We start from the raw sequence: 57,671 nt of genomic DNA on the forward strand, positions 1-57,671 counted from the left end.
GCCGGTACTTCGGCAAGAGGCCCGCGTGGTGGAGCCCGATACCGTGCTTGACGAAGCGCTGGACCTCGCGGCCGTAAGGGCTCGAGAACTTCACCCCGGCGAGGGCGGCCGTGATCGCGCGCTTCTCCTCCTTCGTGCAGTAGTCCTGGCTCATCAGGTTCTGCGCCTCCTCGGCGCAGGCCCGCTGGGTGAAGCTCACGATGTAGATCGGCGCCTTGCCGTTCTTCACGAGCGTCGCCACGGTCTCGTGGAGCGGCGTCTCGCGGTACTCGTAGTCGAGCGGCACCGGGCGCACCGTCGACTTGATCACGGCGGTCTGCTCCCCGGTGAGCTTCGTGAGCTCCTCCTGGAAGAACTCGGTGCCTCCGAGCGTGGCGCTCATGAGCAGGAACCTCGCCTGCGGCATCGTGAGCAGCGGGATCTGCCAGGCCGCGCCGCGCTCGCGGTCCGAGTAGTAGTGGAACTCGTCCATGATCACATAGTCGCAGAGCGCCTTCTCGCCCTCGCGGAGCGCCATGTTCGCGAGGATCTCCGCCGTGCAGCAGATGATGGGCGCGTCGCGGTTCACCGACGCGTCGCCGGTCAACATGCCCACGTTCTCGGGCCCGAAGTCGTTGCAGAGCGCGAAGAACTTCTCGCTGACGAGCGCCTTGATCGGGCACGTGTAGTACGACTTGTACCCCTCGGCCATCGCCTTGAAGTGCATGGCCGCCGCGACGAGCGACTTGCCCGAGCCGGTCGGGGTGTTGAGGATCACGTTCTTGCCGCCGAAGATCTCGAGGATGGCCTCCTCCTGCGCCGGGTAGAGCTCGAGTCCCCGGTCCATCACGTAATCGAGGAAGCCGTTCAGCAGGTCGTCGGCGGTGAAGTCGTGGGACGACGGCGGGAGGCGGGCGTAGAGCGGAGCGGCGGCGTGGTCCATGGCGGCGTAAGGAGGCGCCCTCCGGGGGGCACACGATGCACAAGACTCGTTCCCACGAAAAATGCAAGCAAACTCTGCCGCATCGGACGGAATCTGGCGCTCTACGGCGCTCTACGGCGCTCTACGGCGCTCTACGGCGCTCTACGGCGCGCGACGGCGCGTTACGGCGCGCCACCAACGTGCACGCAAGCCGGCCAGGTCGTGGTACCGTCGCGGACGCGGTAGGGGGAATGCCGCGCGCGCACGTCCGGGTGCGCGTGGTGTGAGCAGGGGGACCGAAAGACCGGGACGGACAGCCATGCAGGGGACGGCCGGAGATCCAGCCGAGGCGACGCGGTCGCCTGGCAGGGCGTGCGCGCAGATCGACGTGGCGAGCGGCCGGCTCGTGCGCGCGAGCGGCGCGCTCTGCCGGCTGCTCGGCTACTCCGAGGAGGAGCTCCAGCGGAAGCGGCTGCCGGACCTCGCGGCCCCGGAGGACCGGTCACGCTCGCTCGCCGCGTGGCGCGCGCTGATCGAGGGCGGCGCGGACGAGATCGCGCTCGAGATGGGCTGCCGTCGCAAGGACGGCAGCGCCCGCCGGCTGCGCGTGACGGGCGTCTTCGTCCGCGACGCCCAGGACCGGCCTTACCGCGCGGTGGTGTTCATCGAGGACGTGAGCGCCGAGGACCGGGCGCTCGCAGTGGAGCGGGCGCTCGCGGAGAGCGACACCAGGCTGAAGCGCCTCTTTTACAGCGACATCGCGCCCATGGCGTTCTGGGCGCCTGACGGCCGGATCACCGACGCAAACGACGCTTACCTTCGGCTCCTGGGCTACACCCGGGAGGAGCTCGCGGCCGGGCTGGTCCGGTGGGATCAGCGCACGTTGCCCGAGGACCACAGCGCCGACGAGCGCGCGTTGGCGGAGCTCGCGGCCGGCAAGCCGACGTGCACCCCGTTCAGGAAGACGTACGTGCGGCGCGACGGCACGCGCGTGCCGGTGCTGATCACCGGGTGCCTCCTGCCCGGGGGACGGGGCGAGGACGGCGGCGTCGCGCTCGCGTTCGACGTCACGGAGCTCCAGCAGGCCGAGGAGGCGGTGCGGCGCGGCGAGCGCATCTTCCGCGCGCTCGGCGAGTCGATCGCCCACGGCGTCTGGCTCTGCGATCCGGAGGGCCGCTGCGTGTATGTCAGCGACTCGTTCCTCCGGAGGACGGGGATGACCCTGGAGCGGTGCTCGGGCGACGGCTGGGCCGCCGCGCTCCACCCCGACGACCGGCACAAGCTCGAGAATTTCAAGCGGTGCGTGGAGACGGGAGCGGTGTGGGACGAAGAGCTCCGGTTCCTCGGCGCCGACGGCGCGGCGCTCCCGGCGCTCAGCCGGGGCGTTCCGATCCGCGATGAGCGGGGCGAGATCTCCGGCTGGGTCGGCCTCTGCCTGGACATCAGCCGCCTCAAGCGGACGGAGGAGGCGCTGCGCGACAGCGAGCGCCTCCTCCGCGCCGCGCTCGACGAGGCGCGGCGGGCGCTCGCCGAGCGCGAGCGCCTGGAGGAGGAGCTCCGCCGGAGCGAGCGGCAGCTCGCGTCGCTCATCGCGAGCTCGCCCGACGCGATCTACCGGCTGGATCTGGACCTGCGCTGCACGTTCATGTCGACCACCTCGACGATGGTGATGGGGTTCCCGCCGGAGCACTACGTGGGCAAGACGCCGCGCGAGAACGGGCTGCCCCTCGAGGTGTGCGAGGCGGGCGAGGCGGCGTGCCGCGAGGCGCGCCTGACGGGCAAGCCGCAGCGGATGGAGTTCAGCCTGGGCGAGCGGAAGTTCCGCGCGCGGTACATCCCCGAGATCGGGCCGGACGGCGCGGTGGAATCGTTCATCGGGATCACCGAGGACGTCACCGCCGAGCGGCGGGCCGAGGAGGAGCGGCAGCAGCTGCTCGAGAGCGAGCGCGCGGCCCGCGACGAGGCGGAGCGCGTGAGCCGGGTGAAGGACGACTTCGTCGCGACGCTCTCGCACGAGCTGCGCTCGCCGCTCAACGCGATCCTGGGCTGGGCGAGGATCCTGCGGACCCGCGCGCCGGATCCGCAGGGCACGGCGCGGGGGCTCGAGGTGATCGAGCGCAACGCGCGGCTCCTTACCGACATGGTGTCCGAGCTCCTCGACATGAGCCGGATCGTGTCGGGGAAGCTGCGGCTCGACGTGCAGCAGGTGGATCTGCCGGCGGTCGTCCAGGGCGCGATCGAGTCGGTCAAGCTGGCGGCCGAGGCCAAAGGGCTGACGGTCGTGTCGCGCGTCGACCCCGAGGCGGCCGCGCTGCGCGGGGACCCGGCCCGGCTCCAGCAGGTCGTGTGGAACCTCGTGTCGAACGCGGTGAAGTTCACGCCCGCGGGGGGGCGGATCGACATCGCGCTCCGGCGCGCGGGCGAGCACGCGGAGCTGTCGGTGACCGACACGGGGGCGGGCATCGCCCCGCAGTTCCTGCCGCACCTGTTCGAGCGCTTCCGGCAGGCGGACGCGTCGTCGACGCGGAAGTACGGCGGGCTCGGCATCGGGCTGTCGATCGTGAAGCACCTGGTGGAGCTGCACGGCGGGACGGTGGCGGTGGCCAGCGAGGGCGAGGGCAAGGGGGCGACGTTCACGGTGACGCTGCCGCTCGGCGGCGCGGCGCAGCCGGCGCCGGACTCGGCGCGCGACCCCAGGTCGACGTGCGCCGCCGAGCCGCTCGGCGACTACCCGGGCGCGGAGCTCACCGGGGTGCGGGTGCTGGTGGTCGACGACCAGGCCGACGCGCGCGAGATCGCGCAGCGCGTGCTGGAGGAGAGCGCGGCGCGCGTGACGACCGCGGCGTCGGCGGCGGAGGCGCTCGCCCTGGTGGAGCGGGAGCGGCCGCACGTGCTCGTGAGCGATCTCGGGATGCCGGGGGAGGACGGGTTCCAGCTCATCCGGAAGGTGCGGGCGCTCGGGGCCGAGCGCGGGGGGGCGACGCCGGCGGCGGCGGTCAGCGCGCTGGCGCGCGAGGAAGACCGGGCGCGGGCGCTGGGGGCCGGGTACCAGGCGCACCTGGCCAAGCCGGTGGATCCGGCGGCGCTCGTGGGGGTGGTGGCGACGCTGGCGCGCGGGCGCAACGGCTGACGAGGGAGGGGGCGGAACGGCGCGGAGGTCGCCGTGGTATAGGAAAGGTTGTTTACAGGTGGTTTCGGGGGAGATCGCGGGCGGGTCATGGTCCAACAGATTTCTGTGAAAGAGCTCTTTCTCAAGTTGAAGGCGGGGGAGCCCGTGGTCCTGCTGGACGTGCGCTCGCCGGGCGAGCACGAGATCGCCGCGCTGCCCGGCAGCACGTTGATCCCGCTGAACGAGCTGACGGAGCGGGCCGAGGAGATCGCGGCGGAGGACGGGGCGCTCATCGTGGCGTACTGCCACCATGGCGTCAGGAGCCTGTCGGCGGCGGCCATCCTGGAGAAGCTCGGGCACGAGCGCGTCGCGTCGCTCCAGGGCGGGATCGACGCGTGGTCGATCCACATCGACGAGAGCATTCCGCGGTACTGACGGCGGGGCGGCCGACCGGGGGCGCTCGCGGAGCGCCTCAGTTGAGGGCGGCGGCGCCGAGCCGGAAATAGAGCTGGCGGCCCGCGCCGCATGTGCTGCACACGACCGTCGCGACCCGGAGACGGACGCCGTCGAGCGTCTCGGCCGTGTGGTCCTGGACGCGGAAGAGGCCGCGGCAGCGGGGGCACGGGATGGCGCGCGCGGCCACCTCGACCTGGGAGGCCGCGTCGAGGACGATGGCGCGGGCGGGGGTGTGGCCAGGCTCCAGCAGCGCGAGGCGCTCGAGGTCGCGCGTGAGCTTCTCCGCGTCGCGATCGCTGGCGCGCCGGGCAGCGCGGGCCGAGAGCTTCTTCTTCGCCATGGTCTCCTGTCCCCGCGGCCCACGCCGGCCTGACACGGCAACACGGCAACGCGGCCGCGGCAATGCGGCCGAGGTCCGCGGGAGCGAGGCTGGTCTACCGCTTGTCGCGGAGGTCCTCCAGGGTCTCTACTGGTCCCGCGATCGGTACACGTCATTCCCCGGCGAGCCAGGGGCCGAGGTCGTGAGAGGAGCCGACCTGGGCGAAGCAGGGGTCGCGCCCGTGGGAGGAGCCGACGCCGGCATGCCGGGGGCCGCGCTCGTGGACGGCGACTCCGGCGTGCCAGGGGTCGCGCTCGTGGACGACGGCTCCGGCGTGCCAGGGGTCGCGCTCGTGGACGGCGACTCCGGCGTGCCAGCGGCCCCGCTCGTGGACGACGACTCCGGCGTGCCAGCGGCCCCGCTCGTGGACGACGGCTCCGGCGTGCCAGCGGCCCCGCTCGTGCGGGAGACCGGCTTGCGCCGCGGTGCCCTGTGGTGACGCGGAACGGGCGCGCTGCGCGGGTTGGAGGCCACGGCGGGCCTGGGCGGCGCGACGGCGTCCTCGACCCCCGCCGCGGCTCGCGCGCCGCCGGCAGCGGGATCGCCCGCGGCGGGGTCGGCAGGATGCGCACCGGATTCCGGGTTCGCCGTGCGCTCGGGGTCGGCGGCGGCGAGCTTCAACCCGAACGCCGGAACGGGGCCGGCGCTGCTCGCGACCGCTGCCGGCGCGCCCTGGACCGATAGCGCCATGGCTTGACCCGACGGCAGGGCGTCGTCCGCCCGCCGGTCCGAGCGCCCGAGCCAGCGCGTCGCGGCGAACGCCCCCGTGACCAGCAGGACGCCCGCGGCCGCGACCCAGACGCCCGCGCGGCGGCGCCAGCGAAATGCGCTGGAGGCCCGCCGGCCACCGCGGCGCTCGGTCACGTCGTGTGTGCTCCCGGCCGTCTCCTCCTCGTCGGGCTGCATCAGCGGCACCGCGCGCCTGCGCACCATCGTCAGCGTGGGGACGTCGTCGCGCGCGATCGTCAGCGTCGGGCCGTCCTCGGGCGCGAGCAGGAGCGCAACGCCGTCCTCGCGCGCCATCGTCAGCGTCGGGCCGTCCTCGCGCGCCATCGTCAACGTGGGGCCGTCCTCGCGCGCCATCGTCAACGTGGGGCCGTCCTCGGGCGCGGTCACGAGCGCGGGCGCGTTATCCATCGCCAGCTTCAGCGCGGGCCCGCTGTCCGTCGCCAGCTTCAGCGCGGGCCCGCTGTCCATCGCCAGCTTCAGCGCGGCGCCGCCGTCCCGCGCCATCGTCATCGTGGGCCCGCTGTCCATCGCCAGCCTCAGCGCGGCGCCGCCGTCCCGCGCCATCGTCAGGGTCGGGCCGTCGTCGGGCGAGAGTCCGAGCGAGGATCCCTGGTCCCGGGACGCCTTCAGCGTGGGCCGGTTCTCCCGCGCCGCGGGCCGCGCGACACCGCCGCTCCGCGCCATCTTCAGCGTGGGCCTGTCCTCGCCGGCCACGCGGGGGAGCGTGCGGCGCTCGGCGACCGCGACGTCGCTGCTGGCGGGGGACGCGACCGCGACGCCCTCGCTGGGCAGGGTGGCCAGGTGATCGCCGCCGCCGGGCGCGAGCACCGTGGAGCAGGCGGCCTGCCGGGATCCCGCCCCGCCGGCGGCGTGCGGGCGAGGCAACGTCGAGGAGGTGCCCTCGACGGCCGTCTCCGCGGCCGGATGGGTGGTCGCGACGGCATGGCCCGCGGGCGCCGACGACAGCCACGAAGGATCCGTTTTGCCATGGGCGATCGCCTGGATCTGGTCCAGGGCGCGGGCGGAGCGCTCGGTTCCGAACGGGGCGAGCTCACACGCCAGCCCCGCCACGCTCTGGATGCGCAGCTCCGGCTCCTTCTCCAGGCAGCGCAGGATCACGTCCTCGAGCTGGGCGGGCAGGTCGAACCGGTGCACCCGCGGCGGCGTCGGCGCCTGGGTGACGATGGCGACGAAGAGCGCCGAGATCTTGGACGTATCGAAGGGAAACCGCGCGGTCAGGAGCTGGTAGAGGATGATCCCGAGCGACCAGATATCGGCGCGCGCGTCGACGTCCTTCGCGCAGCGCACCTGCTCGGGCGACATGTACGAGGGAGAGCCGAGCATCATCTCCGACGCGGTGAGCTTGCCGTCCTCCTCGGAAGCGGCGTCGGCGGCCTTGGAGAGGCCGAAATCGAGCACCTTGACGACGGGCACGCCGGTCGCGCCGGTGGCGAGGAACAGATTGCCCGGCTTCAGATCGCGGTGGATGATGCCGCGTGCGTGCGCCTCCGCGACGGCCTCGCAGGCCTGGATCACGTAGTCGACCGCCTCGGACACGGGGAGCGGGCCGCGCGTCTCGAGCTCCTGCTGGAGGTCGCGGCCGCGCAGGTACTCCATCACGAGGTAGGGGATGCCGAGATCGGCCGTGCCGACGTCGATGACGCGGGCGACGTGCTCGCTCCGGATCGCCGCCGCCGCGCGCGCCTCGCGCAGGAAACGCGCGCTCGCGCCGGGCAGCTCCATCGCCCGGGGGAGCAGGAACTTGACCGCGACGCGCTGGCGCAGCGGGATGTGCTCCGCCGCGAAGATGGCGCCCATCGAGCCCCGGCCGAGGCTGCGCTCGAGGCGGTACCTCTGCGCGAACACCTCGCCGATCCCAGGAATGCCCGCGGTCGACGCGGGGGCATCCGGTTTCAATGGGCCGACCTCCATCGGACCCACTATAACCGCAACCGCGTAAGTTTTGACGCCAAGATGGGGCCGCCGGGCCGGAGGTGCGGCAAGCGGAGGGCGCGACGGCGGGGCGCGCCGGAGTAGGAGGAGCGCGCACCTTTTGCGCGAGGCTGTTGCGCCCGGCCGTTGCCGTGTTTCCGACGCGGGAAGGGCGAGCGGCCCTCGGGCAGAGCTCAACGCCGTTACGCGAGGGGAAGAGCGCGCTGCGCAGCCCTCCCGCGGGGGGGGCGTCGCGCGGGATCGCCGCGCCCCCGGCGACGTCCATGACGCTGCAGGGCGCCGTGCCCGTCGGCCGGTCACGGCGCCGCAATGGGAGATTTCAGCGGCGCAGCGACCGTGAAGCGCTGGGCTGCGTCCCGGATGAGTTCAGGGACACCGCCGCCGAGGATGGGCGAGACGCCGTCGGGGCCGACGTTCTGGTGAACGAGGCCGATGTCCTCGTCGCCGGCGCTCAGCTCGATATTCTCGAGGCGGCTCCCCGCGCCGACGTCTCCATCGATCAGCATGCCTATCCGCGAGTTGCCGACGAGCTTCAGGTTGGAGATCTCGGCCCGGGCGCCGTTCTGCCAGACAATGCCGTCGCCGATGGAATCACGGTCACCTCCGACGACGGCCATGGGCTCGAGCTGCGTGTTCTGGACCTCCGTCCAGTTGATGATGATCCCGCCCGTCGTCTCGCCGCTCAACCCGATCCCGACACCCCGGCTATCGTGGACGCGGCAGCCCTGGACCGTGACCTGGTGGTCGCCTGCGGCCGAGAGGTTCTGCATCCACAGGCCGACCGCGAGCCCCCCGAGGTCGATGTTTTGCGTCTCGCTGCCGCCGAGCGTGGCGCTCGCCCCATCGATGAGCACGCCGTAGGACTTGTCGAATCGCGTAGTATCGCGGACACGGAGCGAAGGCGCGGTGAGCGAGGAGCACCCGAACGCGGCCAGCCCCCCCGGCACCTCGATGGAATCAGGGTCGCTGGGATCCACGATATCGACCTCCGTCAACGTGGCGGCGACGCCGACGAGCGAGACACCGATGATCCCGTTCTCCTGGAACCGGGTGTTGTTGACCTTCACCTCCGGCGATGCCGCGCAATCGCAGCCGTTCGCGCACTGCGCCCACAGCCCGGGGCCGCCGGATGGGCCCACGAGGGAGGTCCCCAGCGTCACCGCCCCGGGATCGAACGCCCGGATTCCGTGGCCCTGCGACGCTTCGATCTCGGATGCCTGGATCGTGACGGAGGCGCCGGCGCCGACCCGAACCCCGTCGGCGAAGCCGCCGGCGACCACCTTGACCGAGTCGATGAGCACCCCGGCCGCGCCGTCGGCCACCACGATGCCCGCCTGACCGACGCTGACGCCGCGCACGCGGGCGCCCGAGCCGGGGCCGACCGTAATGCCCGCGACGTGGACCAGGGCGGCCCCCCTCCCGAGCAGGCTGACGCCGCCGGGCAAGGTGATGTCGCCATAGTCGCCAGGCCGCAGGGTGATGCAAGCGCCCGGCGACGCATCCGCGAGCGCCGCCTGAACCGTGAGGTCGTCGCCGGCCTCGATGGCGGTCGCGCAGTCGCCCCCGTCGGTGCACACGTCTCCCCCGCAGATCGGCTCGGGAGGGACCCCTGCGCAGGCTCCGCCCACCAGGCGGTGCTCCGGGCACTCTCGATCGGGCGAGACCTCTGCGCACTCCCCGCCCACCAGGCGGCCCTCCGGGCACTCTGGCGTTCGCTGGACCGACTCAGGTTGGTTGCACCGCAGCTGGAGCAAACCCAGCCCGACAAGAAGCACGTGGACGCGACCCGAGTAACCTGTGCTCATCCCCGATCTCCTCCTCTACCGAGCGACTACCGATCGACCGACCGCCGTGCGCGTCCGCCCCTCGTGCCGGTCGCGCTCGCGGGGGCGTCCAGGTAGGTTCTTCTCCAGGGCGGGAACATTACGGCTCGCAGATCTTCTGGACCGAGACGGTACCTGTCGCTCGGAAACACGGGAAGCCGCTCTCGCTCTTGCCCACCCAGAAGATCTTGGTCTCGTTGAGCGGCCAGGCGCCGGAGTAGGGGTTCAGCGAGAGATCGATGGTCTGCGTCCGCTGTCCGACCGTCGCCGTGGCTGTCGTCTTCACGACGTTCGGCACGACGTCGGGAGAGCACGTGGGGCCCGTCCCCACGTAGACCGTCAGCGTCGCGGGTGAGAGCCACGCCGAGTCGTCCTGCTTCCGCACGAAGAAGCGGAGCGTCGTCGGCGAGATCATGGCCGCCGCCAGCTTGAGCGGCATGCTGCCGTCGCCCGCGCACCCGGCAGGGCCGAAGTCGCAGGTGTCGCTGTTCGAGGGATTCGAGCAGCTGCGGCCGGGGATCGAGAACTGGCTGTAGTCGCCGTCCCCGCAGGTCGGGGTGCACGCGCCCCACGCGCAGCTCGATTCGCAGACCTGCGTCCCGCCGGGGCAGCTCCGGATTTCGCCCGCCGCGCACGCGCCCTGGCCCGAGCACGACGACCACTCGGACCAGGCGCCGCCGTCGCACGTGCGCGTGCGCTCGCCGCAGTTGCCGCAGCTCTCGGCGGCAGGGCCCACGCACTCGGTGACACACGCGCCGTCGGCGCATCCGCCGGGGCACGGGACGGGGGCCCCGTAATCCAGGCAGACGTCGTCGTCGAAATCGCCGCATTGCTGCAGCGTGCTCGCGTCCAGGCACCGGGGCTCCCCGGAGCAGTCGTCCTGGCACGCGACGTCTGAGCCGCCGCTGCCCGCTGGCGGCCCGTCGCTCCCTGGAGCGAAGCCTCCTCCCGCGCTGGCGCTGCCCCCTGCCTCTCCCCAGCTGCTCCCGGGACCTCCCCCGGCGCCGGGCACGTCGCCGGCGCACTGGCACGCCTCGTAGCCGGAGCCGTCCGCTGAGCAAACCTGAACGCCGTCGCCGCCTCCGGGGCAGGAGCAGGCGGTCTGGGCGCCCGGCGCGCAGAGCGGCGCGTGCACGCTGCAGCGCGCGAGGAACAACAGGCCCAGGACGAGGGGCGCGGCGGTGAGCGTCACGTAACGGCGATCTCGAATCGAGCGGTCCATCTTGGTCGAGCCTCCTTCCGGCGAGCGGACGCGAGCGCACGGCGCGCGTCGACCCACCGGCGCCGAGACCGGCGGGTTGATGGATGGACAGGGCTCCGGCCGGATGTGAGGCGCGCGGAGGACGATCGGGCAGGGGCTCGGGTCAGGGGGGCGTGGGAGCGGGGTCGACCGCCCGCGGCGGCTGCCGTTCTAGGTTCCCCTTCTCGCACTTACGCGGTTCGCCCGTGCAGCCGCGGCAGGCCATTGAGTCGCTCAGAGGAAAATTATAGGAATGCTCGCCGTACGCAACGGCGTCGAGATCAACGTAGTTGCAAACGATTTGTGTTGAACTGACCAAGACATCTGCGCCGAAGCTGGAGACGCCCACGCCTTCGTTCGCCTCGACGAGGCAGTCGGAGATCGTGGCGCTGGCACGGTTGAGCTCCGACACGACGGCGATACCGTCGCCGTAATCATCGCCCGCAGGTTCCTTCCGTGTCTCTCGCACCGACGACCGCTCGATGACCGCGTCGGAACCGATCACGGAGATTCCTACGTGCGTGTTCCGCTCGACCGTCGAACGCCGGATGACAGCATCGCCCCTCAACCCTCGAACCGAATCGTACAGGACGCTGATTCCATCCCCTCGAGTAAGGTCCGAACGAGGTTTTGTGTCGCGCACCGCGGTGTTCTCGATCGTCGCTGCGGAGCCCGCGACGGCGATACCCAATTCATGATTGCGTTCTACGACGCAGTCACGAATGATCGCGTTCGCCTGCTGCCCCGTGCTGCGGTTGCTCTGCACGACGATTCCCCGCCCAAGATCACCAGCAGGCGCCGGCCGCGTATCGCGGACGAGCGTCCTCTCAACCAGCGCGCTCGACCCAGCGATCAGCAGGCCCGCGTAGGGGTTTCGCTCGATGATCGAGGATCTCATCGTAAGGTCGCCGCGCTCGGTGGTACCCGGCGCGGCCTGAACCACCACACCCACACCGAACAAGCTACCGACCAGAGGCTGCGTATCGCGCACGACCGTCGCATCGAGGCGGATCGTGGAGCCCATGGCCTGCAACCCGGCCGAGTGATTCCATTCGATGACAGATGAGCTCACGCCGACGTCTCCGCGTCTTCGCGCTGGCGGAAGGCCTTCACGCACGCCGATCCCCTCGCCGCTCTCGCTCTCATCCACCGGCTGTGTGCGGCGCACAATCGTGCCCTCGACGGCAACGGCAGCCCCCATCACGAAGACGCCGGTCTGACGATTGTCCTCCACGACCGAGGAGCGGATGGTCCCTTTCGTCGGCTCGGCGCTAGCTTCGTCGTCTAGAATGGCGATCCCCACACCTGAAAGGGTCGGGTACCCGTGGAAGGTATCCTCCACGATGGGTGCCAGCAGGGTGCCCCGCACGACGGTCGCGTCGACGAGCAGCTCCGAGTTGATGACGGATATACCGATGTCGTGGTTGTCGTAGATGAGCGACGAGCGGATCATTACGACGGACTGTCTCCCCGGATGGCTCATGCTCCCTTGAATGTTGATACCTCGGCCTGAGTTTGGCTCCTCATTCGGGATGGTATCTCGCACAACCGAGGCGAACAGATCGAGGTCTGAGCCCTCAACGAGCACGCCGATGTCGTGAGCGCCCTGGACGACCGATGAGCGGACGTCGACCTCCGCGCGCCGGCCGGTATCGGGGTTGTCCACGGCCACGATGCCCACGTCGGCCACGTTGCGCACGACCGTCTGCTCGATCAATGCTTTGGCCCCACCGACCCAGACGCCTATGTTCCGAGTATCCTCCACGAGCGAGCTTCTCACCGCGACGGCTGACGGTCCACGGCCATCTCCGATGTTGATCCCACCCTGCTCCGTGTCGTGGATCCACACGCGATCCAAGACGACATCCGCCGGCCCCCACACGCCAACGCCGATCGCGCTGCCGCGCACGGCCACGCCACGGATCTCCGTTCCGTGGGCCTCATCTTGAACGTTTACCGCGGCCGAGGCGGAGGCCGATCCGGCTATTTCAACGAGCGCCGGGCACCTACCCCACAGACGCGCTGCCCCGCCGCGGACGTAGACGTTCTCCTCATACGTACCCGAAGCGATCGCGACGATCGCTCCCGGGGCGGCATTCCTGAGAGCCGCGGTGATGGTGGTCCACGGTCTCTCCCGGCTACCGTCGCTCCTGCTTCCCTGGTAGGACCCGTCCACGTACTCGGTATCCGGCTCCACGGGGATGTCTCCCCATGGCCCCTCACCACACGGCGCCACCTCACGGCACGCGGTCTCGCCGGGAACAGCCATCGTCCCTCTCGGGCACGGGTCGCGCGGCAGGATCACACGGCAACCGCCCTCGCCATCGGGCTCGAACCCCTGCCCGCAGGCTTCCGGCGGGATCCCCGCAGGCCGACAGCCGCCGGACTCGACCTTCACCTCGCCTGCAGCGCAGCCGTTCTCCTGCATTCCGGCGGGCAGGCAACGGCCGTCCTCGAGCGCGCTCTCGCCTGCCGCGCAGTTGACGGGCACCACCTCCCCCGCCCCGCACACCTCGCCATCACCCCCGCCGGCGGCAGCCCCCCCTGCCGCGCACGTGCCCGCATCGCGCTCTTCCTCCGGCGCATCGTCGCCGCAGCCCCACGACACCACCGCCGCTGCGCCCAGCGCCATGAACCTCCCCCATCGCACCATCGTCCGATCTCCTGTGGTATCCCGAGTCGGCCTATCCCCTCAGCTCGACCATCCCGGCCAGCATCGCGCGACACTCGTCCGCCTTGCTCCCGAGGTCGCCCTCGCGAACGTCGTCGATCGCCTCGATCAGCCGCCGCGCCGCCTCTCGCGCCGGCGCCTCCAGCGCAGCGTCGCCCGCGAGCGTCGCACGGCAGATGCGCGCGAGGCTGATCATCACGTCGCCCAGGTAGATCCGCCCGTCCCCCACCCCGGTCCGGTCGAGCGCCCGCAGCCCAGCCTCGATGGCGGCCTGCCGGTCGCCGGCGGCGAACGACGCGTCGGCGAGGTTCTTGTACGAATCGGCCAGCGCGGCCTCGGCGTGCATGCGCTCTCCGAACCGCACCGCCTGCCGCGCGTGGTGCAGCGCCGCGGCCGTCTCTCCGAGCCGGAGCTCCACCTCGGCCAGGTTGTTGTGGGCGATGACGAGCTCGTGGAGATCGCCGAGCCGCTCCTTGAGCAGCAGCGCGTGAGCGAACGTATCGCGCGCGCCCGCGAGATCGCCCCGCAGGTACCGGACGGCCGCCAGCGTGTTCTGGGCGATGCACGCCGCGGCCAGGTTCATCGTCTCGTCCACGGCGCGCGCAGCCCGCCGGCAGCACCGCTCGGCGTGCGCGAGGCGGCCCTGCGACAGGAACACGGCGCCGAGGGCGCCGAGCAGGTGCGAGACGTGCTCGCGCCACCGGTCGTCCCGCCGGACCATCGCGCGGCAACCCCTGAGCCCCTGCGCCACCGCCCTGCGGGACGCGTCGAGATCGCCGCTGCGCCGGTGCAGCGCCGCGAGCACAGCCCACATCGCGGGCGTCTCCTCGATCGCTCCGGCGGCGGTCGCGCGCTCGATCGCGCGGCCCACCAGGATCCGCGTCCGGTCGGCCGAGCCCCGGATCCACGCCGTCAGCGCCTGCCGGAAGTCGACCCGCGCCTCCCACCGGAGCGGCTCGCCAGCGTGTCGCGCCGAGGCCTGCCGGCGCTCCACGTGCACGACGAGGCGGCGACCCTCCTCGTAAGCGCGCTCCGCCCGGTCGAGCTCGCCCATACGGCGGAGGACGTCTCCGAGCTCCAGGCGCAGCCGCACCCGCTCATGCCAGTCCGCCACGCGGCCCTCCTCGCCCCCCTCGTCGAGGCGCGCGAGCGCCGCCCGCGGCGTATCCAGCGCGCTCGCCACCGTCGCGTCGCAGATCGAGCACGCCCGCTCGAGGTGGCGCAAAGCCTCCTGGTTCTGCCCGAGCGCCGCCGCATGCGCGGCCGCGCGGCCATAGGCCTCGATCGCCCGGCGGAGATCGCCGCCCCTGTCGTAGTGGACCGCGACGAGCGCCGCGCTCGCCGCGCCCGGCCCGCGCGCCTCGAGCCAGGCCGCGACGCGCCGGTGCGCCGTCCGCCGCAGCTTCTGGTTCAGCGTCTTGTAGGCGAACTCCTGCGTCGCCGACTCCGCGAAGACGAACTCGCGTTCTCCCGGGAAGGTCGACGCCTCGCGCGTCCTGATCAGCTGCCGGGCCCTGAGCCGCGCAAGCACGTCCCCGGTCGGCTCCACGACCGCCGGCCCGCCGCCGGGCGCCCCCTCCGGCGGCGCGTCGGGGGACAGATCCCGACGCAAGGCGTCCACCGCCCGCTCCCAGAAGGTGCGCCCGATGACCGCAGCCTGCTTCAGCACCGAGCGCGCGTCCGGATCCAGCCGGTCGAGCCGCGCCTGGAGGATCCCCTCGATCGTCGCCGGCAGCGCCACCGTCTGCAGATCGGCGTCCCGCAGGAGCCACGGGCCGAGCTCCCGCCGCTCGATCGCCCCGGCGTCCACGAGCAGGTGCAACGTCTCCTGCAGGATGAGGGGGTATCCCTCGGCGCGGTCCACGAGCAGATCCAGGAAATCTCTGGGCAGCCCGTCGATCCGGCGCAGCCGATCGCGCGCCATCGCCTCGATGTGCCGCCGCGCGAGGGGCGCGACGTCGACGCGCACGTGCGCGCTCTTGCCTTCACCCCAGTGGGGCCGGCGCTCGTAGAGCTCCGGCCGGGTGGAGAACAGCACGAAGAGAGGGCAGTCGCTCATCCGCACGGCGAGGTCGTCGAGCAGGTCGAGGCTCGCGTCGTCGGCCCACTGCGCGTCGTCGCAGAGGATCACGATCGGGGCGCGCGCCGCGACCAGGCGCAAGAGGCGCGCGAGCGCCGCCGAGACGCGGCTCTTCGCGTGGGCGCCCTCTCGCTCCAAGGCGAGGCCGTCCGACGCGCCGCCGGACCGCGCTCCCAGCAGGGTGGCGATCTCCCGGACCGTGTCGTCGAAATGCCCTGATCCGAGCTCGCGCAGCACCTCGAAGGGGAGCTCGGGCACGTCGGAGGTCCTCTCGCCGTCATGGCCGCCGCCCGCCGATCCCGACGCGGCGCCCTCGCCCGACCGCGGCGGGCCCGCCGCCAGGCCGCGCAGCCAGCGCACGCCGTCCCGCAGCTTGCGCGCGACCAGCTCCGGCGCGTCGTTCTCGTGGATCTGAAAGCGCATCCGGAGGAGCGCCGCCGCGAGCCCGTAGCTCGTGCCGGTGCCCAGCACCGAGCCCTGCGCCATCATCACGAAGAAATACGCGGGTCGCTCCGCGAGGCTCGTCACGAGCTCCCCGACCATGCGACTCCGTCCTACCCCCGGAGGCCCGACCAGCGTGACGAGCTGCGATCTCGCCTCGGAGATCGCCGTGTCGAGGACGTCGGTGATGCGCTGCATCTCCGCCGTGCGGCCGATGAATTTCGTCTCCAGATCGTAGAAATCGGACGGCGGGATCGGGTGGCGCACCGTCGTGTGCCCCACGATCCGGTAGGCTCCGATCGCGTCGCGCCTGCCCTCGACGGCGATCGGGGGCGAAGGGTCGACGTTGAAACGTCCGATCACGTTCCGGTACGTGGCGCTGCCGATCAGGATCGCGCCGTCGGCCGCGTGCTGCTGGAGGTGATCCGCCACGTCGACGGCGTCTCCGAACACCGCGCGCTCCTCGCGCGCCGGATCCCCGACGTCCTGAGCGAGGACCCGCCCCGTGTTGATCCCGATGCGCACGGCGAGCTGCCGGCGGAACCCGCGCAGCGCCGGCGTGCTCTCGACGATCGACCGCATCTCGAGCGCGGCCGACACCGCGCGCTCCGCGTCGTTGTCGCTCGCGCGGGGGACCCCGAACGTGGCCATCATCCGGCCCCCGACGAGCTTCGCCGCCGCGCCCCCCGCGCGCTCGACGCACGCCGCGAGCGCGCGCACGCCTGCGTCGACGACGGCCTTCACCTCATCGGGATCGAGCCGCTCCGAGAGCGCGGCGGTCCCGGAGAAGCCCGCGAACACGATCGTGCAAAGGCGGTTCTCCGCCGAGGCGGCGGCCGGCGCGCCCCGGCTCCCCCTGGGCGGCTGCTCCGCGGCGCGCGGCGCTCTCGCCATCAGGGCGGGGCCGTCGCCGTCGCCGCGGCGATCGAGCGTCTTCACGATGCGCTCCACGGAGAGCCGGGCGCCTTGCGCGCCGAACGGCGCAAGCCCGCGCGCGAGCTCCGCGACGCTCTGCACGCGCTGGCTCACGTCCTTCTCGAGGCATCGCAAGATGATCGCCTCGAGCGGCGCCGGGACGTCGGGGCGGAGGAGCCGGAGCGCACGCGGGGGATCCGTCATCACCCTCGCGATGATCGCGGGGGGGCTCTCCCCGTCGAAAGGGAGGCGGCCGCCGATCATCGCGTACAGGATCGCGCCGAGCGCCCACAGGTCGGCCCGGGCGTCGGCCTGCTTGAGGCCACGGATCTGCTCGGGCGCCATGAACTGCGGCGTCCCCGCGACCGCGTGCGTCGCGGTGATGCTCGCCTCCCCTGCGGCCCTGGAGAGCCCGAAATCGAGGACCTTGACGAGGGGTGATCCATCGGCCGCGGTGCAGAGGAACAGGTTGCTGGGCTTGAGATCCCGGTGGACGATGCCGTGGGCGTGCGCCTCGGCGATCGCCTCGCCGGCCTGGAGGAGCAGGTCGACGGACTCGGCGATCGGCATGCCCCCACGGGACCGGAGCACGGCCCCGAGATCCGCGCCCTGCAGGTACTCCATGGCGAGGTAAGGCGCGCCCGACTCCAGCGTCCCCATGTCGAGCACACGGGCGCAGTGCTCGCTCCGGAGCGCCGCCGCGAGGCGGCCCTCGCGGAGAAAACGCTCCTTGGCGTCCGGGAGGAGGGCCGATCCAGGGAGGAGCAGCTTGATGGCGACGCGCTGGCGCAGCGTCAGGTGCGTTGCCGCGACGACGAGGCCCATCCCCCCGCGGCCGAGCACCCCCTCGACCTTGTACTTGCCCGCGATGACGTCCCCCTGGGCGGGCGATCCCGCGACGGCGACCTCGTGCAGCCCTTGAGCGCTGGGAGCGCGCGCGATCTGGCGCAGGAGACCGGCAAACGCGCTCTCCTCCGCCGAGGCGTCATCGAAGGAGTCCGCGCTGCTCACCGGGCTCGCCCCTGTCTAGCCTTCGGGCGAGTCGAGCAATCCTTCCTGCTCGGCCAGCTCCCGGAGCCGCCCCTTGATCGCGACGAAGCTCTGCCGCAGCGCCGCCGATTTCTTCTTGAGCTCTCCCGGGAGAGGAGGCTCCGGCTCCGATCCCAGCATGACGCGGGCGATGTCGTCCCACGACATCGCGCGGTCGACGCGCAGCACGAGGAGCGCTCGCTCATCCGGCCTGAGCCGCTGCCTCAAGGCCGCGACCTTGTCCTTCACCTCGGTGCGCAGGTAAGGCAACGTCTGGGTACGGACCTGCTCCTCGAGGCTGGCGACCTCCGGAGCCTGCGAGAGGGGCAGGTTTCGGCGGCGTTCGGGACGTTCCAGGGAGTTCTGGTAGGCGTTCCGAGCAATCCTGAACGCCCACGTACGGAATGACGAGTCGCCGCGGAAGCTGCCGAGGTGTGACCAGATGTTCAGGCATACCTCCGAGAACACGTCGGAAGCATCCTGCGCATTCCCGAGGACGTGCACGAGGAAGCCCAGAAGTGACGGGCCATAACCCCGGATGCCGGCGTCCGCCGCCCCCTTGAGATCCCCACGCGCGAGGCAGGCGCCGATGACCCGCTCCACCTCCGCCGCGGATCCGGCGGCTTCCGACGGCGACGGCCCCTGGTGCTCGCTCTTCATACCACATGAAATTCTCACATCCTGCCGCAAGCCTGTCAACCGAAGCAGGCGACAGCTCAGGGCAGGCGGCAGCTCATGCACGCCGAGCCCAGCAGCGGCCTAGATCCACCGGCGGCGCGAGCCGGTCCGGTAAAGGAGCGTGGCATGCGGTACGACTTGACATTGGCGAGTGGACATCGAGGGCTGGGCCTGCTGGGGCTCATGCTCGTCTCGGCCTGCGGGTCAGCGGCGGAGGAGGGCGCCGCGTCGGACGACTGGAGCGATGGACAGCCGGCGGAGATCGGCGAAGCGGAAGCGCCGCTCACCTCGGCGAGCTTCCTGTTCGCGCACCCGCTCCAGGGCTCCTCTTACACACGCGCGTGCAACTTCAACACGACGAGGTGCGCCGTCGCGGACAGGTACCACTCAGGCATCGACGAGGGCGCGGCGGCAGGTCTCCCCGTCCGGGCCTCCAATTTCGGAGAACGCACGCTCGTGGTCCACAATGGCAGCTCGGATCACGGCCTCGGGAACGCGGTGGTGATCCGCCACCTCCTCCAGGACGGGACTTACCTGTGGTGGCAGGACGGACACATGGGCTTCCATCACCCGCTCAACGCGCGGCCGGACGGCTCCGTCGCGGTGACGACGGGCACCAAGCTCGGCGAGGTGGGCGGGACCGGGTACGGCGCGGCGCACCACTGGGGAAACCACCTGCACGCGGAGGCGAAGCTCGGGAGCGTGCTCCACAACCCATGCGGGGACGGGACATACTGGGGCTACACGCCGAGCAACGCGACGAATTTCTGCTTCAGGAACCCGGACTCGTACATCGGGAGCAGCAGGGTGATGATCCCTGAGTTCGAGACCTCGTCGAGCGGGACGTGGGGCGATTACGACGTGGTCTACGGCGTCGCCGGCACGCCCATCTACGCCCGGGTCGGCCTCGTCTCGGCGACGCAGTCCTACGCCAAGCTGCTCGTGGGGGGCCGCGCCGGCTTCAGCGGCGAGATCGTCGACTTCCCGGCGGCCAGCGGCGTGACCGGGACCTACACGCACACGACCATGAGGTCGTTCTCCGCGGGAGATTACACGTTCTTCGCGGCCGTCGAGACCCCGACCTCCGCCTGGCGCACAGGATACCGGGTCATCTTCAGCGTGCTCCCCTCGTCGAACGACTTCATCCGTGACAACGACATGAGCTCGACCTACTTCGAGAGCGGTGGGCTGGGCCTCGCCCGGGGCGACGGGTACGGGTACGGGGCGCGTATGGCCACCGGCACCTCGGGCGCCTGGGGGCGGTGGTACACGCGGAGATCGGGGACGTACGGGGTCCACGTGTACGTCGGGGGCGCAGGGAGCGGCTCGGTCCGCTACAAGATCTATCCAACGGGGGCCGGAGCACCGGTGTTCAGCGATCCCATCGACCTGTCCCGCAACAGGTACTCGTGGGTGCCGCTCAAGGTGGGCGGGACGACGGGGTGGAGCTTCGCGAGCGGCGGTTATGTCGGCCTGTCCGCGGACGACGGCTCACCGGCGACGTTCTACACCTTCGACGCCGTGAAGTTCACCCGACGTTGACGGAGCCCCGGCGGCGCCTCGGCGCTCCTCCGCCGGAGCGGGCCCGCCGGGAGGCCACGGGAGCTCAGGACGCGCCGCCGGAGCCCTCGGGCTTCGTCATGCCCCAGGCCAGATCCTCACGCACCCAGCCTGTCTCGCCCTGCAGGGCGGCGACGCGGAGCCAGCGCCCCTTCCGGCCCAGGACCTTGAACACCTCGCCGCGCTGGACCTGAAACGCGACCTCCGCGGAGGTCGTCGGCGCCTCGCGGACGTTGCCCCGCGAGACCTTGATCACGACCGTCGTGACCCTGGCCAAGAGGCGACCGGCCACCCACGCGAGATCGCCCTCGAAATCCTTGATCTTGCACCACCCGTCCTCGCGCTCCAGCACCTTGACCGGGTAATAGCGGGTCGCGGTGAACTCGACGGGCTCGCTCGTGGACGGGCCCGCGCGGAAGTTCGCCACCGGGACGTTGACGCTGAGTATCTCGGCCCTCGCCGCGCCCGGGAGCGCGGCGAGGGCGACGAGCACTGGCAAACTCGCTCGCATGTTCACGACAGCCTCCTCACGTGATGATCGCGCGCGACCGCCGCTTCCGCGGCGTCAGGCCTGCGCGCCTGTCTCCTCGAAGCGCGCGCCGGCCGCGCCGGCCTCCTCGCAGCGCGCGCCGTTCGCGGCCCGGGCGGCGGGCCTGGGCGGCAGCCTCTCCTCGGCCCAGCGGATCGCGCGATGAGGGACCGGCATCGCGATGCCCAGCGCGTCGAACGCCCTCTTGAGGCGCCGGCGGTACTCCCGGCCTACCTGCCATTGCTCGATGGGCTGCGTCTTGATGCGCGCGCGGACCACGACCGCGCGGTCGTCGAACGACTCCACGCCGAAGAGCTCCAGCGGCTCGAGGATGCTCGCCTTGTAGCGCCTGTCCTCCTGGAGCTCGCGCGCGACCTCGCGCATCACCTTCATCACCCTGTCGACGTCCTCCGTGCAAGCGACACCCACGTTGAACACCATGGCGGACCACTCCAGGGTCATGTTCGAGAGCGAGTTGATCTTCCCGTTCTGGAAGACGTGGACCACCCCGGACTCGTCGCGCAGCGCGACCGTCCGGAGCCCGACGCGCTCCACGAGGCCGCCGGTGCCGTTGACGACCACCACGTCGCCGACCCGGAGGTGATTCTCGAGGAGCAGGAAGAAGCCGGAGATGACGTCGCGCACGAGCTCCTGCGCTCCGAAGCCGACGGCCAGGCCCGCGATCCCGGCGCCCGCGATGAGCGGCGCGACGTCGACCCCGAGCTGGACGAGGACGAGCATCGCCACCATGGCCCAGATAACGACCTTCCCGGTCGTCCGGAAGATGCCCAGCAACGTCTCGGAGCGCTTCTCGATCTCGCGCACCGTCTTGACGTCGCCGCTGCGGCTCCGCCGCATCAACGACAGCTCCATCCTCCTGCACACGAGGTGGAGCGCCTTGAGCAGCACGAGCGCGAGGACCAGGACGAGCAGCACGGCCGGCAAGGCGTGGACGGCCCACGCGAGGGTGCGCCGGAGGACCTCCCGCCAGAACGTGACGTCGAGCCATGAGTCGATGTGCGGCATGGGCAATGGCACCTCCGCCGCGCGGCGTCCGCAACGCACATGCCAGCGCGCTGGGGGGCCGGCGTCATTGTCAGGAGCCCGTCGGCCGCGTCGCGCGCGCGCGACGCGGCCGACGGGCCCGCGCGCGCGCCGGTGCGACACGATGTCGCAGAGGAGCCGGATTGTCGCAGGGGCGACGCGCCCTCGCCGCCCGCCAGCATTGCGACGTCCCGCCGCCCGTGGCACGAGCCCGCCGCCATGCCGACCCGCCCCTTCGCCCTGGGCCGCTGCCGCCCGCTCTCGGGGGACGAGAGCGCCTCTGCCGCCTCCGCCGCGCGCCCGCTCGATCTCCCCGCGCACCACCTCGTGACCCACGGCGTGGTCGTCGGCATGACCGGCAGCGGGAAGACGGGGCTCGTGATGGTCCTCGTCGAGGAGGCGCTGCGGTCGGGCGTGCCGGTGCTCATGGTCGACGTGAAAGGGGACCTGCCCAACCTGCTCTTCACCTTCCCCGAGCTCTCCCCGGCCGAGTTCGAGCCGTGGATCGACCCGTCGGCGGCCGCGCGCGACGGCCGCGCGACCGCCGACGTCGCCGCCGAGCTCGCGGCGCGGTGGCGGGCCGGGCTCGCGGCCTCGGGCCTCGGGCCGGCCGACGTCGCCGCGCTCCGCGCCCGCATGGCGCCGCGCCTGCTCACGCCGGGCACCACGGCCGGCGAGCCGATCCACGTGCTGTCGGCGCTCGAGACGCGCTCGCCGCTCTGGGACGAGGACGAGGAGGCCGCCCGCGAGGCGCTCTCGGCCTCGCTGTCGCTCCTGCTCCGGCTGGTCGGCCGCGATCCGGATCCGGCGCGGAGCCGCGAGCACGTGCTGCTCGCGCACCTCGCCGAGCGGCGGCTGCGCGGCGGGCAGGCGGCGGGGCTCGAGGAGCTGCTCGCCGACCTCGCCGCGCCGCCGATCGCCGCGGTGGGCGCCCTCGAGGTCGACGCGTTCTTCGCGCCCAAGGAGCGGCAGGCGCTCGCGCGCGAGCTCAACACGCTGCTCGCCTCCCCGACGTTCGCCACCTGGCGCAAGGGCGCGCCGCTCGACGTCGCGGGGTGGCTCGAGCGCGGCGCGGCCGGGGCGCCCGGCGCTACCGCCGGGAAGACGCCCGCGGTCATCGTCAGCGTCGCGCACCTTGAGGACGACGAGCGGCTGCTCGTGCTCGGGCTCCTGTTCGAGCAGCTGCTCTCGTGGGTGCGCGGCCTCTCCGGCACGAGCGACCTGCGCGCCCTCGTGGTCTTCGACGAGGTCTTCGGCTTCCTGCCGCCGCACCCCGCGAGCCCGCCCACGAAGCGGCCGCTGCTCGCGCTCCTCAAGCAGGCGCGCGCCTTCGGCGTCGGGGTCGTCCTCGCGACGCAGAACCCGATGGACCTCGACTACAAGGCGCTCTCCAACGCCGGCGCGTGGTTCGTGGGCCGGCTCCAGACCGACGCCGACCGCGAGCGCGTCGTCGAGGGGCTCTCCGGGTCCGACGGGGGCGCCGGCGGCGTCGACGCCGCGGCGCTGTCGGCCACCCTGAAGGCGCTGCCCCCGCGCACGTTCTTCGTGCGCAACGTCCACATGCAGCCGACGTCGCTGCTCGCCGAGACGCGGTTCAGCCTGTCGTGGCTGCGCGGCCCGGTCACCCGACGCGAGATCGGCCGCCTCGTCAGGAGCATCTCCCCTCCCCCGCCCGCCCCGCCCGGGCCTCCCCCGCCCGCCCCGCCCGGGCCGAAGAGCCCGTCGGCGCCCCCGCCGCATGCGCCGGTGGGCCCGGGCGGCACGGTCGTCCTCGACCCGCGCTACGTGGCCTCCGCGGCGCCCCACGCGGCCTCCGCGGCTCCCCACGCGGCCTCCGCGGCGCCCCACGCGGCCTCCGCGGCGCCCCACGCGGCCTCCGCCCCGCCCCAGCGCACGCGGCGCAGCAAGGCCGCGCGCGCCGACGCCGAGGCCGAGGCCGACACCGACACCCGCGCCGACACCATCACCCCTCCGCAGCCGCCGGAGGGCTGGCGCAGCCTGTACGCGCACCCCCCAGCCGCGGCGCCCGAGGGCTTCCGCTACGTCCCGTGGGTGGCCGCCTCGGTCGTCGCCCACCTGCGCGACACGAAACTCGGCGTGGCCCTCAACCAGCGCCAGATCCTCGCCGCCCCGCTGCTCGCCGACGGGAGGCCGGATCTCGCGCGCGTCACCCGGCTCGATCCCGCGCTGCTCTCGGCTTCGCCCGCGCCGGGCGCCCGCTTCACCGCGCTGCCGGCCCCGCTCGCGAAGCGCAGCGGGGCGCTGGCCGCGGCACGCGCGCTCCGGGAGCACGCCTACCGCACGACCGAGGCCGCGGTGGCCGTCCACAAGGAGCTCGGGCTGACGCAGGGCGAAGGCGAGCCGCTCCAGGCGTTCGCTGATCGCTGCCGCGCCGCCGCCGCGCGGCGCGCCGGCGCCGAGCAGCAGGAGGTGACCGGCCGCTACGCGCCCAGGATCGCGCGCCTCCGCGAGCGCATCGCGGCCGCGAAGGCGCGCTACGAGCAGGCCGAGGCCGAGGTGGCCGCGCTCCCCGGCGCGGTGGGCGCCGCGATCCTCGGGCTCGTCGCCGGCCGGGGCACCGCCCGCCGCGCCGAGACCCAGCGCGACAAGGCGAGCGCCAGGACCGAGCGCGCCCGGCAGGAGTGGACTGAGGCGGACGCCGCCCTCCGGGACCTCCACGCCGCCCAGGCCGCCGAGCTCGCCGCGCTGGAGCAGCTGCCCCTGCGCGCCGGCGAGGGCATCGAGACGAAGCGCCTCGTGCCCAGGAAGAACGACGTCGAGGTCGACTTCATCGCCGTCGCCTGGGCCGCGACGCTAGCCGGCCCCGCGTGACCCGGCCGCCCAGAGCGGTTCCCCTCCGTCTCTGGTGATGCGTCCCAGAGCGGCGGTCACCCGCACAGGAGACGGGCCCAGATCGGCGTTTTCGGCGCGCAAGCGCACTCCTGTGCGCTGAGCACCGAAAACGTCGAGATGGGCCCGTATCCGAAGCGGGTGACCGCCGCTCTAGAGGGCAGCTCGCTGCAGCCCGGGCGCAGCCGGCTGCAAAGCGCCCCCGCGCCGCCGCGCCCTGTGCTCTGATCCAGGGGAGCGCCCCCCCGCCCGCGCGCGGCGCGGCGAGGCGCGCCGCGATGCGCGCGACCGCGCGCAGGGAGCCCATCCCATGCAGAACAACCCAGAGGGGCCAGCGTGAACGGCAGCGCCGAGGCGACGCCCGTCGCGCTCCCGACCCGCCCCGCCGCGCCGGAGCGCGCCCCGCTCCCGGCCCGCCCCGCCGCGCCCGAGCCGACCGCCGCGCCGGACGCCGCGGCCCCGCCGCGCGCCGCCGCGCCCTCCCGCGCCCTCGCCGGGCCGAGGTGGGCCAGCGCGTGGCTCGTGGCCGCGCTCTGGATGATCCCCGTGCTCGTCTCGAGCGTGCAGACCTACCTCTTCATGCCGCCGAGGCAGGAGCCGCGCTCGCCGTTCCTCGCCTCCTTCCTGTGGCAGGGGCTGCCCTGGCTCTTCTGGGCGCTCATGACGCCCCTCATCGTCTGGCTCGGCCGCAGGTACCCGATCGAGCGCCGGGGCTTCCTGAAGAGCGCCCTCGTGCACCTCGCGGCGAACGCCGCCATGGCCCCGGGCCACATCGCGGCGTGCGCGCTGACGGGGCGGCTCATCGGCCAGGAGTACTACATCAAGACGCCGTTCCTCGAGGTCGTCTACAAAATCCTGGGCAAATACATCGACATCGAGCTGCTCATCTACTGGGGGATCCTCGCGATCGTCCACGCGGCCGACTACCACAAGAAGTACCGCGAGCGCGCGGTCGCGGCCGCGCAGCTCGAGACGAAGCTCGTGCAGGCCGAGCTCCAGGCGCTCAAGATGCAGCTCCACCCGCACTTCCTGTTCAACACGCTGCACGCGATCGCGGTGCTCGTGCGCAAGCAGGAGACGCAGGCCTCGGTCCGCATGATCACGGGCCTGAGCGAGCTGCTCCGGATGGCGCTCGAGAGCGCGGGCAAGCAGATCGTGCCGCTCAAGCAGGAGCTCGATTTCCTCGAACGTTACCTCGACATCGAGCGGACCCGCTTCCAGGACCGCCTGACCGTGCGCGCGGACGTCGCCTCGGAGACGCTGGACGCCGAGATCCCGAACCTCATCCTGCAGCCGATCGTCGAGAACGCGATCCGCCACGGCATCGCCCCGCGGGCCTCGTCGGGGAGCGTGACGATCCGCGCGCGGCGGGAGGAACGCCACCTCGTGGTGGAGGTGACCGACGACGGCAGGGGCCTCAAGGAGGGCTGGGCCGGCGAGGCGAGCGAGGGCACGGGCCTCGGGAACGTGCGCGCGCGCCTCCGGCAGCTCTACCCGGGCGACCACCGGCTGAGCGTCGCGCGGCGGCCGGAGGGGGGCGTCCTCGTGACGGTCGCGGTCCCGTTCCGGCCGCTGCACCCGGAGCGCGCGCATGGATAGCCCCGCGGAGATCCGCGCCGTCATCGTCGACGACGAGCCGCTCGCCCGGGAGGGGATCCGCATGCTCCTCGCCGAGGATCCGGAGATCGCGATCGCCGCCGAGTGCGGCGACGGCCCGGGGGCGCTCGACGTCATCCGGCGGCTGCGGCCGGACCTCGTGTTCCTGGACGTGCAGATCCCCGAGATGAACGGCTTCGAGGTGATGGCGTCGCTCCCGCCGGACGAGCTCCCCGCGGTGATCTTCGTGACGGCGTTCGACCGCTACGCCCTGCGCGCGTTCGAGGTCCACGCCCTCGACTACCTGCTGAAGCCGTTCGACGACGACCGCTTCCACGACGCCCTCCGCCGCGCGAAGGGCCACCTAAGGCTCTCGCGGATGAGCGACCTGAGCCAGCGCCTCCTCTCGCTGCTCCAGAGCTACGGTGACCCCGCCGCCGCGGCGACGGCGCGCGCGCGGGGCGGCGGCGGCTCGGAGCCGCCCGCGGCCGCGGGCGCGGACGGCGGCTACCTGCGGCGGCTCGCGATCAAGGACGGGTGCCGCGTGGTCTTCCTCAGCCTCGACGAGATCGACTGGATCGAGGCGGCCGACTACTACGTGCAGATCCACGCCGGGGAGAGGAGCTACCTCCACCGCGAGACGATGCACAGCGTGGAGGCCAAGCTCGATCCCGCGCGCTTCGTGCGGATCCACCGCTCGGCGATCGTGAACCGCGACCGGATCAAGGAGCTCCGCACCCAGGGGCGCCGGGAGACGGTCGTGGTGCTCGCCGGCGGCGCCGAGCTCAAGGTGGCGCGGAGCCACCGGGAGAAGCTCTCGGCGCTGCGGTGAGGGGGCGCGCGCCACCAGGGCTCCGGGGCGGGGGCGCGGGCGCGGTGCCGTCACATCCGCGCGCGCGGGCGCCGTCACATCCGCGCGCGCGGCGCCGGCGCGCGCACGGCGAGGCGCTGCATGCAGTACGTGAGGCCCGCCCGCAGGTTGGCCTTGGTCACGATGGAGCTCAGGTCGAGCCCCAGCTCGACCATCGTCTGCGCGACGTTCGGGCGGATGCCGCAGATGATCCCCTCGGCGCCGAGCAGCTGAATGGCCTTCACGATCCTGATCAGGTGATCCGCGACCCTCGTGTCCACCACCTGCACGCCGGTGAGGTCCAGGACCGCGAAGCGCGCGCTGCGGCGGCTGATCGCGTCGAGCAAGCTCTCCATCGCCTCGGCGGTCCTCGCGCTGTCGACGACCCCGATCATGGGCAGCGCCAGCACCCCGTCCCATACCTCGATGATGGGCGCCGACAGGTCTCGAATGACCCGCTGCTGGGCCTCGATCACATCGAGCTTCGTCTGCAGAGACTGCTGCGCCCGCTTCGCCTCGGTCACGTCGAGCGAGAACCCGATGACGGATCGCACCGGCCCCGCCGGCTCCGAGACGGGGATCATCCAGCTCTCCCACACGCAGCCGTGGGCCTCTGCCAGCCCGTGCATCAGGTCGCCAGCCAGGGTGCGCCGGACATCGCCCGCGCTGTCGCCGTAAATCTCGAAGATGTTCTTTCCGACGAACTGTCCCGGCGTGTGACCGGCGGCCTCCAGGCCTCTGCCCTCGTGGTAGGTGTACACCCCATCGGCGTCGACGGCCCACACCACGACCGGTATGGCCTTGATCAACGCGCTCAGGATCCGATCGCGGTCCCTCAGCCTGGTCAGCTCGTCCAGGACGCCGTCGTTCAGGGCTACGTCGCGGAGCGAGCCATAGATCAACTGCTCCTTGCGCGACCCGCGCACCACGCACGAAAACGGCCGATAGCTGCGCTCCGCGCTCAGGATCCGGCCGTGGACCTGGACAGGGTGCGTGCTCCCACGGACCTGCTCCCACCCCGTCGAGAGCGCGCAGCGGTCCTCCGGGTGGAAGAGCTCGGTCAGCGGGGTTCCCTGCGAGAGCACAGGCCCGATCGTCCGGGCCAGCATGTCGCTCCACCGCAAGAGCGCGCCGTCGGTTCTCGCGACGAACAGCATCTCTGGCGAGTGCGCGATGAATTCATCCAGCGAGCTCAGATCGCCATTGGCATCGGCCATCATACTGCGCCTCCCCTCCCGCAACCGGACAGAAGTACCGGAGCTGCGCAGTGCAACTTACGTTGACGTCGGCGCCCTATAGAACACGGGGCAATCCGGAACGCGAACCTGGGTGCCGCCTTAACTTGCTCGTCAGAACGTAAAGGCCTCTGCGTCAAGCCACGTCCGCCGTGCAAATCTCGGCGGCTCGGATGCCCCGCACATAGCGATTCGTCCTGGTGGAAGCCGCGCGCGCCGTTCGCCGGCGCACGGGTCGCGGCGGGCCCGCACGACCCGCCCGGAGCTGGGGCCGCCCGCCTGCGCTGCCGGCGCGTGTACGCCGGGTCGTCCGCGTCGTGTTCCGGGGCGCTAAGCTCTGCGGCATGTCCACGATCGGCTTCCTCGATCCCTCCCTTGAAGAAACGGAGCCCGCGCGGCCCTGCCGCCCCTGACGCCATGCCGCCCTCCCGCTTCCGCCCCGGGCTCGGCAAGCCGAGCTCGCCCTCCGCCGACATCGCCTGGTTCGCCTTCCGCGGCGACGAGCTCCTCGTCCGCGCGCCAGGCGACGACGGCGGCGGTCGCTACGACATCCCGGTCGCGGCCGACCTCGCCGACCTCGGCGTGTCCGTCGTGCGGGCCCAGCCGCTCGGTGAGCTCGACGGCCGCCCGTGCCGCTCCGCCGAGCTCGCGCAGGGCGCGCCGGCGCCCGAGGGGTACACCTACGCCTCGCTCCGGCGCCTCTACGGGCGCATCGACCCGGAGCTGTTCGACCTCGCGGGCACGGCGTACCAGGTGCAGCACTGGGACCGGGCGCACCAGTACTGCGCGGCCTGCGGCGCCGAGCTCGAGACCGGGCTGGACGAGCGCGTGAAGCGGTGCGCCCGGTGCGCGAGCAGCTACTTCCCGCGGATCACGCCCGCGACCATCGTGCTCGTCGAGGACGGCCCGCGGCTGCTCATGACGCGGCAGGCGCGGTTCCCCGCGGGCATGTACGGCCTCGTCGCGGGCTTCGTCGAGCCGGGCGAGACGCTGGAGGCGTGCGTCGCGCGCGAGGTCCACGAGGAGACGGGCGTCGACATCGCCGACCTCACGTACTTCGGCAGCCAGCCGTGGCCGTTCCCCCACCAGATCATGGTCGGCTTCACCGCGCGCTACGCCGGCGGCGAGCTCCGCGTCGACACGCGCGAGCTCGAGGACGCGCGCTGGTTCCACCGCGACGCGCTGCCGCCGCTGCCGCCGCCGCTCAGCATCGCGAGGAAGCTCATCGACGCGTGGCTCGCGCGCCCGCCGCGGGCTCCGATGCGACGACCGCCTGTGGAGCTGGCCGGGCTCCAGACGCCGGGCGACGTCATGGCCCCGGCGATTGACGAGCCCGACTGGGGTATGAAGCGCCAGTAGCCTTACCGCCGCCCGGCGGCCCCGTCACACGCGCCCGAGCTTCCAGGCGCCGCGGCGGAACATCAGCCAGCCCGCGACGGCGAGCGTCGAGAACGCCACCGCGATCGCGATGAACACGCCGAGCGGGCCGAGCCCGAAGGTGCGCGCGAGGGCCCAGCCGAGCGGGATCTCCCACAGCCAGAAGCAGGCGAAATTCAGGAGCGTGGGTGTCCTCGTGTCGCCCGCGCCGTTGAACGCCTGCGTGAACACGATGCCGAAGCCGTAGAACAGGAACCCGCACGCGATGATCCGCAGCGCCTGCGTCCCGAACCGGAGCACGTCCGGATCGCTGGCGAAGGCGCCCACGATCGGGCCCGCGGCCGCCACGAAGACAACGCCCACGGCCCCGAGCATGGCCGTGGTCCAGACGCCCGCGCGGTAGACGGCGGACTCGGCCCGGTCGGGGCGCCCCGCCCCGAGGTTCTGCCCGACCATCGTCGCCGCGGCGTTCCCGAGCCCCAGCGCCGGCAGGATCGCGAACACCACCACCCGCATCCCGATCGTGTAGCCCGCGAGCGCCGCGCTCCCGAAGGGGGCGATGATCCGCACCATGCCGATCCAGCTCGCGGTGCCGATGATCGCCTGGAAGGCGCCGCTCGCCCACAGGCGGAGCAGCGTCGCCAGCGCGCGCGGGTCGGGCACGAGGTCCCGCGCCCGGATCCTGAGCCGGCCGCCGCCGCGCGCGAGCAGCGCGATCTGCAGCGCCACGCCCGTCCCGCGGCCGAGCGTCGTCGCCACCGCCGCGCCCGTCACGCCGAGCTCCGGGAACGGGCCGAGGCCGAAGATGAAGCACGGGCCGAGCGCCATGTTCAGCGCGTTGGAGAGCCAGAGCACCCGCATCGACAGCGCCGCGTCGCCGGCCCCGCGGAAGGCGGCGTTGATGACGAACAGCATCAGGATCGTCGCGTTGCCGAGCAGCATGATCGCGGCGAAGGAGCTGCCGGTGGCGATCACCGAGGGCGTCGCCCCCATCGCCGCGAGCAGGCGCGGCGCGAGCAGCCCGCCGGCGGCCGAGATGGGCAGCGAGACGAGCAGGCCGAGCACGATCGCCTGCCCCGCCATGGCCGCCGCCTCCTCGGGGCGCCCCTCGCCGATCCGCCGCGCGACGGTCGCGGACGCGGCGACCGAGAGGCCCATCGCCACCGCGTACACCACGGCGAGGAGCGACTCCGTGAGCCCGACGGCGGCGACCGCGTCGGCGCCGAGCCGCGAGACCCAGAAGACGTCGACGACGGCGAAGAGCGATTCCATGAGCATTTCCATGACCATGGGGATCGCGAGCAGGACGATCGCCCGGTCGATGGAGCCCTTCGTGAAGTCGTGCTCGCCGCCGCGGACCGCGTCGCGGAGCGTCGCCCAGACGCCCGCTCCGCGGAGCAGGCCGGACGAGGGCGGGCCCGCGTCCGCGCCCGGGGCGAGGGCAGGTGGCGTGGCGTCGTCGCGCATGAGGGGGGAGCAAGGTGATCGCGCGCGGCGGGTTCGTCCAGCGTCTTGGCAGCGCGCGTCCTGCTTGCTGCGCCTCCGCCGCCCGGGTGCCTCGCCGAGCAGACCCCGGGCATGTCCGACATGGCCGGGGGCCTCGCCGAGCAGACCCCGGGCATGTCCGACATGGCCGGGGGCCTCGCCGAGCAGACCCCGGGCATGTCCGACGGGCGTCTTCAGGCTCCGGGCGATCTGACTGACCTGCTCGCCCTCGCCGACCAGGAGGAAGACGACAGGCGGCTGGCGGTAATCACGAGGAGCGGTGGGCGTGGGCGCCGAGCAGGCTCCGGGTGAGCGGCCCCCCGTCGACGAGGAGCTCGTGCAGCGCCTCCTTGAGGTGCTCCTCGCCGACCGCCGTGCCGCGCCCCGCGTCGGCCGCGAACAGCGCCGCCCGTCTCAGGAGCTCACGGATGAATGCCGCGCTCACCCCCTCGGTCCGCGCGATGAGCGGCGCGAGGTCGTCGCCCCTGAGCGAGAGGCCGCGCCCGTAGAGCGCGAGCAGCTGCCGCCGGCAGTCGTCGTCCGGCAGCGGGATCTCCACGGCGAGATCGATCCGCCCCGGCCGCGCCGCCAGCGCGGGCTCCAGGGCCTGGGGGCGGTTGGTGGTCAAGAGGAAGATCACGTCCGTGTCCTCCGCGAGGCCGTCCATCTGATTCAGGAGATCGAAGAGCAGCGGGGAGCGGCAGCTCGCGTCCGCGCTCTCGCGGTCCTGGGCGATGATATCGACGTCCTCGAGCACCACGAGCGAGGGCTGGAGGGACCGCGCCATCGCGCAGGCCTCCCTGAGGAGCTTCACCCCGAGCCCGGTGAGGAGCAGCGTGGTGCGCTCCCGCATCTGGCCCGCCAGGTACATCGCGGTCAGGGTCTTGCCGGTGCCCGGGGGCCCGTAGAGGAGCAGCCCGCGCTTCAGGTGTCGCCCCGAGGTGAGCAGGGTCTCTCTGTGCCGGGAGAAGCCGATGGTCGACCGCTCGAGCCGCGCGAGCAGCGCCTCGGGCAGGATGAGCGCGTCGCGCGCGATCCGCGGGAGGCTCTGGAGCTCGATCTTGGTTCCGGGCGAGAAGCCGTCCGTCGTCTCGCTCAGGATGACCACGCGGCTGCGGTAGACGTTGAGCCGGCGCATGAGGACGCGGAGCTCGGCGAGGAGGCGCTGGGCGCGCTCGTTGTCCGTCGCCATCACCTCGACGGTGAGCTGGCTGCGCCGGAACCCGGCGTCGCTGGGGCCGCGCACCAAGAGCGCGAAGCGGTCGCTCCCGTGGCCGAAGAGGTAGATGCCGCCGACGACGCAGGCGATGACGCGCTCCTCGTCGAGGTGGACGTTGCGGTACTGCACGGGCCCCTGCGAGGGCGGCGCTCCGATCCCCGGCATCGCCGGGGGCGGCGAGAGGAGATCGGGAAGGCTCACCCCCCGGAACACATCGCCGCCGGAGACTCCGATCAGCTCGGAGGTGAACCCGCCGTCACGGAGGTGAGCCTCAATTGCGAGCTGGAAGTTCGGGTGGTCCGAGGCCGGGAACTCCTCGGCGACAACGGGGAGGGTGCGGGGGTCGGCGCCGAAATGCCCGCGGAGGTGACCGAGGAAGAACGGCTCCTGCGCGGCCTGGGCCGCCGCCATCGCGCCCATCAGATCGGTGAAGGAAGGCGTGGGTGTCTGGGGCTTGTCGTTGTCCATGGTCCTGTCGCCAGCGTGGGATGGATAATCTCACACGAACGCCTGGACTCGTTGGACTTGTTGGCTCTGGTCGGTGGATCTGGGGATTGTACTTCGGACGTTATGATAACAATGGCCGGTCGTTGGCGGGAAATTCGCGACCCATGAGATTGGGCGCGGCCGTCGCGCTCACCCCCGGATCACCGCGACGTCCCGCCCTCCCGGCGTCCGCGCCGCCTCTGCGGCCGTCCGCGCCGCGACCTCCGCCCTGTCGCTCCGCCGGTCGAAGATCACGAGCCACCCCGTCTCGAGCCCCAACCCTTCGAGATACCGATCGAGCTGCGCGAGCCCCTCGGCCTTCGGAGGTCCATCCGCCCCTTGCCGATCGCGTACTCCCGCTCGATCGTGCCGCCCCCGTTGACCACCCGGTGCAAGAACGCCATCAGCACCAGGTGCGGCGCGATCTACGGCTTGATGGACGGCAGCGTGTCGCGCGTGCCGCTCACGAGCGAGCGCAGCAGGATCTCCCTGTAGATCGGGTTCGCCACCTCCAGCGTGCCCTCCTCGTTGCGGCGCAGGAGGCCGAGGTCCACCGCGAAGCGCCGGTCGTCCTCGGGCACGTCGCCGAGCAGGCGCCCGGCCATCATCGGCTCGAGGATCCTGCGGATGCGCGGCTCGCGCAGGCGCTCGGCCAGGCTGTCGAGGTGCGTCTCCTGCCGGTCGATGAGGATCTCCTTGGCGCGCTCGATGTCCGCGCGCCGGACGGGCTCGGCGCGGTCACCCACGAGCTCCTCGACGGCGACCTTGGCGAGCGCGTTGACGAGCCAGGGCTGGCCCTGCGTCAGCGCGAAGGCGCGCTCAGTCGCGTCGGCCTCGAAGCGCTGCCCGGTGTCCGCGGTGTGCTGGGCGTAGAGCTCGGCGATCTCCTCGGCGGTGAAGTCGCGCAGCGTAAGCGAGCGGACCTTGATGTTGAACGGGCTCGCGGTGCCGAGGTGATTGCGGCCCTCGGTCGCGACCTTGTAATCGCGCACGTCGCGCAGGCCGATGAGCGCGAGCGAGACGGGAAAATAGCGGGGACGGCCGCGGTAGCCGTCGCGGAGCTGGCGGAGGACGGAGACGAGGACATCGTCGCGGAGCGCGTCGATCTCGTCCAGGAACACGGCGAGCGGCCTCGGGGCGGCCTCGGCCCAGGCGGCGAGCGCGGCCTTGATGCGGCCGCCGGGCGGCGCGTCGGGGAAGGGCGGGGGCAAGAGCTCCGGCGGGAGCGCGGCGCGCGCGCTCCAGCGCCAGCTATCGAGGATGCACAGCTCGGCGGCCCCGGTGTCGCGCGGGAAGGCGGCGCCGGTCTCCATCGAGACGAGGACCGCGACGTGCTGGCCCGCGGCCGTCAGCTCGTGGGCAAACGCGCTGAGCGCGGTGGTCTTTCCGACCTGCCGAGGGGCGTGGACCACGAAATAGCCCTGCTGCTCGACGAGGCGGCGCACCTCGGGCAGGCGACGCATGGCCGGGAGCATGTAGTGCACGTCCGGCCGGCACGGGCCGGCGGTGTTGAACCAGCGGGGCATGGCGGGAAGTTACCATGCGCGCCCGCCTGCGCCGCCGCGCCATCCGCGGCTCGCGCACGGAGCCGGTCGCGCGCGTCGGCGTCCACGCGGAGCGGCGGGACCAGCACGCGGGAGCGACGCTGGTCGCCGCGGTGCAAGCTCGCCGCTGTCAGGACAGGGCTTCGAGGATCGCGCGGGTCCTGTCCCTGTGCTGGATCTCGCGGCTGGAAGAGCAGACGTCAATCATGTCGCGTCCCTTTCATCTCAGGGCGCGCGCTCGTCGGCGCGCGCCGAAGTGATGTGAACCTGGTGGCGTCTACAGGGCATCGCCCCAGGGGAAGTTGATGCAAGCGATCCTGTTGCCGACGTTGCCCGACGCCGCCGGGTTCTGATACAGCACGAGGGACTTCGCGCCGTTCGGGGGGACCACGAAGTTCACGACGGTCCGCGAGGTCCCCCTGCCGCTGGCGTCGATCTCGACGTCGAGCCAGATCTCGTTCGTCGCGCTGGATCCCGCGGCCGGGTTGTTCCGGTAGCGGGCGCCGCCCTGGTTGACGCGGCAGCTGTCCACGTGGGCGATCGCCCCCCAGCGCTTGTTCGGCGGCGCCCGCCGGATGTCCAGCTCGGCGGTCGTCCGGCCGCCGAACGCGTCCGCGAGGACGCCGCCAAACACGCCGCCCGCCCGAGCGAGGTTCGCGTCGAAGATGGTGAAGTTACCGAAGAGGCCGACCTCCGCCTGCTGGACCTCCCCGGTTTCTTCCTCGTCGAGATCGAGCGGTGCGCCCACGCACCCGATCGCGGACAGCCCAATTGCGAGCGTGACACCGAACCCTCGAAGCTGTGCTTTCATGGCAATCTCCCTATTGTAACAGGATGGTTGTTCATACCTCTGATCCCTCAGAGGTCCGGCGCTTCGCCGTCTCATCCTGAACTACGACGCTCGACGAATCAGGTGACGCGAGCCCTTCTATTTTTCTACGAACGCTCATTGCCGCGATCACAGGCGTTCGTCATCGCGTGACGACTCTCCACGAGCTCCACGCTGCTGCTCAGCACCGCCGTCGCAGGAGCATCCACGGCGAGCCAGCAGCGCCTCTCCCCGCGGTTGCAGGAGTACGACGCTGAAACGAGCAGAGGTTATGGAACGACCGGCCGCGGGCGAGGGTGCCCGCGGCCGAGCAGCTCGGCCAGAGCTCCACCCCGCCGAGGGACGAGCTCAGGCGACGCGGCAGTCGCTTGCCCGCCCGAGGCTGCAGCGCGGCTTCAGGGCCGCAGAACGCGCGGAACGACGCTCACGCCCAGCAGGGTGAACGCCACGATCGGAGCGAAGTGCCCGATGATCAGGTGGGTCGTCTCGAAGGCCGGGCAGTGGATGAAGACGCTCAGACCAGACCACGCCCCCGCGCAAGCGCCGAGCGCCGCGCCCCGAGCGCCGCTCGCGACGGGCACGGACCAGCGGAGCGCGCTCGTGACGCTGGCCAGCACGACGAGCCCCACGATCGCGGCGATGGCGAAGCACGGGAGTCCGAGCGGATGGAGAGCCGCCGCCGCCGACAGCGCCGCCGGGTGGTCGGAGCGAAGCGGCCACGCCAGGGTGGAGAAGGCATACACCGGCACGACGAGCCCCGCCGCCACGGTCAGCTGCTGCTCCCGGGAGCCCAGGCCGTGCCGGCCTCTCCGTAAGGCGATGAGCGTCGTGAGCAACGTGAACGCGAGGAGCGAGGCCAGGACGACCAGGAGGCGGACCGGCGATCCGGTCCCGAGGTCGGCGCGCAGCGGCTCCTGATGATCCCAGATCCGGTCCGCCCCGACGAGCGCGGCGGTCAGGACGCCGGGGATCGCAGCGACAGCCCCGACGATCCGAGCGCGAACAGGGATGGTCGACGCGGGCGTCTTCTTCACCGCGGCGCGGACGCTCGAGGTAAGCGCAGCCGGAGGCGCGTGCGTGGCGGAGAATCGCAGCGGGATTTCACGCTCGCTCATGACAGTGCTCCGTCCATCCGGCGGCACAGAGCGCAGCCCGGATCTGATCATAGGCGCGATGTGCGCGTTGCTTCACGGCGTCCGTGGACGTGCCGAGCACGGCGGCCGCCTCCGAGACGTTGAGGCCCTCCTCCTTGAGCAGGAGGTACGCGACGCGGCTCATCTCGGACATCTTGTTCAGCTCGAGGGTGACGACCTTCAGGAGCTGATGGGCTCCAACCTCGGCCTCAGGACCAGCGTTGTGGTGGGTCTGCAAGGAGTGCGCGTCGTGCGCCACAGGCTCGCTCGTCGGCGCCACGTCCTCGGGATGCCGGCGCTTGTATCTCAGCCGATCGAGGTGGAGCGAGCGCGCGATGGCGAAAGCCCACGGGATGACGCTGGACCCGCCCATGTAGGACGAGCGCGCGCGGTGAATCCTGAGGAAGCTCTCCTGGAAGAGATCGTCGGCCTCGGACGCGCGGCCCGTGAGGCGCAGGCAGAAGCGGTAGAGCCGCGGCGCCAGCAGCTCGTAGAGCCGATCGAAGACGTCCTCCTCGCCTAGCGCATACCGCTGCATGATCTCGTCGAGCTCTTCTCGTCCTGCGCTGGTCATGGCTCCACGTGAATGGCTGGTTGTCGCGCCTCTCCAAGGAGGGCCCCCCACAGCAGCGCACGAAAACGCCTCAAGGCTCGACCGGGCAAGGCTCGCCCCCGCCGCCCCCCGGGCGAGGCTCGCCCCCGCCGCGCCCACGAATCCCTCGGCGCTGTCCGCAGTCATGGTTCTCCTGCAGGCATTCTCCTGATGGATACGCCGCGGCTTGCAGCGGGTGACACGTTACCTTGAGAATGACGTCAGCATAATTACATCAGAACTTGAAATATTCAAGCTCACGCGATCCCGGTCGCCGGCCGCGCTGAAGAAGGAACCCTAGGCAGGCGCGGCGCTCGCAGGACCCGCGGCGCGCGGCGAGCGCCGCCGCGCGCGCCCTCCGCGGCGCCTTCAGCGGATCGAGAACGGATCCCGGTCGCGCGCGCTCACGTCCACCCGGAGCGACGGGACCTCGGCGCGGAGGCGCTCCGCGAGGCGCTTCAGCGCGGCCCGCTCGCTGTTCGAGTGCAGCGCGCAGACCACGGTGACGCCCGCGCTCGCCGCGCGCAGCGCGTCGTGGTGGCGCAGCTCGCCGGTCAGGTAGAGCTCCGCGCCCTGCGCGATCGCCTCGCCGAGCAGCGCGCCGCCCGCGCCGGCGCACGTCGCCCCGCGCGCGACGACGCGCTCTTCGGGGCCGGCCACGAGCAGCGCGCCCACCCCGAGGCGCTCCTTGATGCGGCCGAGGAGCTCGCCCACGGGCGCGGCGCGCTCCAGCTGCCCGATCCGCCCGATGCCGGCCCGCAGCGGCTCCACGGCGAGCTCGATCAGATCGAACGCCACCTCCTCGTACGGGTGCGCGGCGCGCATCGCCTGGAGCACCGCCTCGGTCCGATCGCGGGGGAAGACCATCTCCAGCCGCACCTCGGTCACGCGCTCGAGCCGGCCCTTCTCGCCGACCGTGGGGTTCGTCCCCTCCTCGCCGAAGAACGTGCCCGTCCCGATCGTGCGGAAGCTGCAGCGGGAGTACCGGCCGATCTTGCCCGCGCCCGCGTCGGCGAGGGCGTCGGCCAGCGCGTCGGCGTGGTCCTCCGGGACGAAGACGACGAGCTTGCTCTGCCACGCCCTGGACGCCGCCCGCCGGAGCGGCGCGCGGCCCTCGGAGAGCCCGAGCGCGTCGCCGAGCACGTCGTTGGTGCCGCCCTCCGCGACGTCGAGCGCGGTGTGCGGCGAGTAGAGCGCGATGCCGTCGCGGATCGCCTCGAAGACAGGGCTCGGCGCGACGACGCGCTTCACCGCCTCGAACAGCGGCGGATGGTAGGCGACGACCAGGTCGCAGCCGAGCTCGCGCGCCTCCCGGGCGACCTCGGGCGTGTAGTCGATGGCGAGCAGCGCCGCCGACGACGACCGCGCCGGGTCGCCCGCGAGCAGGCCGACGTTGTCCCAGGGCTCGGCGAAGCGGAGCGGGGCGATCGACTCCAGCGCGGCGAGGACGTCTCTGAGCAGGGTCATGCGCGCTTCTATACCAGCGCCCGCGCCGCGTGCCCCGCCGCGGCGCGCTCCGTCCACGCGCCGCGCGCCCCGCCGTAGCGCGCTCCCGTCCGGCGGAGTTGAGGTAGCCTCGCGGGCATGCGCCGCGTCGCCCTGCTCCTCAACCGCAACGCCCAGCGCGTGACCCCCGAGCTCGTCGCCTGGGCGCGGTCGGCCGCGGCGCGGCCGGGCGACGTCTTCGCCACCGCCACGCTCGAGGAGGCGCGCGCCGCGGCCGAGGTGATCCTCGCGGGCGGCTACGGCGCGGTCTGCGTCGGCGGCGGCGACGGCACCTTCTCCCGGGCGGCCCAGGACTTCCTCTCCCTCGCGCCGGACCGGGTCCCGGCGCTCCTGCCGCTGCGGCTCGGCGGCGGCAACGCCATCCACGACGTCTGCGGCGCCTCCCCGCCCACCCCGGCCGGCCTCCAGGCCGACCTCGCCCGCGCGGGCGGAGACGAGGCGCCCGCGCCGCTCCGCCTCATCGAGGTGGAGGGCCGCCTCGCGCACTTCGTGGGGACCGGCATCGACGCGAAGCACATCGAGGACTTCGACGCGCTGATCAAGGGCAAGCTCAGGCACGGTCCGCTGCGCCCTCTGTCGCGCGGCATCCCCGCGATTGTGCTCACCGTGCTCCTGCGCACGCTGCCGCGCCTCGTGCTCGAGCCGCGCCTGCGCGCCCGCATCGTGAGCACCGGCGCCTCGGCCGAGCGCCTCGACGACGCGGGCCGGCCCTCGGGCGAGCCGCTGCCCGAGGGCGCCGTGCTCTACGACGGCGACATCACCATCGTGGCCGCGGCGACGGTCTCGCAGTACAGCCGCGACATCACCTTTTTCCCCTTCGCGGACGCGCTGAGCGACCGCTTCCAGCTGCGCGTCTCCAGCGCCGGCCCCGCCGAGGTGCTGCTCCACCTCCCGAGCGTCTTCGGCGGCACGTACCGCAACCCGCGCACCCTGCTCGATTTCGCGGTGACCGGCGCGCGCGTCGAGCTCTCGCTCCCCTCCCCCTTCCACATCGCCGGCGACCTCCAGGCCGCGTCGCTCGCCTTCACGATGGCGCTGTCGCCGCACGTGGTGCCGGTGCTCCGGCGCCCGGGCGGCGCGCGCCCCGCTCCCCCAGCACCACGACCCTGATTGCCGCGGCCGGCCCCACCGTGACGGCGCGCGCCGCCGCCCGGACGGGCGCGCCGGGCTCGAGGGCGATCACATGACGGCGGAACAGCGCGGCGAGCACCAGCTTCATCTCGTGGAGCGCGAACGGCGCGCCGAGGCAGCGCTGCGCCCCGCCGCCGAACGGCAGGTACTCGAACGGCGAGTAGGTCCGATCGAGGAAGCGCTCCGGCTCGAACGACGCCGGGCGCGGGAAGGTCTCCTCGCGGAAATGGGCGACGCCGATCGCGACGGAGACGTTCTGCCCGGGAGGCAGCGTGTACCCTTTGAGATCGAGCGGCCGCGCGAGCGTGCGGGTGAGCAGCACGAAATTCGGGTGCAGCCGGAGCACCTCGTGGCAGATGGCCTCCAGGTAAGGCAGCCTCGCGATCGACTCCGGATCCGGATCGTCCCCCAGGCTTTGGAGCTCCGCGAGCAGCCGCCGCTCGACGCGCGGGTGGCGGCAGATCTCGTACCCCGCCCAGGCCAGCGCGACGGCCGTGGTCTCGTATCCGGCGATGATCAGATCATAGAGCTTGTCGCGGATCTCCTCGTCGCTCATCCGACGCTCGCCGTGCTCTCCCGCGCGCAGCAGCGCCCCGAGCACGTCGCCGCCGCCGCCAGCGCCGGCGCCCCGCGCGCGGCGGGCGGCGATCTCCTCCTCGAGCAGGCGCATGAGCCCCCGGTAGAACCGCCGGGCCTTCGCCCAGGGGCCGAGGCCGCCGAACTCGCGCCGCAGCCACTTGAGGAACAGGACCGCCGGCGTGATCGACGCGAGCCCCTCGACCATGGTCCGGTGATAACGCCGGATGCGCGCGTCGTCCGTCACGCCGAGCACCACCCGGACGACGACCTCGAGCGAGATCCAGTCCATGACGCCCCGCAGATCGAGCGCCGCGCCCGGCCGGAAGCCGCGCATGTGCGCGCGGGCGACGTCGAGCACCGTGGGGCCGTGGAGGCGCATCCGCGCCCCGTGGAACGGCGGGCTCAGGATGCGCCGCGCGTCCCGGTGCGCGGCGCCGCTCTGGAAGTACAGCGAGTGCTCGCCGAGCATCTGCTCCGTGGCCTCGGTCCGGAACGACGTGAACACCTCGGGCGGCGCGCCCATGACCGCCCGCACGCCTTCCGGGTCGCCCGTCACGACCGTGCCGGTCGTGCCCGGGATCGGCAAGAGAAACGGGTCTCCATAACGGCGGGCGAGCGCCGGGAACACGCCGTGTGGGTCGGTGAGGTAACGAAGCAATGGCCACACGATGGTCGCGGGGCCCGGAGGCAACTTGTCCATTGATTGACGCACCCCGTGGAGAGTTTGCATTACGCGGCGAGCGCAGGCAAAAGCAACGTCAATGAGCGCCGAATTGTTGCCCGCGTCCGTCGCGCGTCCGGTAAAGCTCGTGCGACGTGCGTCCGGACGCCGGGACGTCCTCGCGCGCGCTCGAAGAACGCAATGACGCCCCACAAAGCCCGTGTCCTCGACAGCTACGTGTCCGCCAAGATCCTCGCTGGCCCGTCGGCCTCGGCGGCGTCGCGGCCCGCGGCGGAGGCGCTGCGCGGAGACGCGCGTTACCAGCGGCTCCGCGCCCGGCTCGCGGCCGCCGGCCTGCTCGAGCCCGCGGGGTGGTCCTACGCGTGGCGCGTCGCGCTGCTCGCGGCGCTGTTCGCCGCGGCCTTCGCCGTCCTCTGCAGCGCGCCCGCGGCGCCGCTCAGGCTCGCCGCCCTCGCGGTGATCGGCTTCGCCCTGGTCCAGGGGGGATTCCTCTCCCACGAGGCGATGCACGGCGCGATCTCCCGGCGCCCAGCGGTCATCCAGGCCATCGGGCAGACCTTCGACACGGTGCTCGTGGGGCTCGCCTTCAGCTATTTCCGCCGCAGCCACGAGCTCCACCACTTCCATTGCAACGAGATCGGCCTCGACCCGGACACGCAATCGTCGCTGTGGAGCGTCGCCGAGCGGCCGGCGCTGGAGAAGCGCGGCCTCGGCGCGCTCGCGACGCGCCATCAGGCCGTGCTCATTCCGCTGCTCGCGCCCCTCTGGGGGCTGCAGCTCAAGTGGGACTCGATGGCCTATGTCGCGCGGAACCTGCAGAAGACCCGGGTCGACCAGCTCGCGCTCCTGCTGCACGCCGCCCTCTGGTTCGGCGTGTTGCCCTGGTTCGTGGGGTTCGGCGCCGCACTGGTCGATTACCTGGGCTGGCTCGCGGTCGCGAGCGTCTACATGTTCCTCGTCATTCCGATCAACCACGTCGCCAGGGCGCACCACGCCGAGGGCGCCGACGTGCCGTTCCTGGATCAACAGGTCTCCTCGACGCGAAACATCCGGAGCTCGCCGCGGCTCGACTTCTTCTTCATGGGGCAGAACAGCCACATCGAGCACCACCTGTTCCCGCAGATCCCGGCGAGCCGGCTCCGCCTCGCGCGACCCATCGTCCGAGAGCTCTGCCGCGAGCAGGGCCTGCCGTACGTGGAGAGCGGCTTCCGGGAGGCGTTCACCGAGGTGTTCGCCCGCCTGAAGCACCTCGGCCGCCTCGCACCTCGCGGGCAGGGCGCGCGAGCGCAGCTGCCCTTGAGCGAAGCGCTCCGCCGCACCGGCAGGTCACCGTGAGGCGTGCGGCCGCCCCGAGGCGGCACGTGCGCGAAGGCGCCGGAGCCTCATGGCCCGCGGGCGACCGTCGTGGTACGCTGTCCATGGAATGAGCGCTTGCCTGCACCTCGTCGCGTCGCGCTCGTGGCCCCGCCACGGCGCGCGTAGCGCGCTCATTCCCCTGCGACCCCGGCTGTTCTGCCCGAGGTCGCCCGCACGCTCCTAGGGGAGCGGTCTTCCGGCGCCTTTCGCCGGCCGCTCCCGGGATGGCAGCCGGCTGGCGTCGAGGGCGCCTGCGCAGGTCACCTGGACGAGCGCTCGCGCCGGCCAGCTCGCCCGGCGTGGACCTTCGGCCGACCCCGGATCGCGTCGACGACACAAGGAGATCCCAGCTCATGGCACCTCACTCGAACCCCATTGTTCTCACCGAATTCGATCGCGATCGGCTCGCGCGGCTGCTCGAAGCGCTGCGCGCGCGGCCCGGGGGCGATTCTCCGGACCTGGAGGCGCTCGAGATCGAGCTCGATCGGGCGGACGTCGTGAAGCCAGCGGACATCCCGCCGAGCGTGGTCACCATGAACTCCAAGGTCGAGCTCGTCGATCTCGACACGCTGGAGCGGCTCTGCGTGACCGTGGTGTTCCCCGGAGCCGCCGACGTGAAGAGCGGCCGGATCTCGGTGCTCGCGCCGATGGGGCTCGCGCTGCTCGGCTGTCGCGAGGCCGAGGAGGTGGAGTGGCCCACGCCGAGCCGCACGCGGCGCCTCCGGATCGAGCGCATCGTCTACCAGCCTGAGGCGTCAGGTCGCTTCGACCTCTGAGCCCGGTCGGGGTCGACTTCCTGGTTGCTACGTCTGCCCGACGGACGCCAGCCGCATGGCGTGCAAGCGAGCGTCGAAGCGGCTGGGGACACACGGCCGCGCTACGGGGTGATGATGACGAGCAGCCGCGCGCGTTCGCGCGGCGTGTGCTCCCAGGGCCGGCGGAGCTCGAACGTCAACGTGTACTCGCCGGGCGCGTCGACCGCCAGGCGGAAGACGCGGCAGCCGCCGGCGCCCGCCGCCCCCAGGGCAGCGGGCGACGGCTCGAGATCCCGCGCGACCACACGAACGCCGTCCGGCGGCCCGACGAGGTGCCACAGATAGCCGGACGTCGGCGTCTCCGGCAATCGCACCTCCACCTCGCCGGGCCGAGCGCGAAGGACCGCCTCGGGGGTCACCACGCCTCCTCAGACCCAGAGACCCGTCACGTTGCCGTCGCGATCGAGGTCCCAGCCGACCCGGTAGTAGCCGTGGTTCTCACCGCCGGGGTTGTCGACGTGGAACACCAAGAGCTCGGGCCGGCCGTCGCCGTTCAGATCGGCCGCGGCGATCCCGCCGCCCTGATCCTCGGCGCCGAACCAGCCGGGGATCGGGCGGACCTCGCTCCAGCCGCCGGAGACGTTCCCGTTGCTGTCGAGATCGCGGCCGATGCGGTAGTAGCCGTGGTTCTCGCCGCCGGGGTTGTCGATGTGGAACACCACCAGATCGGGGCGCCCGGTGCCGCTCACGTCCGCGATCGCGATCGCTGCGCCCTGGTTCTCGGCGCCGAACCAGCCCGGCACCGCCTTGATGTCGCTCCAGCCGCTCACGTTGCCGTCGCGATCGAGGTTCCAGCCGACGCGGTAATAGCCGTGGTTCTCGCCGCCGGGGTTGTCGGCGTGGAACACCACGAGTTCGGGCCGGCCGTCGCCGTTCAGATCGGCGATCGCGATCCCCGCGCCCTGGTTCTCGGCGCCGAACCAGCCCGGCACCGCCTTGATGTCGCTCCAGCCGCCGGTCACGTTGCCGTCTCTGTCCAGGCCGCGGCCGATGCGGAAGTAGCCATGGTTCTCGCCGCCGGGGTTGTCGACGTGGAACACCACGAGGCACCGCTGCCCGCCGAGGTCTGCCACAGCGACCCCCGCGCCCTGGTTCTCGGCGCCGAACCAGCCCGGCACCGCCTTGATGTCGCTCCAGCCGCCGGTCACGTTGCCCTTGCCGTCGAGATCGCGGCCGATGCGGTAATAGCCGTGGTTCTCGCCGCCGGGGTTGTCGATGTGGAATACCACGAGATCAGGGCGGCCGTTGCCGTTCAGATCGGCGACGGCGATGTCGGCGCCCTGATCCTCGCTGCCGAACCAGCCGGGCACCGGGCGCACGTTCGCGTAATCCGGGAGGACGACCTTCTGCGCGCCCCAGAACGGGAAGGTCGAGTCGATCCCGCACTGGCCGTAGGCGATCTTGAAGTACCCGCCCGCGCCCCAGAACGCGCCCCAGGAGTTCTTGCAGATCCAGCAGCGCTCCGACTCGGAGTAGCCCACCACGAGGACGTTGTGGAGCCCCTCCAGCTGCCCCGAGACGTGCTCGTACACGCCCGACCCGTATGAGAAGAAGTCGGTGTAGACCTCCATCACCGCGGACACGGGGCCGACGCGCGTCAGCCACTCTTTCCGGGCTGCCGCAGAGGAGAGCGTGGTCGACTCCAGCAGCTTGACCGCGCGGCGATCGCGCTCGGGGCCGATGATGCAGCGCGGACCGCCGCCGTCCTGGAACGCGCTGCTGTAGGGGAAGCACGACTCGTCCGGCACGCCGCGGCGCTTCACCTGATCCAGCGCGTCGCTCGGCCACCACCCGCCGCACGTCGCGCCGTGCGACGAGCAGAAGTGCAGGTCCGCCTCGGAGAGGTCGAGGAGCTGCCCCTTCTCGACGCCGCACATCGACTCGAGCAGCGCGACCGTGGCGAAGCTGACGCACGAGCCGCAGCCGCCTTGATCGCGCACCGACGTGACGAAGTTGCGGCCCCGTCGAGCGCGCCAGTCGACCTCCTGGTCGAAGGAGCCGAGCGTGGTCTCGGCGACCCGCGTGCGGGCCGCGAGATCGGCGGCGTTCAGGGACACCCCGAGCAGCGCGCGGCGCTGCTGGTCGTTCAGGTTGCCAAGCGGCGTCGGCTTGGCGAGCCAACGGGCGTTGCGGCTCGCGATCGTGAGCTTGAGCTGGGAGATGGACAGGGAAGGCATGAGCAACTCCTCTGGTGATGTTCGAAGGATGATTCCCGACGTCTGTTAAGCGACGAGAGGAATCGCCAGTGTCTCAGTGCAACCGGTGGGCCACCGTCGCGCTCGTGGCGCTACGCGGCTGCCCGGTGTGCTCGACGCTGGGGCGTGCCCAGAGCGGAAAGGGGCGCGGCGCTACCAGCGCCGAGCACCCCAGGGATCCAGCCGTGGCCCGCGATGGGACGGCACGCGGGCGCGCACGCGAGCCGCCCGCACGCGGAAGGGCGGCATGAGCAGGATTGGGCCTGGCCTGAACCGGGTGGCGGTGGCACCCGCGCCGGTCGTAGAGTGGATGCGACAACAGGACATGGGCGCAGAGATCTGCCGTGTCGACGATCTTCAACGAAACGCTGAAACTGTCTCCGCGTTGCGCTGCTTGTCCGCCAGGGTGCGCTCCTCAAGAATGGAGGACCACCACGACGAGGAGACAAGCATGCATCGGTTTGCCCATCTCAAGCTCAAGCTCGCGCGCCTGACCCTGACCGCGGTCGCGGCCCTTTCTGCGGCGGGCGCGGCGGCCTGCGGCGACGGCGAAAGCCCGGCGCGGCCCCCCGAGTCCACGCTCGAGGTCTACGCTCGGCTCGACGCCACCGACGTCGGCGGCGTCGGCGGCATCACCCAGATGCCCGACGGCCGGGTCATCATCGGCTTTCACCCGTTCTATGCGCCCAAGGTGCAGGTGGCGCTGCTCAACCCGGACCGGAAGTCCACCACGCCGTACCCGAGCATGGAGTGGCAGAGCTGCAAGGACGCCGACGGCAGCTGGAAATCCGACTTCGACGCCTGCCTGGACTGGGTGCTCGGCCTGCATACGGACCAGAACGGCGTCCTCTGGCTGCTTGACTCGGCCAAATCCACGGACAAGGCGGCGGGGCGCCCCGCGGGCCTCGTGCCCAAGCTCGTCGGGTGGAACACCCGCCAGGACAAGCTCGAGCGCGTCATCCCCATCTCCCCCGAAGCCACCCTCACCGAGTCGCAGCACAACGACTTCGTGGTGGACCTGAAGCACGACGTGATCGTGGTCGCCGATGAGGCCATCGGCGAAGGCTCGGGCGGCGTGGGCGACAAGGCGGCGCTCGTGGTGGTGGACCTCTCCACCGGCGAGAGCCGGCGCCTCTTGCAAGGCCATCACAGCGTGATGCCCCTGAAAGAGCCCATCCGCTGGGACGTGGGTCAACCCACGAGCGGCGCCGTCGACCTGTACGTGGGCGTGGACGGTATCGCCCTCGACACGAACAACGAGTGGCTCTACTTCGCCCCGCTCAATGCTTACAAGATGTACCGGATCCGGATGAGCGACCTCGTGGACCCGTCGCTCACCGCCGCGCAGCTCGGGGCGAAGGTGGAGACTTACGCGGACAAACCCTTCAACGGCGGCCTCTCCATCGACCAGAACGACAACCTGTACCTCACCGAGGTCGGCGGGCGCGCCGTGGGTGTCATCCCCTCCGACACCCGCAAATACGAGCGCCTGGTCAGCGACCCGGACATGGTCTGGCCGGACGGCGTCACCTACAACAGCGACGGCGCCATGTACACCGGCGCGGCGCAGCTGCCCCTCACCAGCGCGCTCCAGGCCGACGGGGTGGCCAAGAACAAGCCGCCCTACCTGGTCTATCGCTTCAAGCCCCTGGCGCCAGGCACGCCGGGCTTCTGAGGCGAAAGGTCGCGGAGCTTCGCCGCGAGGAAGTCGACCAGGGCGCGCACCCGCGCCGGCACGAAACGATGGCTCGGCAGGATGGCGTTGAGCGGATAGTGCTCACCCTGCCACCCGGGCAGCAGGCGGACCAGGCGGCCCTCGCGCAGATCGTGCACCAGATCCAGCTCGGATTTGTAGAGCAGGCCGGCGCCGGCGAGGGCCCATTGGTGGGCGATGGCCGCGTCGTCGGCGTCGCGGTCGCCGTCGACGCGCACCTCGGTCCATGCGCCGTCCTTCTCGAAGCGCCAGGCCACGTGCCGCTTGTGGTTGACGTGGAAGGTCAGGCAGTTGTGCTGGGCCAGGTCCTCGGGCGAGCGCGGCGGCTCGTGCCGCGCAAGGTACGCGGAGGAGGCGCAGAGCACGCGGCGTGTCGTGGAGAGCGCCCGGGCGACCAGCCGGGAATCGCTGAGCTCGCCGTAACGCAAGGCCACGTCCACCACGTCGCGCATCACGTCCTGCACGCGATCGGTCACGGACAGGGCCAGGCGCACGCCCGGATGGGCCGCCACGAACTCGTCGAGCCAGGGCAAGAGCACGCTGCGCGCGAGATCCGACGGCGCCGCCACGCGCACCGTGCCCACGAGCGAGCGGCGTTGCGACGCGAGCTGCGCCTCGCCTTCTTCCAGGAGCTCGAGCGCGCGGGAGGCGTAGTCGAGGAGGATCTGGCCCTCCGGCGTCAGGCGCAGCGCGCGCGTGGACCGCTCGAACAGCCGCTCGCCCAGCCGCGCCTCCAGCCGCTTCAGCATGGCGCTGGCCGCGGCCGGCGTGACGCCCAGGACCCGCGCCGCCGCCGTCAGCGTCCCGCGGCGGGCCGTCTCCACGAGCACGCGCAGATCGTCGATGTTCTCGATGTTCACGTGGATGGTCTCGCGACGCTGTCCTAGGCGAGCTCCTCCGCAAAATCGCCCAGCTCCAGCGCGGCGCGCCCCCGCGACAAGAGCTCCGCCGCCCGCCGCGCCCGCGCGAGCCGCGCCGGCTCGCCGCGCGCCGTGCTCCGCGCGAGGGCCAGCTCGGCGATCCCCTCGTCGTACGCGAGATCGAGCCGCCGCGCCGCCTCGACGCTCCGCTCCCAGAGGCGCCGCGCGCGCCGCGCGCGCCCGAGGAGCGCCTCGTGCCGGCCTCGCAGCCAGAGCGCCCGGGCCCGCTGCACCGGGAAGATCTGCGCCGACCGCTCCACCTCGAGGCAGGCGCGGGCGGCGCTCCGCTCGAGCGCCGACCGCTCGCCCGCCGCCGCGCCCTCCCAGAGCTCCAGGAACACCTCGGCCACGAAGTTGTAAGCTATAATACAATAAAAAGAGATCGGCTTGCCCTCGCAGATCGCGGCGAGCCCGCGCTCCGCGACCGCCCGCGCGCGGCGGGCGTCGCCGCTCCGCAGGTGCGCGAGCGACAGCACCCCGAGCGCGATGATCTGCTCGGGGCGACCGAGCTTCTGCGACAGGAGCGCCTCCGCCTTCTGCGCCGCCGCGAGCGCGCGCTCCCACTGCCCGAGGTGCAGGCACGCCTGGGCCACGCCCGCCGCGCCCCACACCTGCGTCTGCGGATCGCCGCGCTGCGCCGAGTCGTACGTGCGCTGCGACGTGTCGCGCGCCCGCGCGAAGTCGCCGTGCAGGCAGTAGGCCGTGCCGAGCACCCCCTGCGCCTCCTCGATGCGCCTCGGGAAGCCGATCTCCTTCGCCATCCGGAGCGCCCTCTCGCCGAGATCGAACGCGACGTCCCACCGGCCGACGCCGGACGCGTACCCGCCCGCCAGCACGTACACCCAGCTCCGCACCGCCGGATCGGCGACCCCCGCGAGGACCTCGTGCGCCTTGCGGCCGTAGGTCTCGGCCAGGGAAAACCACGGGATCAAGCCCACCGTGAGGTGCGCGCTGCCGTAAGCGAGCCCGAGCTCCGGCGACGGGCCGGCGCGCTCGGCCAGGTTCAGGTTCGCGAGCGTGGCGTAGAGGATGCGCAGCAGATCACCCGTCACGTAGTACGAGACCGGCACGAGCAGGTCGTACGCGCGCGCCGCCTCCAGGAGCACCGCCCGCCGCTCCGCCGCGACCCCGTCCGGCCGCGGCTCGAGGGCGCGGTGCCGGGCCTGCGTCAGCGCCTGGCCCGCGAACGCGAGGGCGAGGTGCCACGTCCGCGCGGGCATCGGCTCGCCGAGCAGCGCCACGGCCCGGAGCAGGTGCGCCTGGCTCTCGACCAGCTGCCCGAGGCCGAGGTGCGCGTTCCCGAGCTGCCGCTCCCACGTCGCCCGCCGCAGCGGGTCGACGCGCCGCCCGCCCTGGTCGTCGAGCGAGAGCGCCTCGGTGAAGCACCGGACCACCTCGCGGTTCGCGAAGGTCCGCTGGGCCTGCACGCCGGCCTTCTCCAGGTACTCGATCGCCTTCGGCAGATCGCGCGCCGCCGTGAAGTGGTGCGCCAGCTCGGAGTAGAGCAGCGAGAAGCCCTGATCGCCGGCGAAGCGCGCCTCGATCGCGAGCGCCGCGGCGCGGTGCAGCGCCGCGCGCCGCGCCTCGCCAACGCGCTCGTAGGCGAACTCGCGCAGCTTGTCGTGCACGAACCGGAACCGACCCGCCTGCGGCTCCTCGATGACCTGGCGGTTCAGGAGCTCCTTCACGAGCGGGAGCGCCTCGCGCTGCGAGAGGCCGGCCACCGCCGCGAGGATCTCCCCGTCGACCTCGCGGCCCAGCACCGCGGCGACGTCGACCAGGCCGCGCGCCGCCTCGGACAGGCCGTCGAGCCGCCGGCCGACGAGCTCGCGCAGCGAGCTGGGCAGCGGCAGCGCGCGCTCGATGTCCTGCGCCGACTCCGCGGCGACCGCCAGCCGGAACGCGCCGTGCTCGCGGCGGAGCAGCCCCTCGGCCACCGCGGCCCGCAGGTACTCGGCGGCGAAGAACGGGTTGCCCGAGGAGCGCCGCGCGAGCAGGCGCACGAGCGCCTCGGGCGGCCTCGGCATGCCCAGCATGTCGCCCACGAGCACGCCGATCGTCCCCTCGTCGAGCCGGCCGAGCTCCACGCGCTCGACGCCGTCCCCCGCGATCACCTCGCCCAGGCCGTCACCCACCTCCTCCGCCCGGTAGGTGCCGAGCAGGAGCAGCGGGCGGCCCTCGAAATACGACGGGCCGAGCGAGCCGAGGAAGCTCAGCGAGAGCTCGTCGGCCCACTGGAGGTCGTCCAGGATGAGCAGGAGCGGCTGGTCCTCGGCGAGCGCCGCCAGCGTCTCGCCGAGGGCGTTGAGGAGGCGGAGCCGGGCCGCCTCGGCGGGCACCTCGGGCGGCTCCGGCTGCGCCTCGTGGCCGGGGACGTGGCGGAGCAGCGGCTCGTAGGCGGCGAGCACCTTGGCGCGGCCGCCGAGCAGCACCTCGGTGAGCTCCTCCCCGCCCTCCCGGCAGAGGTCGGCGACCGCCTCGAACAGCCGCCGGAACGGGTGGAGCGGCGCCGCGCGCGCGTCGCGGCCGGCGCGGGCGTCCACCGTCGCGAACGGGACACACTCGCCCGCGATGACGCGCATCCCGCGCAGCGCGGCCTCGCGCGCGATCGCCGCGGCGAGGTACGTCTTGCCGACGCCGCTCTCGCCGCCCACGAGCACGCAGCGCCCGTGCCCCCGCAGGCCGCGGGCGATGTGCTCGCAGAAGGCGCCGAGCGCCTCCTGCCGCCCCGCGAGCCCGGGGCGGTACAGGCACGCCCGCGGCGCCTCGCCGCGGCGCGGGCTGACGGGCGGGGCGCCCAGGATCTGCCCGAGCCGCTGCGCGACGTCCTCCGCGTGGCCGAGGCGGTGGCGCGGCTCCTTCTCGAGCAGGTGGAGGACCAGCGCGTCGAGCTCCGCGGGCACGCCGTCGACGAGCATCGACGGCGGCACCGGGGCCATCGTGAGGTGCTCGAGCAGCACGCCGTTCCTCGACGAATTGACGAACGGCGGCCTGCTCGTCACGACCTCGTAGAGGATGCAGCCGAGCGCGTAGAGATCGCTCCGGGCGTCCAGGATCTGCCCGCGGATCTGCTCCGGCGACATGTACGTGACCGTCCCGATCACCGGCCCGGCGACGTCGATCACCTCGCGCCCGACCGCGCCGGCGCACCGGAACACGAGCCCGAAGTCGACCAGCACCGGCGCGCCGCCCTCGCGGATGAAGATGTTCGCCGGCTTGAGATCCCGGTGGACGATGCCGGCGCCGTGCAGGAACGAGAGCGGCTCGCAGACCTCGCGGATCAGCGCGAGCGCCTCGGTCAGCTTCCCGCCGGCAGCCGGATAACGCCACCGCGGCGCGCGCGGCGGCTCGGAGGGCGCGCGGCCGTCCCTCGGCGCCGGCCGCTGCCTGGCCGGGTGGCCCGGCGTGCCGAGCGGGAGCGTCGGCTGCACGTCGCGCGGCAGCTCGTGGTTCACGCGGCGCGTGCTCGCGTCGATGGGGCACCTCGGGGAGTCCGCGGCCGGCTCGACGGGCACCGTGGGCAGCGCGGCCGCGGCGCCGGGCGCCTCCGGCCGCGGCGCCATCGCCCACAGCGCCTGGTGGTGGTCGTCGAGCGTGCGCCCCACGAGCCGCTCCATCGCGTACCACGGCAGGCCGCCGTCGATGCCCTCGTCGAGGATGCGCACGATCCCCGGGTGGCGCACGCGCGTGAGCGCGTCGATCTCGCAGCGCAGCCCGGCGACGCCGCAGCCGTAGGGCACACGCGCCGTCTTGACCGCGACCTTCTCGCCGGTCTCGACGTGCTCGGCCCAGTAGACAATGCCCATCCCCCCCTGGCCGAGCTGCCCCAGGATCCGGTAGGGCCCGATCTGCGCTGGTGTCACGCTTCAGTCTCCGGGAACCGTGGAAGAGGCCTCCGTCACCGCGCTCCGAGGCGGGTCATCGGCCCGGCCAGGCGGAGCACGCCGCCGTACCGGGTGCGCTATCGTACGTCGTACCCGCCGGTCCTGCGCCTTCCAAGGAGAATCGTTCACCCGGGTTGGCCGCGCTACAGCGCCACGGCGCCCCCGGGGCGTGCCGGCGGCGCGGGGCCCTGGCGCCGCCGGGAGGGCCCGGCGGCCCTCAGGGCAATCGCCGGATCGCCGCGACGGCGCGCGCGCCGCGCTCGCCGCCCGCGTCGGCCGCGCCGACCGCGCCGCCGCCGGCGCGGATGCACCGGACCAGCGCCTGCCGCAGGTTGCCGAGCGTCGTGATCGACGACAGGTCGATCCCGCGCGCCACCATGGCGCTCGCCGCCTGGGGCTGGATCCCCACGACGATGCAGTGCGCCCCGAGGAGCCGGAGGGCGCGGACGATCCGGACGAGCTGCTCGGCCGTGTCCGCCTCCATGGAGGCGACGCCCGTCACGTCGACGATCACGTGGCGGCACTGCGCGCGCGTCACGGCCGCGAGCAGCGCGTCCAGGATCGCCTCCGCGCGCTCGCCGTCGAGCGCGCCGAGCACGGGCACGGTCAGGACCCCCTCCCACACCTCGATGACCGGCGCGGAGAGCAGGCGGATCGCCTCCTGCTGCCGGCGGATGAGCTCGAGCTGTGAAAGGAGCGCCGCCTCGGCGTTCTTGCGCGTCGTGAGGTCGCTCAGCGAGCCGGCGATGCGGGTGGGCCGCCCGGCGGCGTCCCAGAGGGCCTGTCCCCGCGCGCAGAACCAGCGGTGCTCCCCCTGCTTCGTCGCGAGGCGGAGCTCCACGTCGAACGGCGCCTGTCGCTCCAAGTGGTCCCGGAGCGCCGCCCGCGCGCGCTCGCGGTCGCCCTCGTGGATCTGGGCGGCGAAGCCCTCGACCCCGCGGAGCTCGTGCTCCTCGAACCCGAGCATCTCCTTGAGCCGACCCGAGGTATAGAGCTCTCCGGTCGCCAGGTTCCAGTCCCAGAGCCCGTCGCGCGAGCCGCGGACCGCGAGCGCGAACCGCTCCTCGCTCTCCTTCAGCGCCCGCTCCGCCTCGCGGCGGCGCCGCCGCTCCTCCACGTCGCGCAGCGCGCGATCCACCGCGGGGGCGACGCGCGACATGTCGTCCTTGAGGACGTAATCGCTCGCCCCCGCCTGCATGGCGGAGGCGACGAGCTCCGGGCCGATGTTCCCCGAGACGATGATGAACGGGAGATCGAGATCCCGCTCCCGCAGCACCCTGAGCGCCCCGAGCGCGCTGAAGAGCGGCATGCGGTGATCCGAGAAGACGATATCCCACCGCGCCCGATCGAGCGCCGCCTGCATGCCCTCGGCCGTCTCCACCCGCTCGGACGTCGGCGCGTACCCCGACCGCTTGAGGCAGCGCACGAGCAGCGCCGCGTCCTCCGCGGAGTCTTCGACCAGGAGAACCCGAAGCGGAGCGTCCATGCTCAGGAGCTCGCCGGGACCGGCGGGCGCTCGGTGATGTCCCAGTACGTGTGCAGGATGCGCATCGTCTCGGTGAAATCGATGAGATCGACGCGCTTGCGGATATAGCTGTTGGCGCCGGTGTCGTAGCAGGCGCCGACGTCCGAGAGCTCGTCGGAGGAGCTCAGGATGATGACCGGGAGGCGGCGGGTGCGCTCCTCGGCGCGGATGCGCCGCAGCACGCCGAGGCCGTCGACGCCGGGCATCCTCAGGTCCAGGAGGACGATCCAGGGCAGCTGCTCATCGCCCTTGCGCCCCTCGTCCTCCGCCGCGCCGAGGAGCATGTCGAGCGCCTCGTACCCGCTGTGCGCCACCATCATGTCGGCCTTGATCCCGCTCTTCTTGATCGCGCGCATGGTCAGCGCCATCTCCGCGTCGCTGTCGTCCACGATCAGAATCGACTTCTTGTTCATTCAGCTCGCTCCATCCTCGCTATGTCGTGAGATCGCATCAGGGCGTGAATCAGAGTTTGAATCAGAGCGTAAATCAGAGCGTAAAATAAAACGTCGCCCCCTTCCCCACGGCGCTCTCGGCCCAGACGCGCCCGCCGTGCCGATCGACGACGCGCTGGACGGTCGCGAGCCCGATGCCGGTGCCGGGGAAATCCGAGGTCGTGTGCAAGCGCTCGAAGGCGGTGAACAGCTTGTCCGCCCGGCTCATGTCGAACCCCGCGCCGTCGTCGCGCACGAAGTACGCCGTGCGCCCGGCGGCCTGCTCGGCGCCGAACTCGATCCGGGCCACGGGGCGCTTGCTCGTGAACTTCCACGCGTTGCCGAGGAGGTTCTGGAGCGCGATCCGGAGGAGCCGCTCGTCGCCGCTCGCGGACAGCCCCTCGGCGACGACGATCTCCGCGCGGCGGCCCTGGTCCTCCTTGCGGAGCTCGGACAGGATCTCGCGCGCCATCCCGCTCAGGTCCACCTTCCGGCGCTCCATCGCGCTCCGCGTCACCCGGGAGAGGTTCATCATGTCGTCGATCAACGTCCCCATCTTCCGGCTCGCCGCGCGGATGTGGTTCAGGTAGCCCCTGCCCTCCTCGTTCAGCTGATCGCCGTAGTCCTCGAGCAGCGCCATGCTGAAGCCGTTGATCGTCCGGAGCGGCGCCCTGAGGTCGTGGGAGACCGAGGAGCTGAAGGCCTCGAGCTCCCGGTTGGCGGCCGACAGCTGCGCCGTCCGGTCGAGCACGCGCAGCTCCAGCTCCTCGTTGAGCTTGCGCGTCTCCGCCTCGGCCCGCTTCCGCTCGGCGTTCTCCTGCGACAGGTTCGTGTAGAGCGTCGCGTTCTCGAGCGAGATCGCCGCCTGGGACGCGAGGATCCCCAGCACGGTCACGCGATCGGGCGTGAACGCGCCCGCCGTCAGGTTGTTCTCGAGGTACACGGCGCCCATGAACTCCCCCTGCCGCACGAGCGGCAGGCACAGCACCGAGCGCGGCTTCCTCCGGGCGACGTACGGGCTCGCCGAGAACCTCGCGTCCGCCGCCGCATCGTCGAGCAGCACCTGCTCCCGCGTGCGCTTGACGTAGTTGAGGATCGCCTCCGGCAGCTCCGCCGCGGCGGCCGGCTCGCCGCGGTGGCGCACCTCGATGTCCCGGCCCGCGCCGCCCACCTCCGCCTCGGCCTCGACGACGAACGCGCCGCCGCCGCCCTCGGCGGCCCGGTGCCGGAGCAGGCAGCCTCGCTCGGCGCCCGCCGTCTCGAGCACGATCCTGACCAACGTCTCCGAGAGCCTCGGCAGGAGGATCTCGCTCGAGATGCTCTGGGACGCCTTCGCGACCGAGAGGATGTCGATCTGCTGCGGCGTGGCGGCGAACGTGGCCGTCGCGGCCGGCGCCTTGTGCTCGGCGAGCTCGGGGTGGAGCTGCTCGAGCTGCCGCACCTTGGCCTCGGCCCCCCAGCGCCCGTAGCAGGCGTGCGCCTCCCGGAGGTGCCCCTTCGCCGCCGTGAAGAGCCCCCGGCCGAGGTAGAACCTCGCGGCCAGCTCGTGGCCGAGGGCCTCGTGCTGGACGAAGCCCCCCGCGCGCGCCGCGCCGATGGCCTCCTCGTAAAGCTCGCTCGCCGCGAGCGCCTTGCCCTCGATCCGGGCGATCTCGGCGGACACGAGCGCCTCGCTCGCGCCGAAGGTCCGCGGGCAGCTCTCCGCCCACTCCTTGAGCTGGGCCCGGTGGGCGGAGAGCCGGTCGGCGTGCTCCCGCCGCTCCTCCGGGGACGCCTTCGCGTGCGCGGCCGCGAGGAGGAGCGCCGAGTAGAGGTGGTAATCGTGAATCTGAAAGTGGCACGGCGGCGAGGCCCAGAGCATGCTGCGCGCCTTCTCCGCCGCCGAGAGGGCCTGGTCGAGATCTCCGCTCGTGAACCTCGACTGCATCTTCAGGATCCAGTACCAGAAGACCATCCCGGGCATGCGATCGGGGGTTAAGCCCGCCTCGAAGGCCCCTTCGTCGAACTGGTCGTCGCTGAACGTGGACAGGCCGCGCGAGAGCCCCCTCAGGCTCTGCACGTAGCGCTGGATGTTCTCGATGATGTCGACGAGGTAATGGAGGCGGGCCGCGCGCACGAAGGCGAGGCGCCGCTCCGCCTCCTCGTGGACCTCCTTCAGCGGCGTTCCCTGGGCCAGGACGAGGGCGACGACGTGGTTGCAGCAGTAGCCGGCCACCGAGAGGTCGCCCCGCTCGACCCCGGCGAGGAAGCCCGCCTTGGCGAGCTCGACGGCCTTGTCCAGGTCGTCGACCCAGGCGGTGATGAGCTCGAGAGAATAATAGAGCTTGGCCTCGTACGCGGCGAAGCCGTGCCTCGCCACGAGCTCGCGCGCGAGCTTCCCGAAGCGGTAGCCCTCCTCGTACTGATGGAAGGTGTTGATCAGCGTGATGCCCCACCAGGCATAGGCCATGGTCGCGGCGTCCACGTTCCCGTGCTCGAGGCAGAGGTTGACCATGCGCCCGAGGTGGAGCGCGACGAGGTTCGCGTCGCTGCTGAGCGCGGGCGCCCAGAAGACCCCGAGGATGCGCATCGCCGCCTTCATGTCGGGGTCGGTCATGAGCGGCAGATCGACCAGCGCCTCGACGGGCCGCCCGCCCAGGTTGCGCCGCACCTCGTCGTGCTCGGCCTGCACCTGCTCCCACGAGGGGTGCGGCGACAGGTCGATGCCGAACAGGCGGAGCCCCTCGATCCCGGCCTCGACGGACCTCTGCACCTCCCCCTTGCTGAAGTGGAGCTCGACCTTCATCCGGTAGACGGACGCCTTGTCGATCCTGCTCTCGCACCGGTCGAGCAGGAGCAGGAGCAGCCGCTCTGCCTCCTCGTACCGCGCGCACAGCTGCTCGCTCTCCGCCAGCTCGGCGTGGAGCGCCACCGCGAGGTCGTGGTCCGTCTGCCAGCTGTGCTCCCCGAGCTGCTCTATCCCGAGCGACAGGAAACGCGCGGCGGCCTGCCAGGCGGCGGACGCCTTGGCCCTCTTCCCGGCCTCCAGGTTCAGCTCCGCGAGCCGGCGCCTCTCGGCGGGATCCGTGATGCCCGCCGCGCCGAGGTTGAGCTGGCTCACGACCTCGAAGACGCGCTCGCCGACGCTCCCCGGCGGCGTGTGCGCGAGGAGCGCGCGCCCGATGCGGAGGTGCAGGGCGCCCCGCGCCTCGGCGTCGATGAGCGAGTACCCCGCCTGCCGCACGCGGTCGTGCAGAAACTGGTACGTATCGCCGTCCGAGAGCAAGAACCCTTCTTTGACCGACTCCCACAGGCGTCGGCGGGTCTCGGCCTCGGTGCGGCCGCTGAGCGCCGCGAGGGTGTGGAGCTCGGCCTGGTCCCCGAGGCAGGCGGCGAGCTCGATGATCTCCTGGGTCTCCTGCGGGAGCAGCTTCAGCCGGTCGATGAGGAGCTCGACCACGTTGTCGGTGAAGCGCTTGTCCTGGATCCTCGCGAGATCCCAGCGCCAGGCCGCGGCGTGGGCGTCGTAGGTGATGAGCTGCTCGTGGTGGAGCCGCATCAGGAACTGGATCGCGAAGAACGGGTTCCCGGCGGTCTTCTCCTGGACCAGGCGCGCGAGCGGCGCCGCCTCCTCGGGGCGTTCGTGGAGCGCGCCGGCGACGAGGCGGCCGAGGTGCTCGGCCGAGAGCGGGCCGAGCACGATGGAGCGGACCTCGGCGCCCGCCTTGCGCGCGTCGTCGAGCGCCAGCATCAGCGGGTGGGATGGGCTCACCTCGTTGTCGCGGTACGCCCCGATGAGGAGGACGTGCCTCACCTCGTGGTGGCCCGCGAGGTGCGCGATCAGCCCGAGGCTCGCGGCGTCGGCCCACTGGAGATCGTCGAGGAAGATCACGACCGGCCGCTCGGCGGTCGAGAGGGCGCCGAGGAACTGCCGGAAGGCGAGGTTCTGGCGGTTCTGCGCGTCGGCGGGCGCGAGCTCGGGGACGGGCGCCTGCTTGCCGAGGATGAGCTCGACCTCCGGGATCATGTCCACCATGAGCTGGCCGTTCGCGCCGAGCGCGGATTTGAGCGCCTGTCGCGCGGCGGAGAGCTCCTCCTCGCTCGCGGTCAGGATCTCGAGGACCAGCTGGCGCAGCGCCTGGACGAAGGTCGCATAAGGGATGTTGCGCTTGTACTGATCGAACTTGCCCGAGACGAACGCTCCCCGGCCGCGGACGATCG

The 57,671-nt window shown here is 72.2% G+C and carries 36 protein-coding genes and 1 pseudogene (2 of these 37 cut by a window edge); 11 read left to right on the forward strand and 26 right to left on the reverse strand.

Features of this window, described 5'->3' with window-relative positions:
- Nucleotides 1-922: the 5' portion of a DEAD/DEAH box helicase gene (locus WMF43_RS25430; protein ID WP_437683881.1), read on the reverse strand. The gene continues 1,628 nt to the left of window position 1, outside the view; 922 of the gene's 2,550 nt are visible here — the first part of the coding sequence; the start codon lies at nt 920-922; its stop codon lies off the left edge, out of view.
- 298 nt (nt 923-1,220) lie between these two features.
- Here WMF43_RS25430 and WMF43_RS25435 point away from each other — a divergent pair, with 298 nt between their 5' ends.
- Both WMF43_RS25435 and WMF43_RS25440 read left to right on the forward strand, forming a co-directional pair.
- Complete coding sequence (locus WMF43_RS25435) at nt 1,221-4,031, forward strand: PAS domain S-box protein (protein WP_437683883.1); 2,811 nt, start codon at nt 1,221-1,223, stop codon at nt 4,029-4,031.
- A 105-nt stretch (nt 4,032-4,136) separates the two neighbouring features.
- Nucleotides 4,137-4,445: a rhodanese-like domain-containing protein gene (locus tag WMF43_RS25440; RefSeq protein ID WP_437683885.1), complete on the forward strand. Its 309-nt coding sequence runs from the start codon at nt 4,137-4,139 to the stop codon at nt 4,443-4,445.
- A 37-nt stretch (nt 4,446-4,482) separates the two neighbouring features.
- Here the strand turns inward: WMF43_RS25440 and WMF43_RS25445 are convergent, their stop codons facing one another.
- From WMF43_RS25445 to WMF43_RS25475, 7 genes are all read right to left on the reverse strand, one after another.
- The gene (locus WMF43_RS25445; RefSeq protein ID WP_437683886.1) at nt 4,483-4,806 is read right to left on the reverse strand and encodes a hypothetical protein; all 324 of its coding nucleotides are present in this window, start codon (nt 4,804-4,806) and stop codon (nt 4,483-4,485) included.
- Between the two features lie 126 nt (nt 4,807-4,932).
- Entirely contained in the window at nt 4,933-7,491 is a 2,559-nt protein-coding gene (locus WMF43_RS25450; protein ID WP_437683888.1) for a protein kinase domain-containing protein, read from the reverse strand.
- Nucleotides 7,492-7,823: 332 nt separating this feature from the next.
- Nucleotides 7,824-9,332: a hypothetical protein gene (locus WMF43_RS25455; RefSeq protein ID WP_437683890.1), complete on the reverse strand. Its 1,509-nt coding sequence runs from the start codon at nt 9,330-9,332 to the stop codon at nt 7,824-7,826.
- Between the two features lie 118 nt (nt 9,333-9,450).
- The gene (locus tag WMF43_RS25460; protein WP_437683892.1) at nt 9,451-10,572 is read right to left on the reverse strand and encodes a hypothetical protein; all 1,122 of its coding nucleotides are present in this window, start codon (nt 10,570-10,572) and stop codon (nt 9,451-9,453) included.
- Between the two features lie 142 nt (nt 10,573-10,714).
- Nucleotides 10,715-13,222 (reverse strand): right-handed parallel beta-helix repeat-containing protein, encoded by a 2,508-nt coding sequence (locus WMF43_RS25465; protein ID WP_437683894.1) that lies wholly within the window; start codon nt 13,220-13,222, stop codon nt 10,715-10,717.
- Between the two features lie 52 nt (nt 13,223-13,274).
- On the reverse strand, nt 13,275-17,708 hold the full coding sequence (locus tag WMF43_RS25470) for a protein kinase domain-containing protein (protein ID WP_437683896.1): 4,434 nt from the start codon (nt 17,706-17,708) through the stop codon (nt 13,275-13,277).
- A 15-nt stretch (nt 17,709-17,723) separates the two neighbouring features.
- A complete protein-coding gene (locus tag WMF43_RS25475; protein WP_437683898.1) occupies nt 17,724-18,386 on the reverse strand; it encodes an RNA polymerase sigma factor in 663 nt (220 codons plus the stop codon).
- A gap of 144 nt (nt 18,387-18,530) precedes the next feature.
- Between WMF43_RS25475 and WMF43_RS25480 the strand changes: the two genes are divergently transcribed.
- The gene (locus tag WMF43_RS25480; protein ID WP_437683899.1) at nt 18,531-19,946 is read left to right on the forward strand and encodes a M23 family metallopeptidase; all 1,416 of its coding nucleotides are present in this window, start codon (nt 18,531-18,533) and stop codon (nt 19,944-19,946) included.
- A 64-nt stretch (nt 19,947-20,010) separates the two neighbouring features.
- Here the strand turns inward: WMF43_RS25480 and WMF43_RS25485 are convergent, their stop codons facing one another.
- On the reverse strand, nt 20,011-20,475 hold the full coding sequence (locus WMF43_RS25485; protein WP_437683900.1) for an SH3 domain-containing protein: 465 nt from the start codon (nt 20,473-20,475) through the stop codon (nt 20,011-20,013).
- A 54-nt stretch (nt 20,476-20,529) separates the two neighbouring features.
- On the reverse strand, nt 20,530-21,519 hold the full coding sequence (locus WMF43_RS25490; protein WP_437683901.1) for a mechanosensitive ion channel family protein: 990 nt from the start codon (nt 21,517-21,519) through the stop codon (nt 20,530-20,532).
- Between the two features lie 237 nt (nt 21,520-21,756).
- On the opposite strand from WMF43_RS25490, the gene WMF43_RS25495 reads away from it, so the two are divergent.
- From WMF43_RS25495 to WMF43_RS25505, 3 genes are all read left to right on the forward strand, one after another.
- Complete coding sequence (locus WMF43_RS25495; RefSeq protein WP_437683903.1) at nt 21,757-24,369, forward strand: ATP-binding protein; 2,613 nt, start codon at nt 21,757-21,759, stop codon at nt 24,367-24,369.
- Between the two features lie 354 nt (nt 24,370-24,723).
- Nucleotides 24,724-25,986: a sensor histidine kinase gene (locus tag WMF43_RS25500; RefSeq protein WP_437683905.1), complete on the forward strand. Its 1,263-nt coding sequence runs from the start codon at nt 24,724-24,726 to the stop codon at nt 25,984-25,986.
- Nucleotides 25,979-26,815 carry a LytR/AlgR family response regulator transcription factor gene (locus WMF43_RS25505; RefSeq protein ID WP_437683907.1) on the forward strand — a complete coding sequence of 279 codons (837 nt, stop codon included), beginning with the start codon at nt 25,979-25,981 and terminating at the stop codon, nt 26,813-26,815. The genes WMF43_RS25500 and WMF43_RS25505 overlap by 8 nt, the downstream gene beginning before the upstream one ends.
- Before the next feature lie 74 nt (nt 26,816-26,889).
- Here the strand turns inward: WMF43_RS25505 and WMF43_RS25510 are convergent, their stop codons facing one another.
- On the reverse strand, nt 26,890-28,053 hold the full coding sequence (locus WMF43_RS25510) for an STAS domain-containing protein (protein WP_437683909.1): 1,164 nt from the start codon (nt 28,051-28,053) through the stop codon (nt 26,890-26,892).
- A 390-nt stretch (nt 28,054-28,443) separates the two neighbouring features.
- Between WMF43_RS25510 and nudC the strand changes: the two genes are divergently transcribed.
- Nucleotides 28,444-29,427 carry an NAD(+) diphosphatase gene (nudC, locus tag WMF43_RS25515; RefSeq protein ID WP_437683911.1) on the forward strand — a complete coding sequence of 328 codons (984 nt, stop codon included), beginning with the start codon at nt 28,444-28,446 and terminating at the stop codon, nt 29,425-29,427.
- A 24-nt stretch (nt 29,428-29,451) separates the two neighbouring features.
- On the opposite strand, the gene WMF43_RS25520 is transcribed toward nudC, so the two are convergent.
- The 7 genes and pseudogenes from WMF43_RS25520 to WMF43_RS25550 all read right to left on the reverse strand — a co-directional run bounded on the left by WMF43_RS25520 (nt 29,452) and on the right by WMF43_RS25550 (nt 38,200).
- Entirely contained in the window at nt 29,452-30,912 is a 1,461-nt protein-coding gene (locus WMF43_RS25520; protein ID WP_437683912.1) for an MATE family efflux transporter, read from the reverse strand.
- 286 nt (nt 30,913-31,198) lie between these two features.
- Nucleotides 31,199-32,617 (reverse strand): AAA family ATPase, encoded by a 1,419-nt coding sequence (locus tag WMF43_RS25525; RefSeq protein ID WP_437683914.1) that lies wholly within the window; start codon nt 32,615-32,617, stop codon nt 31,199-31,201.
- Between the two features lie 168 nt (nt 32,618-32,785).
- Nucleotides 32,786-34,161, reverse strand: a pseudogene (locus WMF43_RS25530) (ATP-binding protein).
- A 295-nt stretch (nt 34,162-34,456) separates the two neighbouring features.
- On the reverse strand, nt 34,457-34,990 hold the full coding sequence (locus tag WMF43_RS25535; protein WP_437683916.1) for a hypothetical protein: 534 nt from the start codon (nt 34,988-34,990) through the stop codon (nt 34,457-34,459).
- A gap of 413 nt (nt 34,991-35,403) precedes the next feature.
- Nucleotides 35,404-36,123 carry an NrsF family protein gene (locus WMF43_RS25540; protein WP_437683918.1) on the reverse strand — a complete coding sequence of 240 codons (720 nt, stop codon included), beginning with the start codon at nt 36,121-36,123 and terminating at the stop codon, nt 35,404-35,406.
- Complete coding sequence (locus WMF43_RS25545) at nt 36,110-36,715, reverse strand: RNA polymerase sigma factor (protein ID WP_437683920.1); 606 nt, start codon at nt 36,713-36,715, stop codon at nt 36,110-36,112. Before WMF43_RS25545 ends, WMF43_RS25540 begins: the two co-directional genes overlap by 14 nt.
- A 387-nt stretch (nt 36,716-37,102) precedes the next feature.
- Nucleotides 37,103-38,200 carry a Nif3-like dinuclear metal center hexameric protein gene (locus WMF43_RS25550; protein WP_437683922.1) on the reverse strand — a complete coding sequence of 366 codons (1,098 nt, stop codon included), beginning with the start codon at nt 38,198-38,200 and terminating at the stop codon, nt 37,103-37,105.
- A 117-nt stretch (nt 38,201-38,317) separates the two neighbouring features.
- On the opposite strand from WMF43_RS25550, the gene WMF43_RS25555 reads away from it, so the two are divergent.
- The gene (locus tag WMF43_RS25555; protein WP_437683924.1) at nt 38,318-39,349 is read left to right on the forward strand and encodes a diacylglycerol/lipid kinase family protein; all 1,032 of its coding nucleotides are present in this window, start codon (nt 38,318-38,320) and stop codon (nt 39,347-39,349) included.
- Here the strand turns inward: WMF43_RS25555 and WMF43_RS25560 are convergent.
- On the reverse strand, nt 39,264-40,649 hold the full coding sequence (locus WMF43_RS25560) for a cytochrome P450 (protein ID WP_437683926.1): 1,386 nt from the start codon (nt 40,647-40,649) through the stop codon (nt 39,264-39,266). The two genes, WMF43_RS25555 and WMF43_RS25560, sit on opposite strands and share 86 nt — an antisense overlap.
- 162 nt (nt 40,650-40,811) lie before the next feature.
- On the opposite strand from WMF43_RS25560, the gene WMF43_RS25565 reads away from it, so the two are divergent.
- Together WMF43_RS25565 and rnk are read left to right on the forward strand one after the other, a co-directional pair.
- Entirely contained in the window at nt 40,812-41,966 is a 1,155-nt protein-coding gene (locus WMF43_RS25565; protein WP_437683927.1) for a fatty acid desaturase family protein, read from the forward strand.
- 374 nt (nt 41,967-42,340) lie between these two features.
- Nucleotides 42,341-42,763, forward strand: coding sequence for a nucleoside diphosphate kinase regulator (gene rnk, locus WMF43_RS25570; RefSeq protein ID WP_437683929.1), 423 nt, complete (start codon nt 42,341-42,343; stop codon nt 42,761-42,763).
- Nucleotides 42,764-42,864: 101 nt separating this feature from the next.
- Here rnk and WMF43_RS25575 read toward each other — a convergent pair whose 3' ends face one another.
- Both WMF43_RS25575 and WMF43_RS25580 read right to left on the reverse strand, forming a co-directional pair.
- Nucleotides 42,865-43,161 carry a protease inhibitor I42 family protein gene (locus tag WMF43_RS25575; RefSeq protein WP_437683931.1) on the reverse strand — a complete coding sequence of 99 codons (297 nt, stop codon included), beginning with the start codon at nt 43,159-43,161 and terminating at the stop codon, nt 42,865-42,867.
- A 9-nt stretch (nt 43,162-43,170) separates the two neighbouring features.
- A complete protein-coding gene (locus WMF43_RS25580; protein WP_437683932.1) occupies nt 43,171-44,979 on the reverse strand; it encodes a C1 family peptidase in 1,809 nt (602 codons plus the stop codon).
- Between the two features lie 469 nt (nt 44,980-45,448).
- On the opposite strand from WMF43_RS25580, the gene WMF43_RS25585 reads away from it, so the two are divergent.
- Entirely contained in the window at nt 45,449-46,672 is a 1,224-nt protein-coding gene (locus tag WMF43_RS25585) for an L-dopachrome tautomerase-related protein (RefSeq protein ID WP_437668499.1), read from the forward strand.
- Here the strand turns inward: WMF43_RS25585 and WMF43_RS25590 are convergent.
- From WMF43_RS25590 to WMF43_RS25610, 5 genes are all read right to left on the reverse strand, one after another.
- Nucleotides 46,630-47,571: a LysR family transcriptional regulator gene (locus WMF43_RS25590; RefSeq protein ID WP_437668501.1), complete on the reverse strand. Its 942-nt coding sequence runs from the start codon at nt 47,569-47,571 to the stop codon at nt 46,630-46,632. The two genes, WMF43_RS25585 and WMF43_RS25590, sit on opposite strands and share 43 nt — an antisense overlap.
- A gap of 23 nt (nt 47,572-47,594) precedes the next feature.
- Entirely contained in the window at nt 47,595-51,494 is a 3,900-nt protein-coding gene (locus tag WMF43_RS25595) for a protein kinase domain-containing protein (RefSeq protein ID WP_437668503.1), read from the reverse strand.
- A gap of 238 nt (nt 51,495-51,732) precedes the next feature.
- A complete protein-coding gene (locus WMF43_RS25600) occupies nt 51,733-53,001 on the reverse strand; it encodes a PAS domain-containing protein (protein ID WP_437668505.1) in 1,269 nt (422 codons plus the stop codon).
- Nucleotides 53,002-53,003: 2 nt separating this feature from the next.
- On the reverse strand, nt 53,004-53,453 hold the full coding sequence (locus WMF43_RS25605) for a response regulator (protein ID WP_437668506.1): 450 nt from the start codon (nt 53,451-53,453) through the stop codon (nt 53,004-53,006).
- Between the two features lie 73 nt (nt 53,454-53,526).
- Nucleotides 53,527-57,671, reverse strand: the 3' portion of a protein-coding gene (locus tag WMF43_RS25610) for an AAA family ATPase (RefSeq protein WP_437668508.1). Its footprint extends 814 nt past the window's final position; the window shows 4,145 of its 4,959 coding nt (coding positions 815-4,959); its start codon lies beyond the right edge, outside the window — the gene reads right to left on this strand; it ends in the stop codon at nt 53,527-53,529.

It is taken from the genome of Sorangium sp. So ce131, from assembly GCF_051519095.1.
Taxonomy (GTDB): Bacteria; Myxococcota_A; Polyangia; order Polyangiales; family Polyangiaceae; genus Sorangium.

Excerpts from the sequence above, each read along its gene's own strand:
- WMF43_RS25555 (WP_437683924.1), top strand. The coding sequence starts at position 38,318 with ATGCGCCGCGTCGCCCTGCTCCTCAACCGCAACGCCCAGCGCGTGACC.
- WMF43_RS25540 (WP_437683918.1), bottom strand. The coding sequence starts at position 36,123 with ATGAGCGAGCGTGAAATCCCGCTGCGATTCTCCGCCACGCACGCGCCT.
- WMF43_RS25435 (WP_437683883.1), top strand. The coding sequence starts at position 1,221 with ATGCAGGGGACGGCCGGAGATCCAGCCGAGGCGACGCGGTCGCCTGGC.
- WMF43_RS25550 (WP_437683922.1), bottom strand. The coding sequence starts at position 38,200 with ATGACCCTGCTCAGAGACGTCCTCGCCGCGCTGGAGTCGATCGCCCCG.
- WMF43_RS25545 (WP_437683920.1), bottom strand. The coding sequence starts at position 36,715 with ATGACCAGCGCAGGACGAGAAGAGCTCGACGAGATCATGCAGCGGTAT.
- WMF43_RS25475 (WP_437683898.1), bottom strand. The coding sequence starts at position 18,386 with ATGAAGAGCGAGCACCAGGGGCCGTCGCCGTCGGAAGCCGCCGGATCC.
- WMF43_RS25525 (WP_437683914.1), bottom strand. The coding sequence starts at position 32,617 with ATGGACAACGACAAGCCCCAGACACCCACGCCTTCCTTCACCGATCTG.
- WMF43_RS25600 (WP_437668505.1), bottom strand. The coding sequence starts at position 53,001 with ATGGACGCTCCGCTTCGGGTTCTCCTGGTCGAAGACTCCGCGGAGGAC.
- WMF43_RS25510 (WP_437683909.1), bottom strand. The coding sequence starts at position 28,053 with ATGATGGCCGATGCCAATGGCGATCTGAGCTCGCTGGATGAATTCATC.
- WMF43_RS25460 (WP_437683892.1), bottom strand. The coding sequence starts at position 10,572 with ATGGACCGCTCGATTCGAGATCGCCGTTACGTGACGCTCACCGCCGCG.
- WMF43_RS25445 (WP_437683886.1), bottom strand. The coding sequence starts at position 4,806 with ATGGCGAAGAAGAAGCTCTCGGCCCGCGCTGCCCGGCGCGCCAGCGAT.
- WMF43_RS25505 (WP_437683907.1), top strand. The coding sequence starts at position 25,979 with ATGGATAGCCCCGCGGAGATCCGCGCCGTCATCGTCGACGACGAGCCG.
- WMF43_RS25465 (WP_437683894.1), bottom strand. The coding sequence starts at position 13,222 with ATGGCGCTGGGCGCAGCGGCGGTGGTGTCGTGGGGCTGCGGCGACGAT.
- WMF43_RS25495 (WP_437683903.1), top strand. The coding sequence starts at position 21,757 with ATGCCGACCCGCCCCTTCGCCCTGGGCCGCTGCCGCCCGCTCTCGGGG.
- WMF43_RS25535 (WP_437683916.1), bottom strand. The coding sequence starts at position 34,990 with ATGAAAGCACAGCTTCGAGGGTTCGGTGTCACGCTCGCAATTGGGCTG.
- WMF43_RS25480 (WP_437683899.1), top strand. The coding sequence starts at position 18,531 with ATGCGGTACGACTTGACATTGGCGAGTGGACATCGAGGGCTGGGCCTG.
- WMF43_RS25455 (WP_437683890.1), bottom strand. The coding sequence starts at position 9,332 with ATGAGCACAGGTTACTCGGGTCGCGTCCACGTGCTTCTTGTCGGGCTG.
- WMF43_RS25585 (WP_437668499.1), top strand. The coding sequence starts at position 45,449 with ATGCATCGGTTTGCCCATCTCAAGCTCAAGCTCGCGCGCCTGACCCTG.
- rnk (WP_437683929.1), top strand. The coding sequence starts at position 42,341 with ATGGCACCTCACTCGAACCCCATTGTTCTCACCGAATTCGATCGCGAT.
- WMF43_RS25605 (WP_437668506.1), bottom strand. The coding sequence starts at position 53,453 with ATGAACAAGAAGTCGATTCTGATCGTGGACGACAGCGACGCGGAGATG.
- WMF43_RS25520 (WP_437683912.1), bottom strand. The coding sequence starts at position 30,912 with ATGCGCGACGACGCCACGCCACCTGCCCTCGCCCCGGGCGCGGACGCG.
- WMF43_RS25580 (WP_437683932.1), bottom strand. The coding sequence starts at position 44,979 with ATGCCTTCCCTGTCCATCTCCCAGCTCAAGCTCACGATCGCGAGCCGC.
- WMF43_RS25490 (WP_437683901.1), bottom strand. The coding sequence starts at position 21,519 with ATGCCGCACATCGACTCATGGCTCGACGTCACGTTCTGGCGGGAGGTC.
- WMF43_RS25485 (WP_437683900.1), bottom strand. The coding sequence starts at position 20,475 with ATGCGAGCGAGTTTGCCAGTGCTCGTCGCCCTCGCCGCGCTCCCGGGC.
- WMF43_RS25560 (WP_437683926.1), bottom strand. The coding sequence starts at position 40,649 with ATGGACAAGTTGCCTCCGGGCCCCGCGACCATCGTGTGGCCATTGCTT.
- WMF43_RS25565 (WP_437683927.1), top strand. The coding sequence starts at position 40,812 with ATGACGCCCCACAAAGCCCGTGTCCTCGACAGCTACGTGTCCGCCAAG.